The organism is Pseudoclavibacter sp. VKM Ac-2867, assembly GCF_015351275.1.
In the GTDB taxonomy this organism is placed as follows: Bacteria; Actinomycetota; Actinomycetes; order Actinomycetales; family Microbacteriaceae; genus Pseudoclavibacter.
This window is the reverse complement of the sequence record NZ_JADKSL010000001.1, coordinates 169,636-226,851: the sequence shown is the minus strand read 5'-3', so window position 1 is coordinate 226,851 and position 57,216 is coordinate 169,636. Positions and strand designations below refer to the sequence as shown.

Here is a 57,216-nt window from a genome sequence, read left to right as displayed (position 1 = left end):
CCGGTCACCCAGCCGCGGCCACGGCCACAACACAGCGGCGCGGCCGAGCGAGTCTCGATACCAGACGAGAAGCCGCAGAACTGAGTACCGCCGCCGCACGCCGTCAGTGTTCCCTGAGCGATGCCCCGCAAAGTTGACATGCGCCGGTGGATCTCGAGATGGTCGAAGGACCGATGCGCCAATGGGGCGCATGCAGAGAGACGGAGGAACGATGAAGAAGTTCACGACCCTTGCAGCACTCAGCACCCTCGCCGGAGCCGCCTTCGTCGGGCTCGCAGCACCAGCCCAGGCGACAGAGGCGACGGCAGCGACGCCCGCCGCGGTCTCGCAGACCGCCGCAGCCGAGCTGACCGCCTACAAGCTCAGCGACAACCAGCTCGGCCTCTCCTCCGCCGACTACACCTTCCAGGTGCAGGCGGACGGCACGGCGACCGCGACGCAGAACGCGAGCGGCACCGTCGAGACCCTCCCCACCACCACGACCGACGCTGACGGAGCCACCGTGCAGCTCCAGTACGAGCTGACGGACGCCGGTGAGGTGCTCGTCAACATCGTCGACCCGAATGCCCCAGACGCGAGCACGGCCGGCGCCGAGACCCGCGCCTTCAACCCCGCCCAGTGCGCACTCGGGACCGTCGGCGGCGCAGGAGCCGGCGCAGTCGCCGGCGGACTCGGCGGCGCAGCAGTCGGCACCGTCACCCTCCCCGTCGTCGGAACCGTCGGCGCAGGAGCGGTCGGCCTCATCGGAGGCGGCGTCTTCGGTGGCATGACCGGTGCCGCAGCCTCCTGCTTCGGCTGACGCGCGCCATTGCTGCACTGAGCCAACCCACCGACGAGCAAAGGAGTCACCATGACAGGCGACCGGCCCGGCTTCCGGAGCTTCGCATCCACCCCACTCGCCATCGCGCTGTGGGTCGCCACCGTCGGCGCGACCGCGCTCTTCCTCGCGCTCGGATGGAACCTGCTGCAGATGGGCATCCTCATCGTGCCCCTCGCGGCCGTCAGCATCGCGGTGACCGTCTCCGCCCTCAAGAAGGCGAGAGGCGGCACCGGTTGAGCGTGCGACCCGCGCACCGCGTGAGACCAGCCCTCTGACGAAGAATGCAGGCTCCCGATCTTGGGAGCCTGCATTCTTCTCGCGCTACGTGCGCTCACCGTGCGGCGTGCGACACGGCGTGGGGTCTAGAAGCCGAGCTCGGCTCCGCCATCCTGCGCATGCTCGATCGGGTCCATCTGGTCGACCGGGATGTGCGGCTTCAGCGGCACCGGTGGCAACGCGCTCACGGGACGGTCGGGGCTCGACAGCCACTGCGGGCGCTCCGGGAGCTTCCGGACGGGCTTGAAGATCTCGTCGAGGCGAATGTGGTCGAGCGTCTCCTTCTCGAGGAGCTCCGCCGCGAGCTGGTCGAGGATGTCGCGGTTGTCGTTGATGACCTTCCACGCCTCGTCGTGGGCCTGCTCGATGAGGAGGCGCACCTCGCGGTCGACGGTCTCCGCAACCGACTCCGAGTAGTTGCGCCCGGCTCCCGCCTGCTGGCCGTACACCGTCTCGGCCGACGACTCTCCGAGCTTCACCGAGCCGACGGATGCCGTCATGCCGTACTCCGTGACCATCTTGCGGGCCGTCTTCGTGGCCTTCTCGATGTCGTTCGACGCCCCCGTCGTGGGGTCGTGGAAGACGATCTCCTCGGCAACGCGGCCGCCCATCGCGTACGACAGCTGGTCGAGGAGCTCGTTGCGGGTGACCGAGTACTTGTCTTCCAGCGGCAGCACCATCGTGTAGCCGAGCGCGCGACCACGCGGGAGGATCGTGATCTTCGTCACCGGGTCGGTGTGGCGCATCGCCGCGGCAGCAAGCGCGTGCCCACCCTCGTGGTACGCCGTGATGAGGCGCTCCTGGTCGTTCATGACACGACTGCGACGCTGCGGGCCGGCGATGACACGGTCGACCGCCTCATCCAGCGCCTCGTTGTCGATGATCTGCGCGTTCGAGCGAGCCGTGAGCAGGGCCGCCTCGTTCAGCACGTTCGCGAGGTCTGCACCCGTGAAGCCGGGCGTCTTGCGGGCGATGACACGGAGGTCGACGTCCTGCGAGAGCGGCTTGCCCTTGGCGTGCACGCCGAGAATGCGGGCGCGGCCGTCGAGGTCGGGGGCGTCCACGCCGATCTGCCGGTCGAAGCGACCAGGACGGAGCAAGGCCGGGTCGAGCACGTCCGGGCGGTTCGTCGCGGCGATGAGGATCACGTTGGTCGACCCATCGAAGCCGTCCATCTCCACGAGGAGCTGGTTCAGCGTCTGCTCGCGCTCGTCGTTGCCGCCGCCGATACCCACACCGCGGTGGCGGCCGACGGCGTCGATCTCGTCGACGAAGATGATGGCGGGCGAGTTCTGCTTCGCCTGCTCGAAGAGGTCACGGACACGGCTCGCGCCGACACCCACGAACATCTCGACGAAGTCCGAACCGGAGATCGAGTAGAACGGCACGCCAGCCTCGCCGGCGACCGCGCGGGCCAGCAGGGTCTTGCCCGTTCCCGGAGGGCCGTACAGCAGCACGCCCTTCGGGATGCGAGCGCCAACAGCCTGGAACTTGGCCGGCTCCTTGAGGAACTCCTTGATCTCCTGCAGCTCCTCCAGCGCCTCGTTCGCGCCAGCGACGTCGTCGAACGTGACCTGCGGGCTCTCCTTCGAGACCAGCTTCGCCTTCGACTTGCCGAACTGCATGACCCCACGACCGCCGCCGCCACCGAGGCCGCCAGCGAAGAGGATCCAGATGAAGAAGCCGATGAGGAGCAGCGGGAACAGGATGCTCACCGCCGAGAGCAGCCAGCTCGGCTGGGGCACGTCGTCGTCGTAGCCGCCAGCGGGAGCAGCAGTGTCGACCGCCGACACGACATCGTCGGCGCGCGCATCCACGAAGTAGAACTGCACGTTCTGGCCGTACTCGGGGTCGGCCTGCGCGAGCTCCATGTCGACGCGGTTGTCGCCGTTGACGATGACAACCTTGTCGGCCTTCTTCTCCTGGAGGAGCTGAAGGCCCTGCTGCGTCGTCACCTCACGGGTGCCGCTGCCGTTGATGAGACTGAAGCCCAGGCCGATGACCAGCACTGCGAGCACCACGATGAAGATCGGGCTCTTGAAAATCTTGGTAACTTGCTTCATAAGTCGAGACTCGAGTGGCGTGCTCGGTGCCTTTCAGCCGGTTCTTCGCCAGCGCACCAGGGCGCTCAATCGAAAGTCATGGTACTCGCGGCCACCGACACCGGCGTCCAGTGTTCGCTGCTGGCGCGCGGCGCATCCGCTCGGGCGTGCGCGCCTACTCGCCGCCGTACACGTGCGGCTGCAGCACGATGATGTCGCGCAGGTGCCGGTACTGCTCGTCGTAGTCGAGGCCGTAGCCCACCACGAACTCGTTCGGAACGTCGAAGCCGACGTAGCGCACGGGAACATCCGACTTGAGCCGCTCGGGCTTGCGCAGCAGCGTGCAGATCTCGACAGAGGCAGGGCCCCGCGACTCCAGGTTCTGCTTGAGCCACGACAACGTCAGCCCCGAGTCGATGATGTCCTCGACGATGAGCACGTGACGACCCGTGAGGTCCGTGTCGAGGTCCTTGAGGATGCGCACCACACCGCTCGACTCCGTGCCGGAACCGTACGAGCTCACCGCCATCCAGTCCATCTTCAACGGAATCGTCAGCTCCCGCGAAAGGTCGGACACGACCATGACCGCGCCCTTCAGCACACCGATGAGCAGCGGCTCGCACTCGGCGTAGTCGCTCTCGATACGGCGGGCGATCTCGGCGAGCTTCGCCTGGATCTCCTCCTCCGTGATGAGGACCTCGCGGACGTCGTTCGGAATATCAGTAGCGCGCATCCTGGCTCCCTGGGTGGTTCAGCGCTCGACGAAGCGAGCGCGGTGTGCGAAACGGTAGAAGCTAGGCGGTCTCGTCGAGGTGGTCGTCGTGCGCGGAGGCCGTCGCCCCGAACAGGATGCGACCCTTCTCGCGCTCGACCCGGATGCCAGGCAGATCGACGGGGCCCTGCCCGCGCCACTCCGTCGCAAGCGCCGTGACCGCCATCGTGTGCCCACGAGTGAGCGAGACGCCGAAGCCCTGCTCGGCGACGATACGGCAGATGCGCTGACGCAGCGCCGGGGGCTGCGCGACGATGCCGCCGACATCGAGGGAGATGCGGCCGTCCGCGTCGGTGTTCACGATCTCGTGCGCCCACTCGAGCGCAAGCGCATCCAGCGTCTCGGAATCTTCGCGGAGCGTCGTCGCCGTCCGAGCGAGCGCCTCCGAGATGCCGGGGCCGAGCTCCTTCTCGAGGAGCGGAAGAACCGTGTCGCGAACGCGGACACGCGTATAAGCCGGGTCGCTGTTGTGCGGGTCGATCCACGGCGAGAGCCCCTGATCTTCGCACGCCTGCACCGTCACCGCGCGGTGGATGCCGAGCAGCGGCCGCAGCAGAGCGCCGGTGACCGGCGCCATCCCGTGCAGGCTCTTCGCTCCGGAACCGCGAGCCAGGCCAAGCAGGACCGTCTCCGCCTGGTCATCCAGCGTGTGCCCGAGGAGGACCCACGGCGCACCCGTCTCGACGCGCACCGCCTCGATCGCCTCGTAGCGAGCCACCCGGGCAGATGCCTCGGGACCGGCTCCGACGTCTTCCACGCTCACCCGCACGACGCTCACCGGGGCGAGCCCGAGCTCGGCGGCCTGCTCTGCGGCGCGCTCCGCGACCCGCGCAGAACCCTCCTGCAGATCGTGGTCGATGATGACCGCGCCAGCCTCGACCTCGAGGCGCTTCGCCTCGAACGCCGTCGCGGCAGCGAGCGCCAGCGAGTCCGGACCGCCACTCAGCGCGACGAGAATGCGGTCGCCCTTCTGCACGCGCCCGAGGAGAGAACCACGGACGGCTCGACGAAGGTCGGCAACAGCTGGAGTGAGGCGAGGGCGATCTGACACAGGTACAGCCTAAACGCGCCCGCGCGAACCGTCACGCTCGAAGCCGGAACATCCCAGAAGGACGAACCCGCGAGCCGCGGAAACGGACAGACGCCTCAACGCTTGCGACCGAAGAGGAAGTAGGAGATGGGACCAACGAAGTTGACCAGCGAGAACGCGCCCCACGCGAGTCGCGAACCCCGCACCTGGCTCGGCTTGCGACGCAGGAGGCTCAACAGCGCGGCCCCGAGCAGCGTGAACTGCACACCAGCCGCCAAGGCCGTCCCCAACGTCAACGCGTGCGGAAGCGCCTGGCCTGTCCCCTCCCGGAGCGGGATGAACGGATCGACGTGCAGCGCTTCCTTGAGATCAACCATGGAGACCAGCATGCCACGACCATCCACCCGGCCATCATTCCGGGGTCACACAGCACCCACACCACGCCCGACGCCGAACCTCGCGACGCGAACCGCGCATCCGCAGCCCCGGGCGGGGCGCATCCACTACCCTGAAACCGAACGAAACCAACGGTTTCGTGCGGCGAGCAGCGCCACACCGGGCCCGCCGACAAGCCACACAGAATGAGCGCCGCCAGGCGCAACGAAGGAGCGCCATGGGCAGCTACGACGTCGTCATCGAAATCCCGCGCGGAAGCCACAACAAGTACGAGGTCGACCACGAGACCGGCCGCGTCTTCCTCGACCGCGTGCTCTTCACGCCGTTCGTGTACCCCGTCGACTACGGCTACTTCGAGCACACCCTCGCCGACGACGGCGACCCCCTCGACGCACTCGTGCTGCTCGAGTACCCGCTCTTCCCGGGCGTCGGACTCAAGGTGCGCCCCGTCGGCGTCCTCAACATGGCCGACGAAGCCGGTGGAGACGACAAGATCCTCTGCGTGCCCGCGAAGGACCCCCGCTGGGCGAAGATCCAGGACCTCGGCGACGTCGACGACTCCACCAAGGACCAGCTCAAGCACTTCTTCGAGCACTACAAGGACCTCGAGCCCGGCAAGTGGGTCAAGGTCGAAGCGTGGGGCGACGCCGCCGCCGCCGAGGCGATCATCGAGCGCTCCATCGCGCAGTACAAGCCCGCCGAATAGGCGCAGCTCACCGGCCCGACCGGTGACCGGCCGACCAAGCCCCGCATCCACTGCAGAAGTGGATGCGGGGCTTCGTCGTGCGCGGAGCGCTTCGCGCTGCGCGTGACCAACATGAGTGCAGATCTGGGGCTCACGGCACCGATCCGCTCGAATCAGCCCGAATCTGCACTCATGTTGGTCACAGCTGGGGCGGCCGATCCCGTCGCTGTCCAACTTCCGTGACGAAACCAGCCGCAGGGGCCCTCAGAGCACGCCGGTCCCTGAACCGTCACGGAAGTTGGGCAGCGGCGGCGGACAGTGGCCGACATAGGACAGCGGCCGACACGAAACAGCGGCGGGCAGCGATCGACGCCGGGCGGCAGCGGGGCGGCGGCGGGGCGGCAGCCGGGCGGCAGCGGGGCGGCGGCGCGGCGAAGGCTCGCAGGCACGCAGAAGGGCGGCCCCCGCCGAAGCGAGGAACCGCCCTCTCGTGCGCGCTGACGTCAGCCGACGTGCGCGTGAATCAGTAGTAGTAGATGCCTGCCGAGGCGAGCCACGGCTTCGGATCCATCAGCGTGCCCCAGTACTTCAGCTCGAAGTGCAGGTGGCAGCCGGTGGACGAACCGGTGGTGCCCGCGTAGGCGAGCACGTCGCCCGCGTTCACGGTCTGGCCGACGTAGACGTTGATGCCGCCGTCCATGATGTGCGAGTAGGAGACCTCGGTGCCGTTGCCGAAGTCGAGCACGACGTGGTTGCCGAAGCCGCCGTTGTAGCCGGCGTACGTGATCGTGCCGCTGTGCACCGCGTAGAGCGGGGCGCCGCACGTGCCGCCGTTGACACCGAGGTCGAGGCCGTTGTGCATGCGGTAGGTGCCGAAGATCGGGTGCAGGCGCATGCCGTACTCGTCGGTGACGACGCCACTGCTGATCGGGCCGTAGTAGCCAGCGAGGACACCGTTCGGGGTCTCGGGCGTCGTCGGTGGGACGACCTCCGGCTCCGGCTCGGGTTCCGGCTCGAGCTCGACGTCAGGCTTCTGCGGCTCTTCCGGGAGGATCTCGATGTCGGGCTTCGAGGGCTCCGGCTCGGGAGCCGTCGTGGGCGCAGTCGTGGGCTGAGGCTCGGGAGCGGTCGTGGGTTCCGGATCCGTGGTGGGTTCCGGCGCCGCCGTCTGCTCAGGTGCCGTCGTCGGCTGCGGGGTGACCGGATCCGGGCTCGGGGCTGGCGATTCGGCCGGCGTGGTCGGCTGCTGCGGCGTGACCGGAGCGGTCGGGTCGGCCGTGGCCGTCGGCGGGGTCGAGGGCTGGCGGGGAGGCGTGACCTGCTGCGGCGGGCGCAGCGTCTCCGGTGCGACCGAGGTGTCGGTCGGGTCGGCAGGCGCGAGCGGCGCGTTCACTGCCGGAGCCTCGCTGGAGATGTCCGGCTTCGGCGGAGCCTGCACGCCGGCGGCCTCAGCCTCGGCGACGACCTGCGCGTATGCCTCTTCCTGGTACGCGGCGGCCGCCTCGGCCCGCTCGCGGTTGGTCTGCGCGACCTGCTCCTGACGCAGCTTCTCGCCCGCCGCGTAGTCGGTCGCGGTGACATCGCGCTTCTCCTTGAGCGGAGCGAGCATCGCCTGGAGGTCGGCCTTCTTGTTGTCAGCGAGGTACTTCTCGTTCTGGAGGACAACCTGCTCGGCCTGCGCCGTGTCGAACTTCGTCTTCGCCTCGACCTCGAGCTTCGCCAGCTCGTCGTGCGCGGTCGTGGCCTGCGTTCCGAGCACGTCTGCCGTGTTCTTCTCGGTCACGGCCTGGTTGTAGATGCCGTCGGTCTGCTCGGAGAGCTTGCTGATGGTGCCGAGCTGGTAGAGGAGCGTGTCGGCGTCGCCGGGGTTGAGGAAGAGCGCCAGCTTGGGGTCGCCCGCGCCTCGCGTGCTCATGGCGGCAGCGAGCTGCCCCGCCTTCTCACGGGAGGTCGATGCCTTCTCTTCGGCCGCATCCGCCTGACCCTGCAGGATGGTGACCTCGGCGAACTTCTCGCTCGATGCGGTCTGCGCCTTGCCGTGCTCTTCGCCGGCGGTCTTCGCCTGCGCCGCCGCTGCGGTGACCTTCGCGTCGAGATCTGCGATCTGCTGCTCGATCTCACCGATGAGCGCTTCCTGGCGGTCGACGTTGCCTTCAGCGGCGACGACGTCCTCCCAGGTCGCGTAGCCGTCATCGGCAGCGAAGGCTGGGCCGGATGCGAACGCGAACGCGGCGAGGACTGCTGCGGATGCCGCACCGACGAGCGGTGTGCGCCAGCGGTTGCGAAGTCGCAGGGGCTTCGGGCTCCTGGTGGCGGGCATGCGCTCTCCTCGTGATGGATCTTGGGTGCGGAACGAGGCGGACGCCTCTGCGGCAACGCGAGACTGCATCTACCACTGCAGCCACTCGTTTCACACCAACAACACGAGAAACAGTAACAAGTTTGTCAACATCTGCCTAGCGCGTCACAGGGACCCGGGTGAGAAATCACGTACCGGGTCGCCGTCTGCGCCGGAATCCCGCGCATCTCGGGGAACATCCGGTTACGAGGAAGCCTGCGCTCGCCCCCCACCGGAGCACGCCACGACACGCCGAACAGACACCGATGCAGCACCCGATTTGCTGCGAGGGAAAAACGCCCCTATGCTTTTCTCTCGGTAGTCAAGTCAGCTACAAGCACTCGGCCCCATCGTTTAGCGGCCTAGGACGGCGCCCTTTCACGGCGTTAACACGGGTTCGAATCCCGTTGGGGTCACGGTCGTGACAACACCAGGTGCTGAGATGCTGTACATTGAACTGTCGCAATCGAATACGGATGAATCAGCCCTGGCTGAGACACCACAGTAAGGCCCTGTAGCGCAGTTGGTTAGCGCGCCGCCCTGTCACGGCGGAGGTCGCGGGTTCAAGTCCCGTCAGGGTCGCCAAGCATCTTGCCCTCTTCTCGAAGAGGGCAATTTGCAACGGTGACGAACATCAGTACGTCGCCATGAGGCCTCGGCCTCCGGCTCTGTAGCTCAGTTGGTAGAGCGCACGACTGAAAATCGTGAGGTCACGGGATCGACGCCCGTCGGAGCCACTGAAACCCCGCCTAGCTTCTACATGGCGGGGTTTCTTTATGTCTGCGCGGGCACCAGGCGGTACACACGCCGTGCCCGCCCCGCGGTGAAGCCGGCCCGCACGTAGCGCTCGAGCAGCGCATCCGTCGCCGCAGCCGCGACCAGCACTGAGCCAGCAGGCGCGTGCTCGATGAGGCGCCTCGCGAGCATGACTGCCGTCAAACGCGTGCCAGGATGCTGCGCGAGGGCCGCGACCATCCACCGATCCCCTTTCGGGGTCTCAGGACCGGACGCCGACAGCGTCGTCCCACCCGGCTGCACCAGCGCGATCACGGCACCCGCGAGCAGCGCGGCGTAGATAGCGAGGCCGAGCAGCAGCATGATCGTGGCGTCGAAGACCAGGATGCACGCCACCCAGAGCACAAACGCCGCAGCCGTCACGAGCGCGACGACGAACCCGTCGAGGATGGGCCTCCGGCGCTCGAACAGCACGGTTCCCGTGCGCGTCCTGTCGAGGTAGAGGCCGCCCCGCAGTGTCATCGGCAGGATCGAGAACGCGTAGATCGGCACCGACAGCACCGCCAACAGCACGTTCGGCGTGGATGCACGGGCCGAGATCCACCCGGCACGCGGCAGATCCCGGAGGGTCGACGGACGGGGGCGCGCTTGAGCGGAATGTGAGGGCATCCCAACCAGGCTAACGGGGTGCCGTCAACGGCCAGCTGCGGCACATCCGTCAGCCAAATGCAGGTTCCTTGCGAGACGAAGGTGCGTCTCGCTCACTTTTGCGTGGGTGGGAGGGGCAGCAGGGGCAGGGATGCGGCGGCGCGTCAGGCCGTGACGTTGACCGTGATCTCGTGGTGGCCGGTTGCGCCGTCGGGAACGACGTTGGCGCGCGCATCCGTCTGCACCTCGCCGTCGCTCGACGTGGCGCGGACCTTCACGGAGTGCTCGCCGGCCGGGGCATCCCAGTCGAGCTTCCACTGCAGCCACGTGTCGTCGGAGATGGGGGCCGCGAGCTCCGTCGGCATCCACTCGCCGTCGTCGATCTGCACCTCAACCGCTTCGATGCCCGTGTGCTGCTGCCAGGCGAAGCCGGCGATCGTCGTGGGGCCCGCGTTGAGGCTGCCGCCGCTCGGCACGTCGATGCGGGAGCCGATCTTGATCGGGCCCTTCGCGCTCCAGCCGCGGTCGGTCCAGTACGCGTTGACGCGGTCGAAGCGCGTCACCTCGAGGTCGACGACCCACTTCGTCGCCGAGACGTAGCCGTAGAGGCCTGGCACGACCATCCGCACGGGGAAGCCATGCTCGGCGGGCAGGGTCTCGCCGTTCATGCCGACAGCGAGGATCGCGTTGCGGTCGTCGGTGAGTGCTCCGATGGGGGTGCTCGCCGTCCAGCCGTCGACGGACTTCGACAGCACCATGTCGGCGTCGGCCTGCGGTCCCGCGCGCTTCAGCAGCTCGCGCAGCGGGTAGCCGAGCCAGAGGGCGTTGCCGATGAGGCCGCCGCCGACCTCGTTCGACACGCACATGAGGGTCGTGATGCTCTCCTCGAGCGGCAGGGCGAGGAGCTCGTCCCAGGTGATCGTGACCTCGTTGTCGACGAGGCCGTGGATGCGCAGCGACCAGCCCTCCGGGTTCACGAGCGGCACGCTCAGCGCGGTGTCGATGCGGTAGAAGTCCTCGTTCGGGGTGACGACCGGCGGGAGGCCGGGGATCTCGAACTGGGCTCCAGCGGGAACCGCCGCGGCGCGCACGGCCGCCTGCGGCAACGCGATCGCCTCACGCACCGCCGTTACGGCGCGGGTGCCGGCCGAGAGTGCGGCACCGGATGCGGCAGCGATGGCGCCGATGACGACTGAGGCACCGGCGTAGATCAGGAAGCGGCGTCGGTCGACTCCGGCGGGCGTCGTGTCCCCGCGAGCGTCGAGGTCTTCGCCGTCGGACGCCGCGGCACGGCCCGTCGCTCCGACCGCGGAGCTCCGCGTCGTCGCGACGGCCGCCTCGCGAGACCTCTGCCGTGCGCGCTGCTCAGCAGCGTCGAGGGTCTTCGCGAGGAACTGCAGCGTGAGCACGGCCACGACCATCGCGAGCAGCGGAGGCACCGTGTCGAGCGGCGAGAAGGGAGTGCGGGTGGCCACAGCGACGGCACCGATGGCGGCGATGAGGCCGAGGACGACCCGACCCCACGGCGGGCGCCTCGACTCGAGCACCCCGGCGACCGCTGCCAGGAGGATGAGCACCACCGCGACGAGCGCGATGAGCGCGATCTTGTCCGCGGTCCCGAACAGGGCGATCGCGGTGTCCTTGGCCCACGGCGGGGCGAGGTCGATGAGCAGCGCGCCCACTGCGACGATCGGGCTCGCGGTCGTCTGCAGGAACGCAGCCGCGAGCTCGCCGAGCCCGACGCCGAGAGCCGCGGCGCCGATCCCGGCGAGGCCCGCCGGGACGGACTCGCGGAGGCGACGACGGCGCGTTCTCACCTGTTCGGGACTGGTTTCAAGGGACATGGCGGACACGGTACGCGCGCGAAACCCGGCCGGGCTGAGTGTGGGCGGATGGTGTGCATCCCCTGTGAATAGTGACCGGAGGTGGGGCTTAAGGGCCACGCGCAAGAGACCGGCTCGGGTGCGGCCGCCCACCGCGCCTGGCAGACTGGAGGCTTTGTGCCGCGTCATCCGGCGCACGTGCATCCGGCGCCGTTCCGACCCCGGCGCCTGAGAAGGGCCGGTTTGTCAGCGCTCAACGTCCTCGCCAACCTCCTTCGGGGCGCGCTCATCGGCGTGACCGAGATCATCCCCGGCGTGAGCGGTGGAACCATCGCGCTGCTGATCGGCGTCTACGAGACCCTCATCGACTCGGCCGGCCACCTCGTGCGGGGCGTCGTCCGCGCCGTCGCCGACACGCTGCGCCGCCGAGGGCTCGACCGGGCTCGCGAGCACTTCGCGCAGGTGAGGTGGGGCATGGTGCTCCCGATCGGCATCGGGATGCTCGTCGCGCTGGTCGTCGCGGCTCGCCTCGTCGCCCCGCTCATCGAGGCGCACCCCATCCCCTCGAGGGCACTCTTCGCGGGACTCATCGCCGTCTCCCTCATCGTTCCGGCACGGATGCTCGGCGCCCGCTGGCAACTGCGGGACTACGCCATCGCGGTGCCCGCCGCGGTCCTGAGCTTCGTGCTCACGGGGCTGCCCTCGGCCAACGACGCCGACCCATCGGCGCTCGCCATCTTCGTCTCGGCCGCCGTCGCCGTCTGCGCGCTGGTCCTGCCCGGTGTCTCCGGCTCCTTCGTGCTCGTCACGACCGGCATGTACGAGCCGACGCTGCGGGCCCTCAACTCGCTCGACTTCGGGTACGTCGCCATCTTCGCCGTCGGCGCCATCACGGGACTCGCCCTCTTCGTCCAGGTGCTGCTGTGGCTGCTCTCGAAGCACCGCCGCGTGACGCTGGCCCTCATGACGGGCCTCATGGCTGGCTCGCTCCGCGCCCTCTGGCCCTGGCAGACCGAGGACCGCGAGCTGCTCTGGGCCTCCGGGGACGTCGTCGGCCCCGTGCTCTGGTTCCTCCTCGGTGCCGCGATCGTCGCCGCCCTCCTCATCGCCGAGGGCCTGCTCGTGCGCCGCGCGCTGCGTCGCGCTCCCCAGGCGCACTCGTAGCTCGCGCCGGGAGTCCAGGCGCGAGTTCCGAGGTCAGCCCGCGCAATGTCGGCGGTGCTCGCTAGCATGAGACGCGCATCCACTCGACAGCAGGGAAGTGCCCGATGAGCCTCGTTCCAACGGACCCGTACGCCTCGCAGCCCGAGGACAGCCAGTCGCGATCGTCGCAGGCGAACGGCGCACCATCTTCGCCGGCCGCCGGCTGGTACCCCGACCCGACGGGACGACAGCGCTACTGGGACGGCGCGCAGTGGGGCCAGTACGCGCCGGCGCAGCCGCAGGCCGCCGGCGCTCCCATGCTCTACCAGCAGACCGTCGTGGTCAGCGGAGGCAAAGAGGTCGGCATCACCTACGTGCTCGCGATCTTCCTCGGCGGGCTGGGCATCCACAACTTCTACCTCGGGCGCACCGGCATCGCCATCACGCAGCTCGTGCTGTACCTCGTCGGAATCGCCACCTCCTGGCTCGGCATCGGGCTCCTGCTCATGTTCGGCGTAGCGATCTGGGTCATCGTCGAGCTCTTCCTCATCCCGCAGTTCGTCCGCGAAGCCAACGCGCGCCTCGCCGGGGCCGGGGCGTACGCAGCGAACCAGGGCTACGGTCCTGCGGGCGGCGGGCCGTACCCGGGACAGTACTAGAGCACCTCCTGCGCCGGTCTTGGCTCAACTGAGCGAGAAGGCCCGATCGCCCCAGGCGGCGCGGAGATCCGCGTCGAGGTCGTCGACGACCCGATCTGCGTGGTCGATGACGAGGGTCGAGCGGGCCGCCCCAAACGCGGGCCATGGCACCGCGCCCGGCAAGCCGCCGTCGGTGGGCCGCCCCTCGCGGGCGAACGACGTCCAGAGGGCGAGCATCCGGTCTGACACCTCCCCCGCCTGGCGTCGGCCCCCGAGCCTGTAGGAGAGCCCTCGCGGGTCGGTGTCCAGGTTGCCCCACACGTACGCGATCTCGGTGCCGTGCGTCGCACCGAGGCGCAGCACCTTCAGCACGGGCGTCGCGAAGTCGAAGCGGTACAGGAACGTCGGCGCGACCCGCGAGTGCCCCTCCGCGATCCACACCGTCGGCATGCGGAAGCCCACGTCACGCGCGATGCCGAGCCCCACCATCCGCTCCCGCACGCCCTCGTACACGTCGAGGATGTGCTCACGGTCTGGCATGTCGACGGTCGGGTTCTCGGCGGCGATCTCGGTGATCATCGTCGTCAGCGCCGCCTCGCCGACGGGCAGCAGCGGCGACTTCGCGAGCTTGAAGAACGTCGCCTCGTCTCGGTTCGTGCCGATGATGAGCGGCACGGGAAGCCCGCGCCCCTCGCTCAGCACGGTCACGGGATGCTCCGGCAGGAGGTCCCCGTCGACGACCGGCGCGAAGGCGAGCGTGCCAGGCGACTCGGTCGGGATCTCCGCGAACAGCTCAGTCGCCACCTCGACGATGCTCGAGACGGGAAGAGCGCGGAGCGCAGACCAGTCGCGGCTCGCGGGCGCCTCCCCCGGGGTGCCCTCCGCCGCGCCGTTGCGGCCCTCCACTCCGAGCTTCGCGACGAACCGCTCGGCGACGAGCTTCGCGCGAGCGAGCCCATAGACGCTCGTCGCCGGTGAGCTCTCGACGATCGCGCCCGAGAAGAGTCCCAGCGCCGAGGGCGTCGCGAGGAGCGTCGACACGATGCCGGCGCCCGCCGACTCCCCGAAGACAGTGACGCGTTCGGGGTCACCACCGAACGCGCCGATGCTCGACTGCACCCACTCGAGCGCGCAGAGCACATCACGCAGGGCGAGGTTCGAATCGAACTGGCCTCCCGCTCCGTCGAGTGTCGAGAGCTCGAGGAACCCGAGTCCGCCGAGCCGGTACCCGAGCGTCACGACGATCACGTCGCCACGCTCCGCGAGGGCCGCCCCGTCGTACACGGGCTGCGTGATGCCGCCGAGCGCGTAGGCGCCTCCGTGCACCCACACCATGACGGCACGCGCGCCCCCGGCGGCGCCCGCGCCGGCCGGACGCCAGACGTTCGCGAACAGGCAGTCCTCGTCCGTGAGCGCCCTCTCCCCTACATCCATGCCCTTCATGCGGGGCTGCGGGGCGATCGGTCCCGGGATGCGGGCATCCACGACCCCGCCCCAGGATTCGACGGGAACGGGGGCGCGCCAGCGCAGCTCACCCGTTGGCGGCTTCGCGTAGCGGATGCCAAACCAGTGCTCGGTGGCTCCCTCGGCGGTGCCGCGGAGCGTGCCGCTCGGCGTCTCGACCAGCGGGGGCGCAGAGCTCGAGGCGTGCGGCGTCGACGGGTGCGGTTCTGCGGCTGGTCCCATGGGCAACTCCGGCGTTCGAGGGGCAACTCTGAGTGCCAGCTTCCCACCGCGCACGCCAGCTGCGGCGTGCCGCGGAGCCGGCCGACTCGAGCGCGTCAGGTCACGGGGATGGACGCATTCCCGCCAGCCGACCGGGTTACTCGAACATGCCCTCGATGGGGCCGCGGGCGAAGTAGATGAGGAAGCCGACCGCCACGATCCACAGGAGCGGCGACACCTTGCGGGCCTTTCCCGTGAGGGTCTGCACGAGCACCCACGAGATGAAGCCGGCGCCGATGCCGTTCGCGATGGAGTAGGTGAGCGGCATGACGACGATCGTCAGGAAGACGGGCAAGGCGACCGAGAAGTCGTCCCACTTCAGCTCGCGCACCTGAGACACCATGAGCACACCGACGACGACGAGCGCCGCCGCCGCGACCTCGAGCGGCACGATCTGCGTCAGCGGGGTGAAGAACATCGCCAGCAGGAACATGACGCCCGTCACGACGCTCGCGAGGCCAGTGCGGGCCCCCTCGCCGACGCCGGCCGCGGAGTCGACGAAGATCGTGTTCGACGAGCTCGACGTCGCACCACCCGCGACGGCGCCGATGCCCTCGACGACCAGCGACGACTTGAGGCGAGGGAAGTTGCCCTGCTTGTCCTGCAGGCCCGCCTCGCGGGTGAGACCCGTCAGGGAGCCGACCGCGTCGAAGAAGTTCGTGAACACGAGCGTGAAGACGAGCATCACGCCCGCCAGGACGCCGATGCGCTCGAACGCGCCGAAATCGAACGCGCCGATCAGGCCGAGGTCAGGGACCGAGACGATCTGCGTCGGCAGCACAGGCACGTTGAGCGACCAGCCGCCCTCGTTCTCGAACGCCGGGCCGAGCTTCATGATCGCCTCGACCACAACCGCGACGACCGTCGTGCCGACGATGCCGATGAGCAGCGCACCCTTCACGCGGCGAGCCATGAGCACACCCATCACGATGAGGCCGACAACGAAGATGAGCGTCGGCACCGTCGTCACCGAGCCGCCGACGCCCAGCTGGACGGGCGGCGACGCGTTCCCAGAGGACGTGACGAAGCCCGCATCCACGAGCCCGATGAAGGCCAGGAACAGGCCGATGCCCACCGTGATCGCCGTCTTCAGCTGCGGCGGCACGGCGTGGAAGATCATCTCGCGCAGACGGGTCGCCGACAGGACCACGATGACCAGGCCGTTGATGACGACCAGCCCCATCGCCTCAGCCCACGTCACCTGCTGCACGACGTTGACGGCGAGGAAGGAGTTGATGCCGAGCCCCGCGGCGAGACCGAACGGCAGGTTCGCGATGACACCGAACAGGATCGTCATCACACCGGCAGTGAGCCCCGTGACCGCCGCCACCTGAGAGGCCTGCAGCCAACCGCCCTCCACGTCCAGCGTGGCCTGGTCCTGCGAGAAGCCGCCGAGGATGAGCGGGTTCAGGATGACGATGTACGCCATCGTCATGAACGTGACGAGCCCGCCTCGGATCTCCCGCGGCACGCTCGAACCCCGATGCGTGATCTCGAAGAACGTGTCGAGGCGCTCCTTGAACGACGACCCGCTGCCCCGCTTCGTCGGCGCCACTCGGGTGGCGCGCTCGGGCGCCGGCCCGTGGCCGCCGCCCGCCTCCGCTCCCGCCTGTCCCTGCTCGAGTGCGGACTCGTGGCTGTCGCTCATGCGGCTCCCCTGATCGTGCTGCTCGCGTTAACAGGGACAAGCGTAGTCAGCGCGCGAGACCCGCGCGGCGCGCGCCGACCGCACCGCGACCCCGCGGGCGCCAAGGGTCGCCGGATCCCCTAATCTCGTAGAGGTCACGCGCCGCTCCCCCGCGCAGGCCCAACCCCGCCGAACGACCTGGAAGCGAGACCACCGTGGCACTGCCCTGGAAACTGCACGGAGACGGCAAGAACGTCCCCGCGAGCGACATCGTGCTTCCCGAGGAGCGGCTCACCTGGCCGCGCACCATCGGGCTCGGCGCGCAGCACGTCGTCGCGATGTTCGGCGCGACGTTCCTGGTGCCTCTGCTCACCGGCTTCCCGCCATCGACGACGCTGCTGTTCTCCGGCATCGGCACGATGCTGTTCCTCCTCATCACCCGCAACCGGGTGCCCAGCTACCTCGGCTCATCGTTCGCGTTCATCGCGCCGATACTCGCCGCCGTCGCATCCGACGGGCAGGGCGTCGCCCTCGCCGGCATCATCGTCGTCGGCGCGCTCCTCGCCGTCGTCGGCCTCATCGTGAACCTCGCGGGCACGCGCTGGATCAACCTGCTCATGCCGCCCGTCGTGGCAGGAACGATCGTCGCCCTCATCGGCTTCAACCTCGCGCCCGCCGCGAAGAACAACTTCGAGGCCTCCCCCATCGTCGCCTCCATAACGCTGCTGACGGTCATCGTCGTCGCAGTCGCCTTCAAGGGCATGGTCGGCCGCCTGTCGATCCTCATCGGCGTCGTCGTGGGCTACATCGTCGCCGCGTTCATGGGCCAGGTCGACCTCGCCGGGCTCGACGAGGCCGCGTGGATCGGACTCCCGACGTTCACGACCCCCGTCTTCGCCGCCGAGCACCTCCTCGTCTACCTCATGTTCGTGCCGGTCGTGCTCGCGCTCATCGCCGAGAACGTCGGACACGTGAAGGGCGTCGGCCAGCTCACGAACCGCAACCTCGACCCCATGGCCGGCCGGGCGCTGCTCGCCGACGGCCTCGCGACCGTGCTCTCCGGCTTCGGCGGCGGCTCCCCCACGACCACGTACGGCGAGAACATCGGCGTCATGTCGGCCACCCGCGTCTACTCGACGGCCGCCTACTGGGTCGCGGCGATCGCCGCCATCCTCCTCGCCCTCTCGCCCAAGGTGGGCGTGCTCATCGCGAGCGTCCCCGGCGGCGTGCTCGGCGGCATCACCACCGCGCTCTACGGCCTGATCGGCATCATCGGTGTGCGCATCTGGCTCGAGAACAAGGTCGACTTCTCGTCACCGACCAACCAGTTCACGGCGGGCGTCGGCCTCATCGTCGCGATCGGCGACTTCACCATCAACAGCGGGCAGGTCACGTTCGGCGGCATCGTCCTCGGCACCGTGGCGACGCTGGTCGTCTACCACCTCATGAGCGGCATCGCCCGGCTCCGCGGTTCCGACGCCGACGACGCTGGTGACGATCTCGTCGCCGGCGCCGACGGGGCAGCGGATGCGGAGCGCACCACGCGCTAGCCGCCCCGCGCGTCCCGCCCCGTCTCGTCCCGCCCCTCTCCCTCCGCCCTCTCTCTCCCGCCCCCTCGCATCCCGCCCCCTTTCGCTACGCGCACCCCTCACCTCCTGCCGAAAGCGGACTTGTGGTCGTCAAACCTCGCGTTTGACGACCACAAGTCCGCTTTCGACGTTCGGGGGGTGAGGGGGCGGCTAGGCGAGGGCCAGCTCGAGGGCGTCGAGCCATGCGCCCCAGTGCGCCTTCCACAGCTCGATCTCGTCGACCACCTGCAGCTTCTCGTGCGCGATCGCGAACTTCGTGCGCCCGTTCGGCGCCGGGTCGAACGTGAAGAGGAGCCCGCCGATCGGCTGCCCGTCGCGAGCGAGGAGCACCTTGTAGGTCTTCGACGCGACCTTCGAGCGGAACTCCGTCTCGAAGCCGAGCAGCGCATCCCGGGCCGCGTCGTCGGCGATCAGCTCCCGCAGCACCTCACGGTCGACGGGCAGCGTTCGCGAGCGGTTCGCCGTGAACGTGCCGTCCGGCATCTGCCCGGCAAAACGCCGACCGGTCATGCGCTCGAAGCTGACCGCGATGCCCTGGCTCCACCAGCCGTTCTGCGCCGAGTTCGCCATGACCCACTCGACGATGCGCGGATGCGCCGCGTCGCGCCCCACACCCGCGTCGATCGCGTCGATCCACTCGTCCCACCCCTGCCCGGTCTGCGCGCGGATGGCGGCGTCGGAGTGCATCGGCGGCGCCGCCCACTCGTGCCTGACCGCCTCACCGATGCTGGCTGCGGCCGGCACGGCCGATGCGGCGGCCGATGCGGCGGTGGATGCGCCGGTGCCAGCCTTCCCTGCCGCCTCGGCGCGTGCATCCACCCCGACGCCGAGCAGCTCGGCACGTCGCGCGAGCGTCTCCTGGAGCCGGTCTCGCATCTTCGCGCCGACGGCCTCCGAAATCTCGGCAGGTGATCTCACGTCGCATCCCCTCGTCGCATCCACTCGTCGCATCCACTCGTCGCTGGCCACACTACCGAGCGCGGCCCCACGCCCGGCCGCTGACTCCTCAGTCCCTCGGCCACCAGCCACCAGCAGACCTGTGAGAAGTGCAGCTTCCCGCGCTCGGGGAGCTGCACTTCTCACAGGTCTGCGTTTCGGTGCGGGAGGTGAGGGCGGTGAGGGCGGTGAGGCGAGACGCGCGGGACAGCTCTCGGAGACCTGCCACTGGGCTGGTGGCCGCATTCAGATAACTGTCCACAGCCAATTTGGCAGCGCTACTGGTAGCGCTGCCATTTTTGGGCTAGTGTCACGAAGCAAGCTGGCGAACAGCCCCGGATCTCGGTCAGGGGCCCTCCACTCCACTCACGCCGTCAGCAGCATCCGCCAGATTTCAAAGGAGAAATCATGCACACTCGTCGACCCAAATCGCGCTTCAGGATGGGCACAGCACTCGTCGCCACGGCCTCCGCCGTGGTCCTCCTCGCCGGATGCACGAGCGCACCGGCAGAGGGCGGCGGCGGTTCCGCAGGAGGCGAGGACGGCAAGTTCGTCATCGGCTTCCAGCAGCCCCTCGGCGGCCAGGCCTGGCGCGAGATGGGCCTCGCCTCCCTCCAGGCGCTCGCGAACTCCCCCGAGTACGTCGACAAGGTCGAGCTCAAGATCGTGCGCACCGACGACAACGACGCGGCCCAGCAGAACGCCGCGATGCAGAACCTGATCGCCGACGGCGTCGACCTCATCCTCTTCGACCCGGCTTCCTCCAGCGGCGCAGACCCGGCCATCGCGCAGGCGACCGCACAGGGCATCCCCGTGATCGCCAACGGCGGACCCTACGAGAGCGAGGACGTCTACACGGTCTCCACCGACTGGGCCAGCGCCGGCACCATCGGCGCAGAGTGGCTGCTCGAGAACCTCACCGACAACAAGGACGTGGCGGTGCTCGAGGGCCTCGCCGGCGTGCCCCTCAACGAGGGCTCCATGCCGGGCGTCATCGACGCGCTCGAGGCCGGCGGCGCATCCGTCGTCGCCCAGGACACCAACGGCTGGAATGAGGCCACCGCGCAGGAGTCGATGGCCAACATCCTCCGCTCCAACCCGGACATCGGCGGCGTCTACTCCTTCCTCACGGGAGGTCAGGGCGTGGCCGAGGCCTACAAGGCCGCCGGTATCCCCTTCGTCCCCACCGTCGGCGGCTCCGGCTACAACGGCGAAGCGTGCGCCCTCGTCGAGTACGCCCCGGAGGGCTTCACGGGCAACATGATCTTCGGCCAGCCGTCGATCTACGCGAAGGGCCTCGAACAGGCCGTCCTGCTCCTCGAAGGCCAGGAGATCGAACGCGAGCAGTTCTTCCCGCCGCTCGAGATCACCACTGAGAACGCCGCCGACTACTGCCTCGAGGATCGCCCCGCGAACTTCCAGCTCGGCTACGACTTCCCCGGCCTCGACCTGAAGCTCGAGGACGTCATGGAGTACTACTCCGGGTCCTAGGGCACAGCGGCAGCCCTCACCAGCAGGGCTGCCGCCAGCTCTCACTCGAATCGATCAGCGAGGACACATCGAGTCATGAATGCAAGTGAAGTGGGCGCCGCAGAGGTCGCCGCAGCACCCGGGCAGACGGAAGCAGCGCGGCCGGCATCCCCCGGGACCGCACGGTCGGGTGAGGCGCTCCTCGTCGCGACCGACCTGGTGAAGAGCTACGGCCCGGTCAAGGCCGTGCAGGGGGTGAGCTTCGTCTGCCACCCAGGCGAGGTGCTCGCCCTCGTGGGCGAGAACGGCGCGGGCAAGAGCACCGTCGCGAAGATGCTGGCGGGCGCGGTGACCCCCACCTCCGGCACCATCACGGTCGAGGATGCGCCGCTCGCCTCAGGGAGCGTGCGGCTGTCGCGTCGTTCCGGCGTGCGCTGCGCGTTCCAGGAGCTGGCCCTCGTGCCCGAGTGGACCGTCGCCGAGAACCTGAGCCTCCCGGACGGGGCGCCGCTGCGCGGCTTCTCGCAGAAGAAGGCGATCGGCGCAGCGAGCGCCCTGCTCGATTCGCTCGACCTCCCCCAGATCGACCCACGGGCGCTCGTCTCCGACCTCTCGCTCGCCAACCGGCAGCTCGTCGAGATCGCGCGGGCCTTCGCCGGAGAGCCGAAGCTGCTCATCCTCGACGAGGCGTCCTCCGCGCTCACCCCTCCCGGTGTGGAGTGGCTGTTCACCCGTATCCGCGAGCTCACCGAACGCGGCGGCAGCGTCATCTACGTGTCGCACCGACTCGGGGAGATCGCCGAGATCGCCGACCGCGGCATCGTGCTGCGCGACGGCGGTCTCGCCGGCGAGTTCTCGCGCGGCTCCTGGACCGACGATGAGCTCATCTCGCTCATGGCCGGCCGCAAAGCCGAGCGATTCTTCCCCGACCCGCCCGCACGGGCCCGCGAGGGCGACGTCCTCGACGTGGAAGGGCTGCGAGCCGAAGGCGTGCACGGCATCTCCCTCACCATCGGCGCCGGCGAGATCGTCGGCATCGGCGGACTCGCGGGGCACGGGCAGGCAGAACTGCTGCGCGCACTGTTCGGTGCATCCGCCGCCACGGCAGATTCGTGGACGATCGACGGCGAATCCGTCACCCGACTCACCCCTGTCCGCGGCGTGCGGCGCGGCCTCGGCTACGTGCCTGAAGACCGCAAGAAGGAAGGGCTCGCGCTCGAGCTCGGCGTCGGAGAGAACCTCCTCGCGCCCTGGTTCAAGGCCTGGCAGCTCGGCGGCAAGCCCCGGCTCGCCCGCGAGCGCGGCTGGCTCGACGGCGTGCTCGCCGCCCTCTCCGTGCGAACGCGCGGCCCCCTCGAGGCGGCGGGCTCGCTCTCCGGCGGCAACCAGCAGAAGCTCGTCTTCGGCAGGTGGATGAACCGTTCCCGGTCCGTCATCCTGCTGCACGACCCCACGCGCGGCATCGACGTGCGTGCCAAGCAGGAGCTGTACGGCGCGATCGTCGACCTCGCGAAGCAGGGCGTCGGCGTCCTCTGGTTCTCCACCGAGGTCGAGGAGCTCGTGCACGTCTGCCACCGGGTGCTCGTGCTCTACAACGGGCAGATCACCGACGAGCTCGCCGGTGAGCGACTGACCGCGGACGCGATCGTCGGCGCCGCTGTCGGCGTGACGGGCAGCATCCAGACCGTCTCGGCCGCCGAGCTCGAGGAAGCGGCGAGCGAGGCCGCGAAGACGACAACGCGCGGTAGGACAGCGCGCGAGAAGACATCGAGGAGCAGCAGATGACCGCCACCGTCACCCCGCCACCGGCGCAGCCGGTCACCCGGGCCGTCGCACGCCGACAGGGACTCGTCAGGCTGCGACGCGAAGGCGCGTTCGCCCCCGCCGCGGCGTTCGTCGTGTTCCTGATCGTCTACCTCATCATCAACCCGGAGCTGCTGACGCGCTTCCAGCTGCAGACGGCCGCGAACCTCGTCGTGCCGCTCGCGTTCGTCGCGCTCGGCCAGCTCCTCATCGTGCTCGTCGGCGGCATCGACATCTCCATCGGCGCCATCATGAGCCTCTCCAATGTGGTCTTCGCGGCCCAGACCGAGCTCGTGCCCATCCCCATCGCTGTGCTCCTCGGCCTCGCGACCGGCCTCGCCTGCGGCCTCTTCAACGGATTCCTCGTCTCCTACGGCGGACTCCCCGCCATCGCGGTGACGCTGGCGAGCGCCTTCATCTTCGGCTCGCTCGCCCGCGAGGTCATGGACAGGCCAGGCGGCAACATCACCACCGAGTTCCACCTCGCGACGAGCGGCGAAGCCATCCCCTTCGTGCCCGTCGCCCTCGTCTGGCTGACCCTCATCGCCGTGCTCCTCTGGTTCGTCCTGCAGCGCAGCGCGCTCGGCAGGCACATCTACGGCGTCGGCTCGAACATGGACAGCATCCGCGCTGCAGGCCTCAACGCCCGCCTCACGAAGCTCGCCGCCTTCGGCATCGCCGGCGTGCTCACCGCCACGGGCGCCATCATGCTCGCCGGTTCCACCATGACCGGCGACCCACGAAGCGGCGACCCCTACCTGCTCTCCTCGATCGCCGCCGTCGCCCTCGCCGGCGCCAGCTTCACGGGCGGACGGGGCAGCATCATCGGCACCATCCTCGCCGGCATCACCCTCGGCCTCATCGGCAACCTGCTCTTCTTCGCAGGCATCAACTCGTACTGGCAGTACGTCATCTCGGCGCTCATCATCGTCTCGGTCGTGGGCATCCCCGTCGTCTGGCGAAAGCTGTCGTTCGCTCGGAAGGAAGCACGGTCATGACCGCAACAGTTCCGGCCGCAGTCGGCAATGCGGGGACAGCGGGCGCGGGAGCCCCCGGGCCCGGCGACCACGAGGTCGAGTACGCGCCGTCGAAGTCGCTGCTCGCGCGAGTCCCACGCAGCGTGTGGCCGCTGGTCGCATTCCTCGTGCTGTTCCTCATCGGCGGCATCATCCGCCCGAACCTCATCACGATCGAGTCGCTCATCGGCACAGCGACCTTCGCGATCATCCTCTCCATCGCCTCGTTCGGGCAGACGTTCGCCGTCATCCAGGCGGGCATCGACCTGTCCGTCCCCAACACGATCGCCTTCTCCGCGCTCTCGTTCCTCGCCATGGTGGGCCCCCTCGGCCCGTTCGGTGCCTTCCTCGGCGCGCTCGGCGCAGGCGCCGTCATCGGACTCCTCAACGGGCTCGTCATCGCGAAGCTCGGCCTCACCCCCATCGTCACGACGATCGCCATGAACGGCCTCCTGTTCGGCGTGATCCTGCTGCAGTTCAACTTCTCCGAGCTGACGCAGATCCCCGACTTCATCACGGCGATCACCTCCGCGCAGATCAGCGTCCTCGGCTTCTCCATGGCCGCGGTCCTCCCCCTCGGACTCGTGCTCATGGTCGTGCTGCAGCTCGTCCTCAGCTACACCGGATGGGGACGCTCCCTCTTCCTCGTCGGCGCATCCCCCGAGACGGCGCGGCTCGCGGGCCTCCCCGTCGACCGCATCCGCATCACCGGGTACGTCATCTCAGGGATGCTCGCCGCCTTCGCCGGCATGGTCATCGTCGGCTACTTCCAGCAGGCGTCCGCGACCATGGGCGACAGCTACCTGCTCTCCTCCGTCGCCGCAGTCGTCGTGGGTGGAGCATCCATCTTCGGCGGGCGAGGATCGGTGGTCGGCACGGTCGGCGGCGCGCTTGTGCTCGGCCAGGTCGCGACGCTCGTCACCGTCCTCAACCTGGGCTCCAACGTGCAGCAGCTCATCTACGGCGCCATCATCCTCGTCGTCATCTCGCTCTACGGGCGCAAGCGCGGCTAGCGCGCATCCCGCCTCACTCGCGCAGCATCGTGGCCTCCTGCTGTTCCCTCCACCGGGAGCGACAGGAGGCCACAACGCTGCCGAGTCGAGGCGACCCACTCCGGAAACCGAGCCGGAAGCGCATGACCAGATTCCCGTGCATGGGCGGGGCAGCGAACGGACCGCCAGGAGTCGCGTAGGGTCGGACACTGCCGAAGCCTCGCCGTCGCGCGTCGGCAGCTCCCGACCAGACGCGCACCAGCAATGACCTCACCCTCACCGCAGTCCAAGCAGCCGCCCGCCGCACGCAGCGCGCAGAGCGGCGCAGCAAGGGCTCGCTGGATGGACCTCATCCGCGGCGGCGCGATCCTCCTCGTCGTCCTGCTGCACGCCACCGCCATCCCATGGATGTTCGCCGGAATCAGCTCGGGCCGCGTCGTGAACGACGTCAACTCGTTCTTCGCCCCCTACCGCATGAGCCTCCTCTTCCTGCTCTCCGGGGTGCTGCTCACACGCTCGCTCGCGAAGCCGCCTGGCACCTACTACTGGAACAAGGTCCGCACCCTCCTCTGGCCGTACCTCGTGTGGATGGTCATCGGCATGCTCACCGAGGGCTACACCGACCTGCGCGACCCGTTCTTCTGGATCCCCAACAACTGGCTGTGGTTCATCTTCTTCCTCGCGGTCTACTACGCCGTCGCGCCACTGCTCGCCCGCATCCCCGGGACCTGGTTCGCCGTCGTGCCCGCCGTGCTGTGGCTCGCGAGCTGGCCGCTGCCCGACGGCGACATCTCCAACCTCACCTACTACGGCGGGTTCTTCTTCGCCGGCCACCTCTGCGTGCGGCTCGGCTCGCGACTCTCCCGTTTCGAGACGCGCACCCTCATGTGGGTGTGCCTCGCCGTGGCGACCGGATTCGGGGCGTTCATCATCGCCGGCAACCGGGGCTACGCGAACGCCATGACAGCTGGCTTCGACGCCCACCGCCTCGAGCTGCTGCCCGTCGTCATCGCCGGCATCGCCGGCACGGTCATGGCCGTGCGACGAGCCACCGGCGCGCACACCGGCCAGAGCCACGACCGCGCCAGGTGGCTGCAGTACATCGGTCGGAACTCGGTGGTCTTCTACCTCGTGCACTTCCCGACGCAGGTGTGGATCACCAACATGCTCCTCGAGCTCGGCGTCACCAACCCCAACATCTCCCTGCCGCTCTGCTTCTTCGGCGCCCTCGCCGTTGCCTACCTCGCGTGCTGGCTGCGTCGCTTCCGAATCGTGGATGCATTCTTCGTGCTTCCGAAGTTCGCGAAGCGCACCGCTCCCGTCGCACCGCCAGCCTGAAGCACCTCCCCGTCCCACCAGCAACCGCCACCGCAGGAGAACGCCCCGTGTCGAACTTCGTGTCCCTCATCCGAGCCAGCACGCTCAGCGACGCCGCCGAGTACGCCTACGCCTCCGCCGTCGCCCCCGGCGCCCGCCTCATCTTCCCTGCAGGCGCCTGCCCGCTCAACGACGACGGCACGACCGCCGCGATCGGCGACTACGCCGGGCAGGCAGCCAAGTGCGTCGAGAACCTGCGCGTCGCCCTCGCCGAAGCCGGGGCGGAGCTCAGCGACGTCGCCAGCACCCGCGTGCTCGTCGCATCCACCTCGCAAGCCGACCTCGTCACCGCGTGGGAGGTCGTCCGCGACGCGTTCGGCGACCACGACGTCCCGAGCACCCTCCTCGGCGTCACCGTGCTCGGCTACGACGACCAGCTCGTGGAGATCGAAGCGGTGGCCGCCGTCGCCCCCGGGGCGTAACCCGCCGGCGGAGTCCTCCTGAGCGGGTCGCTGGGGTTGCTCCCATCTGCGGTCAGCAGTATGGGCAGCGGGTGCGAGACGTGCACCCACCTGACAGGCGCGGACGGGCGCAATCCGCCCACCGTGCCGCCTGCGTATCGATCAAAGGAGATCGCCGTGTTCAAGAGCCCCTACCCAGACGAGCAGATCCCGAACGTCTCGGTCTTCGACTTCCTCTTCTCCGAGCTCAGCGAAGCGGATGCCGCCCGCACCGCGATCGTCGACGGCACCACCGGCGCCGAGACGACCTTCGGCACCCTCAAGCAGCACATCGAGCTCATCGCGGGCGCGCTCGCCGGGGGCGGGCTCGGAATCGGCGACGTCGTCGCCCTGCACTGCCCGAACGTCCCGGCCTTCGCGTCGGTGTTCCACGGCATCCTCCGCTCCGGCGCGACGGCCACCACCATCAACGCGCTCTACACTGCGGAGGAGATCGAGACGCAGCTGCGCGACTCCGGCGCGAAGCTCCTCTTCACGGTGAGCCCCCTCCTCCAGCAGGCCCATGCCGGCGCCATCGCCGCCGGCCTCGAGCAGGACGCCATCATCGTCCTGGACGGCGCAGAGGGCTACCACGACCTCCGCGAGCTGCTCGGCGCGGGCCTCCCCGCCCCCGACGTGAGCTTCGACCCAGCGACACACGTCGCCGTGCTCCCCTACTCCTCCGGCACGACGGGCAAGCCGAAGGGCGTCATGCTCAGCCACACGAACCTCGTCGCCAACGTCGTGCAGACCTACCCCGTCCTCGACGTCGAGGACGACGACGTCGTGCTGGCCCTTCTCCCCTTCTTCCACATCTACGGCATGACCGTGCTCCTCGACATCGCCATCAAGAAGCGCGCGCGACTCGTCACCATGCCGAAGTTCGAGCTCGGCGAGTTCCTCCGCATCATCGAGACGCATCGATGCACGTACCTCTTCATCGCGCCGCCCATCGCGGTCGCGCTCGCGAAGCATCCGCTCATCGACACCTTCGACCTCTCGAGCGTGCGGTCCGTCTTCTCCGGAGCAGCCCCCATCGACGCGGCCCTGATGAAGGCCGTCGCAGACCGCATCGGAACCCGCACGAGGCAGGGCTACGGGATGAGCGAGGCGAGCCCCGTCACGCACGTGCTCCCGCCCACGGAGACCGGCATGTCACTCGGGTCCGTCGGCGTGCCCATCGCCAACACCGAGGTGAAGCTCGTCTCGGTCGAGACTGGCGAGGAGATCGAAGCGGTCGAGGACGGGCAGAGCGAGCCAGGTGAGATCTGGGTGCGCGGGCCCCAGATCATGCTCGGCTACCTCGGCCGCGACGACGCCACCCACGAGGCGGTCGACAGCGACGGGTTCCTGCACACCGGCGACATCGCCACGGTCGGCCCGCTCGGCGAGTTCACCATCGTCGACCGACTCAAGGAGCTCATCAAGTACAAGGGCTACCAGGTCGCGCCCGCCGAACTCGAAGCGCTGCTGCTCACGCACCCCGACATCACCGACTCGGCCGTCGTCGGGGCGCTGGACGCCGACGGGCAGGAGATCCCCAAGGCGTTCGTCGTGCGCCGCGAGGGCTCGCCACTCGACGAGGCGGGCGTCGAGGCCTTCGTCGCAGGCCACGTCGCGCCGCACAAGAAGGTGCGGGCCGTCGCGTTCATCGACGTCATCCCGAAGTCGACCTCGGGAAAGATCCTGCGCAAGGACCTCCGCGGGCGCTGACGCGCGCGGGCACCCACTCCCGCCCAGGGACGAGTTGTGGTCGTCAAGACGGCCGCGGAGCGACCACAACTCAGCCCTCGGCGAGAGGAGCACGCGTGGCGGGGGCAGGGAGGCGGGCGGGGAAGGGGAAGGGGCGGAGGACGGGACGGAGGACGGAGCGGGGAGGGCTGCGGCGCTACGCGCTCTCGCGGGCCACGATCTCGAAGCCGAGGTCGACGGTTTCCCCCTGGGGAGCATCCGCGCCACCACGGCTCATGCGCGCCAACAGCAGCTCGCCCGCCTTCGTGCCGATCTCACGGTTCGGCACAGCCACCGTCGTGAGCGTGGGCGTGAGGTGCGACGACAGCTCGAAGTCACCGAACCCCGTCACCGCGAGCTCACCGGGCACGGACACCCCACGGCGAGCACACTCCAGCACGGCACCAGCCGCGAAGACATCGCTCGCGAACATGAGCGCATCGGTCTCCGGATGCACGCGGAGCGCCGCGTCGAGCAGATCGCGGCCCGTCTCGAGATCGACAGACGCGACCCCGGAGTCGACGACCCGCACCGGCTCGCCCGGGTACAGCTCGGCGACCGAGGCCTCGAAGCTCTCGCGCCTCGCCGCGGCGCGGAAGTCGCCGGACTGGAAGGAACCCGCGAACGTCGGATGCTCGTACCCCTTGCCCTGCACGTACTCGACGAGCGCGCGGATAGCGTCCTCGTTGGAGAAGCCGATCAGATTGTCGACGGAGTTCTCGCTCGAATCCCACGCCTCGACGACGGGGATCCCGGACGCTCGCAGCAACGTCGATGCCGCATCCGTGTGCTGGGCGCCGACGATGAACATGCCATCCGGCCGACGCCCCAGGAACGCGCGAACCAGCTCCTCCTCATGCTCGGGGCTGTACCCCGTCGTGCCGATGAACAGCTGATAGCCGAAGGGTGAGAGCATCGCCTCCAAGCCGTGCAGCGCATCCGCGAACACCGACGCGGAGATCGACGGGACGATAGCCGCGACCGTCATCGACCGGTTCGACGCGAGGTTCGACGCGGCCAGGTTCGGCACGTAGCCGAGCGCACCGATCGCCGACTGCACCCGCTCGAGCGTGTCCGCGGACACCAGCTCCGGCGTCCGCAGCACCCGCGACACCGTCTGCGGTGAGACGCCCGCAGACGCGGCGACGTCGGTGAGCGTCACCTTCTGCGTCGACCGCCTGGTCACAGCAGCCTTCTGGCCGCCAGGTTGCGCATGAGCGCTGCGATCCCGAATGTCCACGGCGCACACCCCTCACTGCTCTGTACCTGGCCCACCAGACTACCGAGGGCAGGTGAGGAGATGCGCACGACGTCCCCGGCGTGGTGCGTGAAGCCGTGGTCGGGCTGGTCGCGGTCGACGATGGGCGCGAACATGGTGCCGAGCATCAGCACGGCCCCGTCCGGGTACTGGTGGTGGGGGCCGAGCAGCTGGGCGGCGAGGTCGGCGGGGTCGCGCGAGATCTGGGCGAGGTCCGACGACCCGTGCAGCGTGAAGCCGTCGAGGCCCACGATGTCGAGATCCACGGTCATCCCCCGCACCGAGTCGAGATCGAATGCGCCGTCGAACAGACGGATGAACGGGCCGAGCCCGCACGACGCGTTGTTGTCCTTCGCCTTCGGCAGCAGCAGCGCGGAGCGGCCCTCGATGTCGCGCAGGTTCACGTCGTTCGCGAGCGTCGCACCCACGATCAGGCCAGTGGAGGCGATGAGGAGCGCCACCTCCGGCTCCGGGTTGTTCCACTCCGAGGAGGAGTGCACGCCCACCTGGACGGCCGTGCCCATCGCAGACAAGGTCGGGCCCTTCGTGAAGATCTCCGCGTCGGGTCCGATGCCCACCTCGAGGTACTGGCTCCACAGGCCCTCTCCCACGAGGTAGGCCTTGAGGGCCGTCGCCTCCTCAGAGCCCGGCTTGAGGCTCGCGAGGTCCGTGCCGATCTCGGCGAGGATCTGCTCGCGCATCCGCGCCGCCGCCTCGATATCGCCGCGCACCCGCTCCTCGATGACCCGCTCGATCATGGATACCGCAAACGTCACGCCTGCAGCCTTCAGCACGTGGAGGTCGACGGGGGCGAGGAGCCACGGCTTCGACTCGTCGCGGGTGTCGGGCTCCGTGTTCGCGAAGAGCTCCTCGAGAGAGCCCAGGCTGGGCGCATCCGCTGCCGCGGCCCGCACTGCCGCGGCGGGTTCGGGTGCCTCGGTGATGTCGCTCACCGTCGCGAACGTCCGGCTCAGGTCGAGCACGCCCGCCTCGGTCACGAGAACTGGAGACGGGCCGCCGACGGCCGGGTCCCAGACTCGACCGACGAGGGTGCCGGTCGTGCCGTCGGCCGGGAGCGCCTGGACTGCGCTGCCCGACCATCCTGCTGCTGCCTGCTGGCCTGCGGCCGTCTGCTGCGATGTCATGTGAGCTCCTGAGGTTCTTGTCGTGGAGATTGGGTCGTGAGGTGTGGGCCGTGAGGCTCTGGTCTGCACCCACTTGGCTCGGGATGGCTTTCGCGCTTCGGGATGAGATGCAAACCACCCCGAAGCGGGGAAGCCATCCGGAGACGAAAGTGATGTGGAGAGGTGTTCGCAGGGGGTGCACCCACCCGTTTCAGGGTGGCTTTCGCGCTTCGGAATGAGATGCAAACCACCTCGAAGCGGGGAAGCCGTGCGGAGACGAAAGTGTGGGGGGCGAGCGAGGACCCGGAGGTGGGACGAGGCGGGACGGGACGTGCGGCAGCGCGGCGCGTCGCAGGCCGCAGCTAGCGGCGGCGGAAGGTGCCCTGGCGCTTCTCGGCGAAGGCGGCGCGGCCCTCGTCGGCGTCGGCGGTCGCGAAGGTGATGGTCTGGAGGTCACGTTCGTAGGCGACGGCCGCGTCCTGGCCCATGTTGAACGAGGCGCGGAGGTTCGCCTTCGCCGTCTCGGCGGCGATGGGTGGGCGGGATGCGATGGTCGCGGCGAGCTCGCGGGCACGTCCGAGGAGCTGCTCCCCTGGCAGCACCTCGGAAACGATGCCCCAGGCGTGTGCCTGCTGCGCGGAGATGGGGTCGCCGGTGAGGAGCATGAGGGCGGCGTTGCTGGCGCCGGCCGAGTGGGCGAGGAAGGAGGCCATGCCGCCGCCGCCGATCCAGCCGAGCTTGATCTCGGGGGCGGCGAGCGACGCGGTGTCGGCGGCGAGGCGGATGTCGCAGATCATGGCCGTCTCGAGTCCGCCACCGAAGGCGTAGCCGTTGATGGCGGCGATGATGGGCTTGCGCAGCGCTCGGAGCGCGTCGCAGTAGTCCTCGCGGTTGCGGAAGTCCCACGGGGTCGCGTACTTGTCGAGGGAGCGGATGTCGCTGCCCGCGCAGAACGAGCGCTCGCCGGCCCCGGTGAGGATCACGACCCGCACGTCGTCGCTCTCGTTGGCCCAGGTCGCGACGCTGACGAGGGCGTCGGACATCTCCTGCGTCACCGAGTTGAGCTTCGCGGGGCGGTTGATGGTGACGGTCGCGGTGAAGCCGTCGAGGTCGACGAGGATCTCGTCGGTCTCCAGCTGGGGAACGCTGCCGGTCATGGGGTGACTCCTGAGGTGGTTGGGGTGGCTGGGTGGATGCGCGTGGCTGGGGCATCGATGCGCGTGGATGCAGCGAAGGCCGCGTCCAGCGCGTCGAGGCACTGCTCGGCGAGGGCTGTCGAGGCAGCCGCGTCGGCCGACGAGGAGGCGTCGCGGAGCAACGCCTCGCCGAGCAGCGCGTCGCGGAGCAGCGCGGACGCCGCGGTCTGGAAGGCGATGTACCCGTCGTAGCGCGGCCGCACCCAGGACTCTTCGATGGTCGTCGCGGTGCTGGTGTAGAAGTCGTGCGAGGCCTCGTTGACGGCGGTGTCGTGCCAGGCGGAGCGGAGGCCGGGCTGGCCGGCGTGCTCCGGGATGAAGGTCCGCTGCGTCTCTGGGTCGAGCAGCCAGGCGAGGTGGGCGGTGAGCTCCGGGGTGACGCGGCAGCGTCTCGAGATGGCGATGCCGGTCCCGCCGATCGTGGAGCCGAGGTGGGCGGAGGTGCCCCACCTGGGTGCATCCCGGAACTGGAGGGTGGGTGAGGAATAGGTGACGTAGCCGTAGACGAGCGGCACGTAGGCGAGAGAGTCGGTGCTGCTCATGCGCTCGAGGAGTGCGATGGGATTCTCGCTGTGCGCCGCCGCGGGTGAGCGGCGGGCGATGGTCGCGAGCAGCTCGAAGGCGTCGCGGGCGAGGCGGCGGGACGAGAAGAGGGAGCCGGCGTCGGGTGCGTCGGCGAGTGGCGCGCCAGCCCCCGCGAGCACGGACGCGAAGGTGAGGAAAGCGTGGGGGCCCGCCAGCGAGAGGGCCACGCTGGTGCGATCCGAGAGGGCGAGGACATCGTCCCAGGTGGTCGGAATCTCGCCCGCGATGAGGTCGACTCTTGCGGCCGCGACCTGCGTCGCGGCGTCGAGCGGCAGCGCCCATTGCGAGCCCATGAGCGAGTAGGAGGTGAAGCTCGGGCCGATGGCATCTGCGGCCACGCTGTCGAGCAGGGCGGCGTCGAAGATCTCCTCGAGCGGGACGAACGAGCCGCTCGCGAGCGCTTCGCCGAGGTGGGGGTGGTCGAGCACGATGAGGTCGTAGCGATCTGCCAACTCGGCGATGGGGGCCGATTCGAAGCCTTCGAGCGGATGCGCGTCCCACTCGATCAGCGCCTGTCGGCTTCCAGGGGCTGCGGCGGTGAGCGCCGCCGCCGCTTCGAGCGCGTTCCGACCGCGGGGGTGGTCCCAGGTGAGGCCTCGGTAGCGGGCCCCGCCCGTGCTTGCGTTCGGGGAGGACGTCGAGCTCTCGCTCATGATCGTTCGCCGGCGGCTTCCGCGTGGGCCGGCGCCGGTCCAGGGGCGCCCGCGGCGACGCTCTCCGGTGCACCCTCTCCTGGCAGCGCCGCGTCCGATCCGCCCGGCAGGACGGCGCCGTCGGCGAGCACAGCCCCGTCGAGGTGCTCCTGCACGTTCGTGAGGGTGTCGCGCACGGCGATGGCGCCGCGCTCGGCGAGCTCTGCGATGTGTGCCGCGGCGTGGCCGAGCTCGCCGAGGATCTCGCGTGTGTGCTCGCCGGTGAGGGGCGCGCCGCGGTCGATGCGGGCGGGCGTCTTGGAGAACTTGTAGGGGAACCCTGGCGTCTTGACGAGCCCTTCGGTCGGGTGCTCGTATTCGACGAAGGTGCCGTTGTGCGCGATCTGCGGGTCGGCGACGAGGTCGGCGTAGCCGTACACGGGGCCGGCCCAGATCGAGGTCTTCGAGAAGGCGTCGAGCCAGTGCGCGCTCGTGTTGGTCGCGAGGCGGGCTGCGGTCTTCGCGAAGACCTCGTCGCGGAGGCGCCACGAGTCGTCGAGCGTGTGGAGGCCGATGAAGCTGTCCTCCCCGATCGTGCGGCCGAGCTCTTCGAGGTCGGGCATGGCGAGCACGATGAAGCCATCCGAGGTCGCGAAGGAGCCGTAGGGCGAGCGGATGTAGACGTGCGCGTGCGGTTCGGCGCTGCGCTGCTGGGGCACGCCGCCTGCGGTGAACACGGACAGCTCCTGCATCTGCAGGGTCGTGATGGCGTCGAGCATGTTGACGGTCACGAGCTGGCCTTCGCCAGTGCGCTCCCGGTGGAAGAGCGCCGCGAGCACGCCTTCGAAGGCGGTGGACGCGGTGATGGCGTCCACGAGGTACTGGCCGGCGGCCTGCGGGGGTTCGCCGTCGCGGCCCGTGGAGAGCATGGCGCCGCTCATGGCCTGGAGCAGGAGGTCCTGGCCCGGGCGCATCTTGTAGGGCCCGTCCTCGCCGTATCCGGAGACGGATACGTAGACGATGCTGGGGTTGATGGCACGCAGCGTCTCGTAGTCGACGCCGAGGCGGGCGGCGACGCCCGGCCGGTAGTTCTGGAGGAAAACGTCGCTCGTGGCGACGAGTTCGCGCAGCACCTCCCGGCCGCCGTCGGACTTGAGGTCGAGCGCGATGGAGCGCTTGTTGCGGTTGAGGGAGAGGAAGGAGACGTTGATCTCGTTGCCCGCCGCGCCTCCGGCTGGTGCGTGGCGCTGCCATTCGCCTGCTGGTGGTTCGACCTTGATGACGTCGGCGCCGAGATCGCCGAGGCGCTGCGCGGCGAAGGGGCCGGCCATGGCGATCGAGCAGTCGAGCACACGGATGCCGGAGAGGATCCCACCGCCTGCCCCGGAGTCTGCTTGGTGGGTGTCGCTGGTGCCGTCTGCGCCGCTCATGGTGTTCCTCGTTTCGGTGGATGCGCCGCTGGCAGCGCTAACATGTCAAGTGTAGGACGCCCGGAGCCAACATCGTCGTCAGCCCCGGGCATGGAGGTTCATTCCGGCTGATCGCCGATAGCGCGAATAGCGGCCTCGGCCGCGCTCGTCTCCGCGACGCCGTCGAGCACGCGGATCGTCGTCGAGTAGCTGCGCGACTCCCCGTGCTCGAGGAACAGGGCCGTGCCATCCTGGCGCGAAGCCGCATCCCCGGACACGTGGTGCGTGCTCGGCTCGAGCCCGATGCCGTACTGGCCGCTGCGCAGGTTCTGCCACTCGAAGAAGTGGGGCATGCCCGCGGCCTCCCAGCTCAGCTCGACGCCCCGCTCGCCACCGGCCGTGATGAGCGCGACGCGGTGCCTGCCGTCGTCGCCGACCACAAGCTCGTGCTCGGTGACCTGCTCGACGAACCCGTCGATCGGGGCTGGCATGACGCGGTAGCTCGTGCCCTGCTCCGCCACCGAGTCCGACTGCCAGAGGTGCTTCGTGATGGGCGCGACGAACCTCGCACCCTCATCCAGGAAGGGCCAGCCGACGTTGATGTGGTAGAGGAACATGTGGGGCGTCGGGTCAAACCCGAGGTTGTCGACCACATCGTCGAAGCGCACCTCGCGACCGTCGAAGTCGAGCTCGATCGTGCGCGTCAGGCGCAGATGCTCACCGAACGCCGTCGCCTGGATCACCTCGCCGACGACCCGCAGCACCACTCGACCGTCGCGCTCGAGCTCACGCGCCTCGAGCAGCCGCGCCGGAATCGCGGTCAGCCGCCCGTGCAGCCCGTGCGTGACGGTCTGCTTCGGCGGGTAGTTGTAGCGAGTCGCGTCCACCTCGCCACCGAAGAGCGTGTGGTCGAGGCCACCGGAGACGAGCAGCCCATCGAGCGCTCGCAGCCACGAGAGCCCACCCTCGTCGTTGTGCTCGTGCAGGCCGGGATGGCGGAACCCGTTGCCGCTGCGCCACCCGATGGGGGCACCGCGGAAGCGCATCGAGCCGAGATCGAACGCCCGGTCGACGAGCACCTCGAGGTCGAGACCGGCGGAGGTGCGCAGGTCGATCGCCCGCACACCGCGCTCCACGCCGTTGTCGAGCACCACCTGGCGAATGCCCGCGACGGCGGAGAGGTCGCCCGTGCGCCTGCGGAGATCGGCGATCGACAGCTCGGCGCCGAAGACGTCGACCCCGTCCGCGCTGCCGGTGCCCGCCGCCCCTGCCCGTGCCGCCGCCCCTGAAGTCTGCTGCTCGCTCACATCATCACCCATCCGCCATCGACGTTGATCGTCTGCCCGGTCACGAAGCTCGAGTCCTTGCCCACCAGGAAGGAGATGACACTCGCGACCTCGTCAGGGTCGCCACGTCGTTTCAACGACTGGTGGTCGAGCACGAACTGCGTGTACTGCTCCGGGTTCTCGTGGATCTCCTCGGCCTTCGTCGGGAAGGCCCCTGGAGAGAGGAGGTTCACGCGGATCCCGAATTCGCCGAGCTCACGGGCGAGGGCCCGCGTCATGGCGACGGCGGCGCCCTTCGTCGTGACGTAGCTCGCGAGCTTGTCCCATCCGCCGCTCCAGGTGATGGAGCCGATGTTGACGATCGCGCCGGTGCCACGCTCGCGCATGAGTTCGGCCGCAGCCTGCGCCGCAACGAAGTAGCCGCGCTGATTGACAGCGACGACGTCGTCGAACTCCTCGACCGTGATGTCGAAGAACGGCGTCGGCGGGTAGATCGCTGCGTTGTTGATGAGCGCGTGCACGGGCCCGAACTCGGCCTCAGCCTCGCGCACGGCCGCCTTGATTGCAGCGGCGTCGCGCAGGTCGACCTCGAGCACGTAGGTGGGGATGCCCGCAGCCCGCAGCTCGTCTGCCGTCTCCGCCAGCGTCGCGCCGCCTCGCCCGAGCACCGCGACGGCGTAGCCGTCGCGCCCGAGTCGCAGGGCGGTGGCCCGTCCGAGCGATCCGCCAGCACCGGTCACGATCGCGACCGGCTTCTCACCTGTTTCCGTCATGGTTCCTCCGGCCGAAGCCCGTTGTTGTCTGCTGAACCTGCGTGCACTGCTGCCCGCCCCGTCCAATCTCCGTGACAACTCGGCCGGACACCACCCTCTTCGGGCGATCCGGCTCGAGTCATCACGGAAGCTGGCCGCTGCGCGCCGCGCCCCGATGGGCGCGAGCGCTGGCTAGATCGAGTACTTGCGCAGGATGTCGTCGATGAACTTCTTCGCGCGCGGGATGTCCGACTCGTCGAGGTGCTCGATGATGAGCGGCGCGTTCGGGCTGCGCTCGGCGAGGCGCTGCAGGTACAGCTCGTAGTCGAGCGAGCCGAGGCCGGCGGCCGGCAGCTCGATCTCGCCGACGCCGCGGAAGGTGTGCGACGCGAGCGCGTCGTCGTCGCCGATGTCGGCGTGCTTCTCGCTCTTGTCGTCACCCGCCCGCTTGACGTCCTTGGCGTGGGCGACGCGCACCTTGTCGGCGAGCGTGTCGAAGACCTCGTTGAGCACGCCAGCCTGGTCGTCGATGTTCGACGCATCGAAGTAGTTGGTCGGGTCCATGAGCAGTTCGATGCCGGGCGAGCGGATGTCGTTGAAGACGCGGACCGTCTCGCGGACCGAGCCGATGACGTTGTTGACGTACGTCTCGAGCAGGAAGATCGAGCCGTGGTCGTACGCCTCCTGGGCGAGCTCGGCAAGCACGTCGCGCACCTGCTCGTAGGCGTCCTCGGTCTTGTTGTGCGGGTCGCTGTCCCACTCGCTGTCGGGGTTGAAGGTGCCCGACTCGCTGATGACGTACGGCGTTCCGAAGGAGCGCGCGTTGCGGATGATCTCCTTCAGGTAGTCGACGTTCGCGCGGCGGTGGTCCGGGTCCGGGTGCACGATGTTCGTGTATCCCGAGATCGCCGAGATGGGGAGGTTGTTGTCGCGGAAGGTGTCGGCGACGAGCTTCGCCTTCTCTTTCGTGATCTGGCCCGCCGTGAGGTCGAGGTCCTTGAAGTGCAGGTCGAGCTGGACGGTGTTGAAGCCGAGCTCGCGCGCCTTCTGGGCGGTGGTCTTGAGGTCGTAGGGGAAGTATCCGCTGAAGATGCCGACTTGGATCATGAGCTTCTTTGCTCCTTCGCTTGGGGCCGTTGGCCCGTTGAGGGGTGGTGACTGGATGTGGGGGTCGAGGTCAGAGGGGGAACTCGTCGAGGCGCACGGGGCGGCGTTCGGCGATGGAGCGGTAGCCGGCCTCGATGAGGGCGACGGTCTTGACGTTGTCTGCGACAGTGAGGGCGGGCTCACTGCCGGTCGCGACGGCCTGCTGGAGCTGCTCCATGACGCCGATGAACGCGTGCGGGAACCAGTGCGTGTCCCAGGTGGGCGTCACCCACTTGCCGTCGGTCGACGGTCCCCCGTCCGTGCGGGCGGCCGAGGCGTACGTGATGGTCGAGGGCGTGCCGCTCGGCCAGCCGATCGTGCCCTTCGCGACGCCGCGTGTCCCTTCCACTCGCCAGGTGATGGAGAAGTCGTCGTCGAAGCCTTCTTCACGCGGGCCGCCCCAGACGTCTTCCGTGGAGAGGGCGAGGAGCCCGCCGGGGAAGCGCAGGGTGGAGACGACGATGCCATCGGTGTGCGGGAACTGGGTGCGGGGGTCGGACCGCGTGACGGTCATGATCTCGTCGGGGTCGCCGAAGAGGAAGCGGAGGACGTCGAGGTGGTGCACGCTCATGTTGGCGAGCGTGAGGCGGTCGTAGCCCTCGAGGAAGCCCTGCCAGTGGGGCACGGCCTTCATGTCGATCTCGACGAAGACGGGCTCGCCGAGCTCGCCTCGCTCGAGGAGCTGCTTGAGCACGCGGATCGACTGGTCGTAGCGCATGTTCTGGTTGACGGAGAGGATCTTGCCGGCGGCTTCGGCCTCGTCGCGGAGGGCGATGGCCTCATCGAGCGTGAGGGCGAGGGGCTTCTGCGCGAGCACCGCCTTGACGTGCGGCTGCGCGAGGGCCTTGCGGATGAGCGCCGGCTGCAGGTCGGGCGGGTACGCGATGTCGACGATCTCGACCTCGGCGTCCTCGATGAGCTGCTCTGGGGTGTCGTGCACGGTCGGGATGCCCCACCGCTCGGCGACGCGCTCGGCGTGGGCCTTGGTCCGGGAGGCGATCGCGACGACCGGGAAGCTGGCTTCGCTGTAGGCGGCGAGATGCTGGTCTGCCATGATGGCGCCAGCGCCGATGGCGCCGATCTTGGCGGAGCGGGCCCGCACGGGGCCGTCCGGGAAGAGGGCGGCACTGCCGACCTCGGCCTCTCCGGCCTGCGTTTCAAGGGAACTCGTGGACACTGCGACTCCTTCGCGCCGTTGCGTGAGCGTGTGCGAACTGGATGGGTATTCCAGTCTATGTGAGCGCTACTGGTAGCGCTGCCATTGCACCCAATGTACCGATGCGACGCCCCCGCCGCAAGTCCTCGCAGCAGGTTCCTCGTCCGCCGTCGCGACGGCATCCCGCGACCACCCCACCTCGCAGAGTTGTGGCGCGACGCGCTGACCCTGACCGCGAGCGACACCTGCCCACAACTCTCGCGTGCCAGTCGGCAGAGTCCACCTCACACCAGACGTCACCTCAGCGCTCGACGCCATCGAGCACGACCCGCAGCCCAGCTCGAGACGGGCGCATGTGCGGGCCGGCCGGGTCCGCCCACCCGCGCCCCGCATCCACGATCGCCGACTCGTCGATGCTGATGCCGGACCCAATCTGATCCCCGAGCACGATGCCACCGTCGGCGAACTCCTGATCGACACTCATGCCGTGCGCCCAATGCAGGGCCTGCACCTCGGTCGTCAGGTGATTCGGCACCGCGGTCATGGCGGCGGCGACGGCCGGGTTCGTGTTGTAGCCCACCGGGCTCACCGGAAGGTTCCTGGCGTCCGCCGCGTAGGCGAGGCGGAGCACGTGCGTGACACCCCAGATCGCTCCAGCCTGCACGATGTCAGGCGCCCCGGCATCGAAGAGTGGACGGAACTGGTCGACGCCCGTCAGGTTCTCCCCCGTCGCGACCGCCGCGCGCACCGCCGCCGACAGGCGCGCGTGACCGAGCGCGTCCCATCGCCGCAGCGGCTCCTCGACCCACAGGAGGTCGATCTCGCTCTCGATCGCGGACACGTACCGCACCGCCTGCTTCACCTGCCACGACTCGTTGGCATCCAGCATGAGACCGGGGCTCGGGGTGTTGCGACCGAGCACGCCGCGCAGGAGCCGCAGTCTGCGCAGATCGGCGACCGGGTCGACGCCGCCCTTGAGCTTCCCGGCGACGTAGCCGCGCTCAGCGAAGTCCTCATAGAAGGAGACAAGCTCGCCGTCGTCGAGTGCGATGTCGAGACCGGATGCGTACCCGGGCACGAACCTGTCGCGTCCGCCGAGCAGGCGCCAGAGGGGCTCGCCGGCGAGCTTCGCCTTGAGGTCCCAGAGAGCGGCATCGAGCGTCGCGACCCCGCCGTAGGTGGCACCCGCGTGACCCGACTTGAAGACCTGGGCGAGCATCCGGTCGAAGAGCGCCGAGACACCTCGGGGGTCTTCCCCCTCGAGCGCCGGGAACAGCCTCGCGATGTCGGCGTGCGAGCCGATGCCGACCCCCTCGACCCCCTCGTCGGTCTCGAGGATCACGATGGGGACGTCGGTGACTGCGGCGCGGATGTGGCCGTTGACGTCGCCGATCGACCGCCCCCAGTCGTGCCGGGTGGTGAGCAAGCGGAAGCCGGTGATCTTCATATCGTCCTTGATCTTCAGATGGGAGATTCAGCATACATCACATGATTTATTCGTCATACGTTTTTCTGGCTTTTGCTCGTGTGCGCGGATTCCCGGGCCACTTCGTGACTACAATCACCGCATGTCCAGCACCACGACGCCCCGGCTCGGCACCCACCGCACGCCCGCCGCGAGGCTCGGCGTGCAGGTCGTGCACGACCTCGTCTCCGCCATCGTCACCGGAGAGGTCGCACCAGGCGACCTCCTCCCCACCGAGACCGAGCTCTGCGAGAACTTCGGCGTCAGCCGCACCGTCATCCGCGAGTCCATGAAGCGCCTCGAGGAGAAGGGGATGGTCTCCGTCGTGCAAGGACGCGGCACGCAGATCGCCCCGCAGTCCGAGTGGAACATCCTCGACAAGGTCGTGCTCGGCACCATGATCGAGAACGACGAGACGCTCGGCATCCTCGACGAGCTCGCCGTCGTGCGCGGACAGCTCGAGTCGAGCATCGCCGCAGCCGCCGCCACGAGCCGCAGCGACGACGAGCTGCGCGTCATCCACGACCACCTCGAGACCATGCACGCCACAGCCGACGAGCGCGAGGCGTTCGCCGCCGCAGACGTCGCCTTCCACTTCTCCGTCATGGACACCGCCGGCGACCGCCTCGCCTCGGGCATCGCCCGCAGCCTGTCGAAGCGCGCCGGCGAGAGCAGCCGCTACTACGGCGCTCCCGGGGCCGACGCCGTGCGCCTCACCCTCGAAGAGCACGAGCGCGTCTACGCCGCCATCGAAGCGGGCGACAGCGAGGCGGCCGCCCGAGAGATGCGCGAGCACATCGCGCTCGCGTGGGAGCGGCGCCGCATCCGCGACTAGCGCGACCAGCCCCTCGGGCCCGGCGCGGGCTCAGGCGCGGCGCGGCGCGGCCGGCCCGAGGCCGCGCCCAGAGTTGTGGCCAAGTGCCACCCACCCCGGATCCAAGCGCACCGCGCCACAACTCTGCGGACGCGGACGCGGTGCGGACGCGGACGTGGTGCGGACGCGGTGCGGTGCCGCCACCAAGACGCCCCTCCCGCAGAGAGTTGTGGCCAAGTGCCGCCAACCGCGCCCCCAAACGCACCACGCCACAACTCTGCGGACGCGGAACGGATACGGATACGGATACGGATACCCACGCACCCGCGCACCCACCCCTCCCGCAGGGAGTTGTGGGCAAGTGCTCCCGACCCCGCCCCCAAACGCACCACACCACAACTCTGCGGGAGCCGCGCCGGGTCCGTCGACGCCGGAGCCCGAGTTCCAGCGGCGAGCGGCGAGCGGCGAGCGGAACCTATCCACTCACGCAGGAAGCCAGGACACTCGGAGAGTTGTGGCTAAGTGCCGCGAACCGCGCCCCCAAACGCACCCCGCCACAACTCTGCGGGAGCCGCGCCGGTTCCACACAGCGCGAGCACTCGGAGAGTTGTGGCCAAGTGCCGCCAACCGCGCCCCCAAACGCACCACGCCACAACTCTGCGGACGCGGAACGGATACGGATACGGATACGGATACCCACGCACCCGCGCACCACCCCTCCCGCAGGGAGTTGTGGGCAAGTGCTCCCGACCCCGCCCCCAAACGCACCACACCACAACTCTGGCGAGCCGGCACGGCGAGGTCACGCACGCGAGCGAGCGCGGCCTGGCCCGCGAGACCCGACGCCCGAGGCCCGGCACGCAACCGCGCCCAGCCCAGCACGGCACGCAGCCCAGCCCGGCCCGGCCCAGCCCAGCCCAGCCCGCGAACCCTCACACGCGCGAGCCGGTACGCCAGGCCCGCCCGGCGCTCGGCTCAGCAGCCGTGACCGGTGTGGCCTCGTGCCGCGTGGTGGGCGTGCGGCGCGGGGTCGCTGGCGTGCGCCGCGGCGAGGAACTCCGGCAGATCGATGCGCGCCCCATCCACCCACGTTCCGAGGACCTGCACGCGCTCCGCGAGGTAGCGGGGCGTCACCTCATACGGGTCAGCGCTGAGCTCCACGAAGTCGGCGAGCTTGCCCACCGCGATCGATCCGACGAGGTGCTCGCGGTGGAGGGTGCGGGCTGCGTCGATCGTGTGAGCCTTGAGGGCCGCATCCACTGAGATCGCCTGCTGCGGGGCGTGGATGCGCCCACTGCTCGTGCGCCGCGTCACGGCCGTCTGCACGTTCAGGACGGGGGCAGGCGGGGACACGGACCCGTCATTGTGCAAGGACACCACGACCCCTGCCTCCACCGCCTCGGCGAACGCCTGCCAACGCGCACCGTGCTCGGGCGCGAACATCTGCCCGTCGAGGAGGTCGCCCCAGAAGTAGTACTGGAACGGCGCGAGCGAGACGTGGACTCCGAGGCGCGCGGCCCGCTCGAACTGCTCGCGGCGTCCCGCCCCCGCATGCTCGATGCGCCAGCGGTGGTCGCTGCCGAGCAGGCCGTGCTCGGCAAGCGCGCGCTCGTAGGCGTCGAGCGCGAAGTCGATGGCCAGGTCGCCGTTCGCGTGGAACGACATCTGCCAGCCGAGCGGCGCGCAGCGGTCGAGGACCGCATCCACCTGTGCTCGCGAGTAGTTCATGGCGGATGCACCGCCCGCCGTCGCGGGGTCGATGCCGGCTCGCTCGGTCGCCTCGCTCGGGACGTACGGGAAGGAGATGGCGACGTTGCCGATCCACGGGGACCCATCGGTCCAGAGCTTCACGCCCTGCTTGACGAGTCGCTCATCCCCCGCGGCGAACGTCGCGGCGGCACCAGGATCTGCGGCGGTCGACACCTCCCACAGGCTCACCCGCAGCGGCGAGGACGGCATGGCGGCGAGCGCCTCGTAGGCAGCGGCGAGGTCGGCGGAGTAGGTCATGTCGGACGTCGAGGTGATGCCGGCGCGCGCCATGAGGGCGTAGTACTCGGCTGCGCTGCCGAGCGGGTTGCCGCCGAGCTCCTGCATGACGGGTCCAAGCACGGCCGTGTTCGCGGGAATCTCGTAGGAGATCCCGGTGAGGGCGCCGTCGACATCGCGCGCGAACGATCCCCCGATCGGGTCGGCGGGCGGATGCGTATCCCAACCGCGACTGCGGATGAGCGCCGACGTGAACGAGCAGGCGTGCCCGGAGTTGTCGACGACCACAGCGATCCGTTCACCGAAGATCTTGTCGAGGTCGGCGGCCGTCGGCGTTGGGCGACCGTGCAGGAGCGCGTCGAAGCCGTTGAAGAGGAGGGGAAGACCCGCGTCGTTCTCCGCCATCGCCTGCGAGAAGATGCTGAGCACGTCGCTCCAGCGCGGTGCCTTCCACGGCGCGATCGACAGCGCCGGCAGCTGCGTGGCGAGGCCACTCAGGAACGGGTGGCTGTGCGGGTCGATGAAGCCGGGCATGAGCACGGGTGCGCCGCTGTCGACGACCGGGGCACCCGGCAGGATCTCCGCGCACTCGGCCAGCGTGCCGACGGCCACGATCTTCGCGCCGGCGACCGCGACGGCGGATGCACGCGGCAGCTGCGCATCCATCGTCACGATCGTGCCGGCGGTGAGGATGAACGCGTCGGCGGCGGGCAGTGCGGAAACGGACTGTCCGGGAACAGGCAGCGACAGTGAGCTGTTCAGTGGTGAGGGCACACCCGCGGTCTCGTCGGGGGCTTCTGGCTCGGGCATTCGACTCCTTCGGGCGCCGCTCTTGGTGAAGGACGACGAGTGCGGGGTGGAGCTAGGGGCGGAGCTGGCGCCTCGCGGCGACGCCACCAGTATGCCGCGCCCCCGCGTCGCTGCCGCGCGCGTCGTGCGCACCGTATCCGCGCCCGTGCGTCCGGTATGCCCGGCACGTGTCGTCCGCGCCCAAGCTGCGCCCAACTGCGATCGGGCCGTCCGGCAGGCTCGCCCAAAGCGGACTTATGGTCGCCAAGAGCGCGGCAGAACAACCCCAACTCAGCCCTGGGCAGAGCGAGAGGGGCGCAGCAAGGGGCGAGGCTCAGCAGGCGGATGGGCGCAGCGAGAGGGTCGCGCGGGGGCCGGGCAAAGAGGGCGAGGCGCAGCGGAAGAGGCACGCGAAGTCGGCGCACGGCGAAACAGCGGCCGCGGAGGGGGCAGACCGCGCAGGCCCAAAGCGGACTTATGGTCGCCAAAAGCGCGTCGAAACGACCACAACTCAGCCCTGGACGGAGCGGGAGGGGCGAGGCAAGGGGCGGGGCTCAGCAGGCGGATGGGCGCAGCGAGAGGGTCGCGCGTGGTCCGGGCAAAGAGGGCGAGGCACAGCGGAAGAGGCACGCGAAGTCGGCGCACGGCGAGACAGCGGCCGCCGATGGGGGCAGACCGCACAGGCCCAAAGCGGACTTGTGGTCACCAAAAGCGCGGCAGAACAACCACAACTCAGCCCTGGACAGAGCGAGAGGGGCGCAGCAAGGGGCGAGGCTCAGCAGGCGGATGGGCGCAGCGGGAGGGGCGCGCGTGGTCCGGGCAAAGAGGGCGAGGCACAGCGGGAGGGGCACACGAGGTCGGCGCGCGGCGAGACAGCGGCCGCGGAGGGGGGCAGACCGCGCGCAGGCCCAAAGCGGACTTATGGTCGCCAAAAGCGCGTCAAAACGACCACAACTCAGCCCTGGACGGAGCGGGAGGGGCGCAGCAAGGGGCGGGGCGCAGCAAGGGGCGGGGCGCAGCAAGGGGCGGGGCGCAGTAGGAGGCGGGGCGCAGCAGGAGGCGGGCGGCGGGGCGGGGCGGGGCGCGGCGGATGGGGTCAGGCCGCGCGCAGGCGCACCATCTCGGCGTAGCCGTCACGGTAGCCGGGGTAGTCGAGAGCGCCGAGGAACGCGCGCATCCGCTCGCCGCTCAGCAGGGTGCCGCCGGCTTCTTCCGGGTGGATGCGCGGGGGCGCATCCACGCCCAGCTCGCCTGCCACGAAGGACGCGACCTCGCCGAGGGAAGCCGGGCTGGCGTCGGTCGCGTGCAGCAGCTGGGGCGCGTCTGCCCGCTCGAGCAGCGCCTCGATGGCGCGCACGAGGTCGGTCTCGTGCACCCGATTCGTCCGGCGGGCGTACTGGATGGGGTCGCCAGCGAGCACACGCCGGATGAGGCTATCCCGCCCCGGGCCGTAGATCCCCGATGGCCGCACGACGGTGGCGCCGAACAGCTCGACCGCGCGGCGTTCGCCGTCGACGAGCGCGCGGCCCCGGTCCGAGGTCGGTGCCGGCGCGTCCGCTTCGCTGATCGAGGAACCGTCGCCCCTGCCCTCGAACACGCGCGTCGACGACACGAACACGACCCGCTCCGGGATGCTCGGCAAGCTCGCCGCGAGCGTCTCGAGGGAGCGCCGGTAGCCGTCCGGCGCGACGACGCCGTCCACGGAGGGCGGCGGGAGCGTGATGACCAGCGCGTCGACACCGGGCAGGCCGACGGGCGCGGCGGCCGAGTCGGCAAGGTCGGCGCGGATGAGTTCGACGCCCGCGCCTGCCGTGCGCTCGCCGCGCCGCACGCCGAACACCTCGGCGCCGCGGGCCGCGTACCGCTCCCCCAGCCGCGCGCCGAGCTTGCCGAAGCCGGCGATCAGCACACGTTCGGGCGCGGACGGAGGAACTGCGGGGGTGCTCATGCCCCGAGCGTAGGTCGCGCCTCCCGCGAGATGCCCCAGAGGGCGCCGAGGCGTATCCTCGGGACGTGACTTCGGAGATCAAGACCCCGTACGAAGACCTGCTGCGCGACGTGCTCGAGACCGGCGCTCGCAAGTCCGACCGCACCGGCACGGGAACGCGCAGCGTGTTCGGCCGCCAGCTGCGGTTCGACCTGTCGGAGAGCTTCCCGCTCATCACGACGAAGCGCGTGCACTTCAAGTCCATCGCGTACGAGCTGCTGTGGTTCCTCCGCGGAGACTCGAACGTGCGCTGGCTGCAGGAGCGCGGCGTGAAGATCTGGGACGAGTGGGCCGACGAGAACGGCGACCTGGGCCCCGTCTATGGCGTGCAGTGGCGCTCCTGGCCGACCCCCGAGGGCGGCCACATCGACCAGATCGAGCAGGTCGTCGCGCAGATCCGCGACAACCCCGACTCCCGCCGCCACATCGTCACGGCCTGGAACCCGGCCGAGATCTCCACCATGGCGCTGCCCCCGTGCCACGCCCTGTTCCAGTTCTACGTCGCCGACGGCAAGCTCTCCTGCCAGCTGTACCAGCGCAGCGCCGACCTGTTCCTCGGCGTGCCGTTCAACATCGCCTCCTACGCCATGCTCACGCTCATGGTGGCGCAGCAGACGGGGCTCGAGCCCGGTGAGTTCGTGTGGACGGGCGGCGACGTGCACATCTACGACAACCACGAGGAGCAGGTGCGGGAGCAGCTGACGCGGGCCCCGTACCCGTATCCGCAGCTGCGCATCCACCGCACCCCCGACACGATCTTCGACTACGAGTTCGAGGACTTCGAAGTCGCGAACTACGAGCACCACCCCACGATCCGCGCGGCGATCGCCGTATGAGCGTCGGGCTCGTCTGGGCGCAGGCGCGCGGCGGCGTGATCGGCGCCGAGGGCGGCATCCCCTGGCACGTGCCGGAGGACCTGGCGCACTTCAAGGCCGTCACGCTCAAGCACCCCGTGATCATGGGCCGCAAGACCTGGGACTCGCTCCCGGAGCGCTTCCGTCCCCTGCCGGGGCGTCGGAACATCGTCGTGACGCGGCAGGCCGACTGGGCGGCCGAGGGTGCTGAGCGCGCCGGGTCGCTCGAGGAGGCGCTCACCCTCGCAGGCACAGGCACAGGCACAGGCACGAGCGCCGACGCCACTCCCAATTCGGGCGCCGAAGCCGGCGCCGCGTGGGTCATGGGCGGCGGTGAGCTCTACCTCGAGGCCATCGCGCTCGCCGACCGACTCGAGGTGACCGAGATCGACCTCGACGTCGCTGGCGACGCGCACGCTCCTGACTGGTCGGGCGAGGAGTGGTCGGTGGATGCCCGCGAGCCGTCGGAGGGCTGGCTCACCTCCCGCACCGGCATCCGGTATCGGTACCTCAGCTTGTCCCGCTGAGCCCGGCATGCTGGACCGTTCCGGTTCCGGGGTGAAACCCGGGGTGACTACATGACTCTTCACGAATCGCCATCTAAACTCGCCCCACACCGGAAGCGACGATCCCCGCCACTCCCCCTCCTGATCGATGCGCCACCGGTGGGAGAGCAGACGCAGCGATGCTGGGACGAAACCGCGAACTGGCGCTTCTCTCGGCGGTGCGCTCGGAGGGCGCGGAGGACTTCCTTCTCTTCACCGGCCCACGACAGATCGGCAAGACGAGCCTGCTCGAGGCAGGCGCGGCAGAGCTCGGCGGGAAGCTCATCCGGCTCAGACGGAGCGAGAGCCAATGGCCGTACTCGGGGCTCTCGCTCATCGCGCTCAGCCTCGGCGGGCCGGCCCAGGAGAGCATCGAGGAGCAGCTCGCGCTAGTCAGGGCCGCGCGGCTTCACCCGCTCCACCTCGCTGACGAGTTCGCGAGACAGCTCCGTGCGAACGCGGCTCCCCTCACCCTCTTCGTCGACGACATCGACCTGCTCGACTCCGACAGCGCCGCAGTGCTCGAGCACCTCGTGCCGCGCCTCCCCGGCACCGGATTGCGCATCGCCGCGTCGGCGACGCACATCGCTCGCAGCTCGGTCTTCGCCGGGTTCCGCCAGCATCCGCTGCGCCCCCTCTCCCGGGCGGAGTCCGTGGACGTCGCCGCGACCGCATCCCCCGACGGCACGACCCGGGAGGCGCTCATGCTCCTCGCCGTGGCCGCCGTCGGCCGCCCGGGGCTGATCGTCTCGGCCAGACTCAACCAGCGTGAGCGCGACGGCGTCGACCCGATCCGCATCCCGCTCCGGGTGCCCAACGCCGTCGTCCCGGAAGCCGCGTCGCTTGCCTCCCACGATTGCGGCGACCTCCTCGGGCTCATCGCCCTGGCCCCGTTCTCTTCTCGAACCGCCCTCAGCAGCTCTTCCTGGGCGCAGCAGGACGCGCTCGAGGACCTCATCGAGCACGGCATCGTCGACGTCTCGGACGACCGCGTGCACATCGCCGACCCGGTGGAGCGCGCCGCCCTGCACGCCGCCATGGATGCCCGCCAGCGGCGAGAGCTCCACGCGCTCGGCAGGGAGCTTCACAACGAGCGATCGCCCGGCATCGCCCTCTGGCACGGTAGCTTCCTCGACGGCGGCGAGAACCTCGAGGTGGATCTGCTCGGCTTCGCCGAGGCATCGGCCAGGGACGGAGAGGTCGCCACTGCGGTGGAGTTCGCGGAGCGGGCGCTCTCGCTTCGCAGCATGCTGCCCGGTCGCGGCGACCTGCTCTCCCTCCTCGCTGAGGCACTCTTCTTCCAGGGCGAGTTCAGCCTGGCCCGCCGCTACCTGGGGTTCGGGCGCTCCCTGCAGCACTCGCCTGCGGGAGAGCTCCGCGCGGCGAGGGTCAGCATGCTCTGCACGTTCGCGATCGAGCACATCGTCGCCGACTCGGCCGGCGCCGCTCTGGTGCAGACCCACCGAGCGAACGCACCCGAGGCGTGCTCCATCCTCCTCATCACCCTCGCCCGACTGAACCTGGAGCGGTGGGACGTCCAACCGCTGGAGCTCACCCTCCGACGCGCGGTCGAGCTGCAGCTCGTCGATTCCCTGGCTTACCGGCTCCTCGCCACGATCGCAGCGGCCAGCGACGGCGAAGCTCCGGTGCTCGCCGATGGCGAGTCCGAGCAGCAACTGTCCGGCGCAATCCACGCCCGCTCGCCCCTCCCCGCAGAGGATGCCTTCCTGCTGTGTCGCATCCTGATCCTCGACGAGCGGTACGTGGAGGCCCGGGGCGTCCTCGACGATCTCACCGCGGCTGGGCCGCTGGCGCTCCTGCTCCGCGAATCCGCGGTCGCGCTGCTCACCATGCTGGAGCTGCGGCTCGGCACCCTCGACAGACTGCGACAGGCCCTCACCCTGTGGGCGACACTCGAGCTGCCGGAGCCGGTCCCGGACGCACCACGCAGGTACCTGATCGCGGCGGCCACCGCGATGCTCGACCAGAACCCGTCAGAGCGGGTGAACGAGCTCATCGAACGCGCACGCCTGCAGTGCGATCAGGACGACAACAGCACGCTGCGCCCGCACGTCGCCGTGCTCGCCGGCAGCCGGGCCCTCATCGAGGGCAGGTACGACGATGCCATCGGGGAGCTGCGGCTTGCGAAGCGCTCGCAGGCATCGTTCCGGCGGAACCCGTCGATCCTCCGAGCGGATGCGGAACTCATCGAGGCCCTGTGGCTCGCGGGGCGGCACGACGAGGCAGGCGAGGAGCTGCGCCGGCTGGAGGCAGCCTCCAGACAGCATCCCTCCACGTGGGCGACCGCCGCCGCAGCTCGCTCCGCCGCGGTCTGCGCCCCCACGGATGCACTCGCAGCGCTCGCCTTCGATGCCGCCAGGGCCCTGGTCCCGGATGGAATCACGCACACACACGAGCACGCGCGAATCCTCGCGGCGCGCCGCCGACGATTAGAGGAACCGCCGCCGGCCGCTCCGCCGGGCGCAGCACGGGCCGCCCAGCCCGCGCCACAGCGCAAGGGGGCCTCGGCGCTCATCTCACAGCTGGACACCCGCGAACTCGAACTCGCTCAGCTCGTCTGGAGCGGCCACCGCAACCGTGAGATAGCCGGCATCCTGTTCGTGTCGCAGCGCACCGTTGAGCTCCGCCTCACCCGCATCTACCGCAAGCTCGGCGTCGACTCCAGGGCGCGTCTCGTGGCGCTCATGTCGCTGCTCGTCTGACGACCTCACCCACTGCCTGGTCCCGGTCCGGGGTCGGGTCCGGGTCCACACTGCGAGCCTCGATCGCCGGGATGCTCCGCCTGGTCGGGCTGATCCAGCGGCCGTCGCCGGCCGCCCCGAACGCTCGAACGAAGGTGAGCATGCAGACCGCCGCATCCACGATGCGCAGGAGCGGGAAGCAGAGCGCCGCCGCGTTCGGGAGCCGCCGCGACAGCACCGCGGCGATGAGGGTCACACACAGGTCGGGGATGAGGAGGCCGAGCAGCACGATCCCCGGCGGGACCGCCCCCGCGATGGCGACAGCCCACTCGAACCCTGCACCGCCGAGGCGCGCGACGTCGGCGATCAGCCAGGCGAGGGTCGACAGCAGCAGCATCGGCAGCGCGAGCACCAGGATGATGCTCGTCACGAGCACTTCCACGATGCTCACCCCGACGGAGAACCAGAACACCCCGACGTGCGCGCCGTGCCGGCGGACCGTCTGCCAGAAGCCGAGACTCCAGCGACGCATCTGCAGCACGTAGTCCCGCAGCGTGTCCGGATCCTGCGTCTCCGCGACCGCACAGCTCGGATGGAACGCGATGCGCCCGAGCCGCTTCGCGTGCACCTCGAAGGTCATGTTGTAGTCCTCGATCGCCAGCCCCGCCGCATCGATGTCGACGGAGTCGAGGATGCTCGTGCGGTACATGCTCGCGAACCCGGGAACGATGGCAACCGCATTCGCTCGCCTCGACGCCTGGCCGAACTTCTGCATGCACTGCACGAACACGTAGGTGCGTTCCCGGTAGGCGGTGAGCAGGCGCCCCAGCCAGGTCTCCGGGCGCGGATGCAGTGCACTCGTCGCTCTCCCCGCCACCGCGACCGTGCCGGCGTCGTCGAAGAGCGGCAGCCCCGTCAGCAGGTAGTCGGGTCTGAGCCTGCTGTCGGCGTCGAGGAGCAGCACCACCTGGAACCGGTCCCGGAGGGAGAACCTCGAGATGCCCTCGACCAGCGCCCCGGCCTTTCCCCGGTTCGGGGAGATGTCGATCACCTGCACCCCCGCGGCTTCCGCGAGCGCGACCGTGCCGTCCGTCGAGCCGTCCGAGGCGACGAAGATGTTCGCGGCCGGGACCTGCGCTGCGGCCGAACGGATGGTGTCGCCGATGACCTGCTCCTCGTTGTGGGCGGCGATCAGCACGGCCACGTCGCTCGGCTCGAGCCGCCGGGGAGCGCGGTGCTCACCGCCGTCCGCGCCTCCCCCCACGCTCGAGTGGTGCGCACCGTCGCGCTGCCACACTCGAGCCGCGACGATCCGCAGCAGCCCAGCGCCCGACCACAGCACTGTGGAGAGGCTGAAGCTGGCGGCGATCAGGGCCACGAGCACCACCAGCTTCGGGAGTTCGTCGAGCATCCGCGTCATCACCTCGCTGTGATCGGCCTCGGGGCAGGCGGCTGTTCCGCTGCTCCCCGCGTCCGAATCGCTTCGTCGCCCTCCCGACCGTAGATGCTCATCGCCTTCGCGAGACCGCAATGCCACTTCGGCTTCCCGCAAGAAATCGAGGGCCCTCTCGGAAAGCCGCCAACCTCTCGGTCGGCTGTTGATCGCCGGTGCGGGCGGGGCCATGCTGTTGACGCGGAGCGAGTCAACGCCGACCGCCGCACCCATCTGCAGCGCCCTTTCCCCAGGGGGCGGTGCTCTGTCGATTCTGGAGACTCCCCATGACCACCTTCGAGAGCGGCCCCGCGGTCGCGATCTCACTCAGCCCGGTGCCCCTCACTCAGGATGTGCGGCCTCCGGCCACGCAGACGAGCTTCGACTACGACGTGGCCATCGTTGGCCTCGGCTACGTCGGCCTCCCCACCGCTCTCGCCTACCACGCAGCCGGCAGCCGAGTGCTGGCGCTCGACCTCTCGCAGCGCAGGCTCTCCACGATCCGGGCGCAGGACGCCGATCTCCTCGACGGCGATCGCCGGCGACTCGCCACCGCGCTCCAGGACGAGGGCTTCGCGCTCACCGACGACCAGGAGCTGCTGAGCAGGGCCGCCGCCATCGTGGTGTGCGTGCCCACCCCAGTCGATGTGCACCTCGTCCCCGACCTGAGCCTCCTCGCAGCCGCAGCCGCGACCGCCGTTGCCGCAGCCGTCGTGGGGCAGCTGCTCATGCTCACCTCGACCACCTACATCGGCTGCACCGAGGACTTCCTCGTCACGCCGCTCCGCAAGCGCGGCCTGGCAGTCGGCAGCGACGTCCACGTCGTGTTCAGCGCCGAGCGCATCAACCCGGGCGTCGACCAGTTCTCCCAGGAGGTCGTGCCCCGCGTCGTCGGCGGCGCCACCCCCGCCTGCGAAGAAGCGGGCGCCACCCTCCTGGGCCGCTACGCCGACGCGGTGCACCGCGTCTCGAGCCTCGAGGTCGCCGAGATGACGAAGATCCTGGAGAACACCTTCAGGGCCGTCAACATCGCCCTCGCCAACGAGTTCGCCGACATCTGCTCCAGCCTCGGAGTGCCCGTCACCGAGGTCATCGACGCGGCGGCCACGAAGCCGTACGGCTTCATGCCCTTCTACCCGGGCCCGGGGGTCGGCGGCCACTGCATCCCTTGCGACCCCCACTACCTGCTCTGGCAGCTCAAGGAGGAACGCGTCGACGCACCCATGATCGCCCAGGCGATGACGCGGATCGCGGCACGACCGAGGCAGGTCGTCGACCGCATCCGAGACCTGCTCCTGCAGCTGGGCCTCGGCCTGGAGGGCACCAGAGTGCACGTCATCGGGATCGCCTACAAGCCCGACGTCGCCGACCTGCGCGAGTCGCCGGCACTCGAGATCCTCTCGCACCTGGACGCGCTCGGCGTCGACCTCGCCTACACCGACTCGCACATCCCGAGCGCACTCCTCCACTCGGGGAGGCTCCTCGAGTCGATCGACGACCCCAGCTCGTTCGACGCCGACCTCATCCTCATCCACACGAGGCACACGGGAGAGGACCTGTCCTGGATACGCGCAGACCAGGTCATCCTCGACAGCACCTACCGGGGCACCGACCTGCCCGGCCGCCACCTCCTCTGACCCGCGACGAGAACAGCGAAAGGCAACGACCATGAGAACACTCGTGACGGGAGGCGCCGGCTTCGTCGGCAGCCACCTCGTGGAACATCTGCTCGCGCAGGGCGACGACGTCGTCATCCTCGACGACATGTCGACGGGGTCCGTCGGCAACCTCATCGAAGCGCGCTCCAACCCGCGGCTCACCATCACCTACGGCTCGATCCTCGACTCGAGGAGCGTGCGCGAGGCGATCGACGGCTGCGACCGGGTCTTCCATCTCGCAGCCCTCGTCGGGGTGAAGCTCATCGTCGAGAACCCCCTTCGAGGGCTGCGTGTCAACCTCCACGGCACCGAGAACGTGCTCAACGCGGCCGTGGGAAGCGGCGCCTCAGTGCTCCTCGTGTCCACGAGCGAGATCTACGGCAAGAACACGGCAGACAGCCTCGACGAGAACAGCGACCGGATCCTCGGCTCCCCGCTCGCCAGCCGCTGGAACTACGCGGCCGCGAAGGGACTCGACGAGTCCTTCGCGAAGGCCTACTCCGACGAGTACAACCTCGACGTGTCCATCGTCCGCCTGTTCAACACCGTCGGCGAGCGGCAGACCGGCAGATACGGCATGGTCGTCCCCAACCTCATCACGCAGGCGCTTCGAGGAGAGCCCGTCACCGTCTTCGGCGACGGCGCGCAGACCCGCTGCTTCAGCTACGTCGGGGACATCGTGCCAGCTATGGTGCGGATCGCAGAACTCGCGGAACCCGGATGCGAGGCGTACAACCTCGGCGGGGCGCAGGAGGTTTCCGTGCTCGGGCTCGCGCGGCAGATCATCACGCAGCTCGGCAGCGACAGCACCATCGAGTTCGTGCCATACGACCTGGCATACGCGACCGGCTTCGAGGACATGCGCAGGCGCGTCCCGAACAACACCAAGGCCACGAACCGGGTCGGCTACGTGCCGAGCACGACGCTCGCCGAGATCGTCGACCGCGTCGCCGGCTACGTCCGCTCCCAGGGAGCTCGCTCCGCCGACGTCATGCGTCTCGCGAACCGGGAACCGGCGACCCCCGTCGGTCGATCGTGAGCGCCATCGTCGCCCGCATCGGGGCGGGCCAGGCAGCATCGCGCCTCATCAGCGCCCTGCGCCGGCAGTCCGGGCCAGGGCACTCCCTCGCCGGGTTGACGCTCAGCGACTACCGCGGGGCGAGCACGACGCTCGTCAGGACGGCGATCGGCGCCCACACCAACCGCCCGCTCGAGCGAATCGACGTGCCCCCCGCACTCCAGGAGTGCGGGTCCGGCATCGGCGTCATCGTCACCGACGCGTCAGAGGCCGCGACCGACTCCCGCCAGCCCGCCACGGACTGCACGGGCGGCATCACGGTCGTGCATACGGGCGGCATCCGCAACGCGAGAGCCCTCAGCGAGGAGCTGCTCGCCGCCGGACACCACCCACGCTCGGGCCACGACTCCTGGTCGTGCGCCGAGATCATCGCGCATCTCGTCGAGGAGGGCATTCGACGTCGACTCTCCGCGCACTCAGCACTCGACCTCGCCGTGGCCCGCCTCGACGGGAACTGCGGCATCATCGTCCTCGAAGCCGGCCGCGGGCACCTTGCCGCTGCCGCCCACGGCTCCCCGCTCGTCCACGCCAGGACAGCCAACGAGGCGTTCATCGCGAGCGACGTTGACGCGCTCCCCGCGCACATCCACGAGTTCCGCATCCTCGGCGACGGCTACAGCATCGAGGCCCGACATCTCGCGGACCGGTGGCGGCGCCGCGGCCGCGAGCTCTCCTCACCCCAGCTGCACAGCAGGATCTCGGAGATGCCGTCTCCCCCGATGCCCCTGAGAGGATCCCGGAGCAGTGCGCGCGTCCCTACTCCCGCCGCGTGAGGCGGGCAGCAGACGGGCCAAGCTCGCGGCTGCGATGTCGGCCGCGGCGGCGATGTGCGCAGCACTCCTCCTGAGCTGGGCTGGACCGCCGCCGGCCGCAGCCGCGCCCGTTCCGTGGACCGTCGTCAGCCTCACCTTCGACGACGGTCGCGACAACCAGATGAACGCCGCCCCCGTGCTCGCCGCGAACGGCGTGCCCGCGACGTTCTTCGTCTCATCCGGACTCATCGACGCGCCCGGCTACTTCACGCGCGCCGAGCTCGACGAGCTGGCCCGTGCCGGCCACGAGATCGGCGGGCACACCGTCAACCATCCCAACCTCGCCTCCCTCCCCCTCGACGAGGCGAAACGCCAGCTGTGCTGGGACAGGAACACACTCCTCACCTGGGGGTATGACGTGCGCAGCCTCGCGTATCCGTTCGCCTCCACCACCCCAGAGGTCGAAGCGGCCGCCGAGGAATGCGGCTACTCCAGCGCCCGCTCGCTCGGAGAGCTCCGCACCAGATTCGGGTGCGAGCAGTGCGCCGAGGCCGAGAGCATTCCGCCCAAGAACGCCTTCTACACCGAGGCGCCCGCGCAGGTCGACAGCAACTGGACCCTCGAAGACCTGCAGGACAGCGTCACGAGTGCAGAATCCGGCGGCGGATGGGTGCAGCTCACCTTCCACGACCTCTGCGAGACCGGCTGCAGCGAGCTCAACGTCACCCCGAAGCTCCTCGACGACTTCCTCAGATGGCTGACGCCCCGCGCCGAGACGAACGGCACGGTCGTGCAGACCGTCGGCAACACCATCGGCGGCGACGTCCGACCACGGGGCGACGCCCCGGAAGCAGCCCCAGCACCGCCCGGCGTCAACGCCATCAAGAACGCGGGCTTCGAAGGCGTCGACGCCGACGGGGTTCCTGCCTGCTGGATGGAGGGCAACTGGGGAGAGAACGCAACCGACTTCGGCACCAGCCGCGCCGCCAACTCCGGCGAGTACGCCGGTATCGTCGCCACCGTGAGACACGCCTCGGGCGACGCGAAGCTGCTCCCCCAACTCGACCTCGGGACCTGTGCGCCCACCGTCCTGCCTGGCACCTCCTACTCGCTCCGCGCCTGGTACTCCTCGACCGCCAAGACCCAGTTCGTCACCTACCTGCGCACTGCAGAGGGCAGCTGGGAGTACTGGACCGCGAGCCCCTACCTGCACGCCGCATCCGGTTTCGAGCGCGCCATCTGGATGACGCCGCCCATCCCGCCCGGCTACACGGGCATGAGCTTCGGCCTGAGCCTCTTCGAAGACGGCGTGCTGCGCGTCGACGACGTGGGGATGTACGCCGCCGGCGGCACCCCGGGGTCGCAGCGGATGCCGCCGGGCGCCGCGCCTGGCGGTATCCGGACCGGCGCAGCGGTCGCCGTATGAAGCGCGCCCGCCGAAGCGCCATCACGACCACCATGCTCCTGCTCTCGCTCGTCGGCTGCGCGGCCGCCCCCACCCCCGTGCCCGCCTCGCGGGAGCTCCCGAGCGGCCAGTACCCGTGGCACACGGACATCATCGCGACGACCTTCTGGGTTGGCGAGCTCTTCGACCCGAACGCGTCCGACGGGAGCCAGATGATCTCCACCTACGATTCCCGGTGGTACGAGTCGTATGGCGGCTGCGATGGCCTCCTCATCAACGGGCCGAACGAGACGAGCACCTGCCAGACCGAGCGACGCAGCGCCGACGACGACTACTTCCCAACGCAGATCACGCCCCTGCAGAATCCGTTCTACCTCGACCTGCCCTTCGACGACGTGCACAACGACGCCGCCTTCGCGATGCGCGGCGACGTCGTCCCCTGGGCGTCCGACCCCGAGTACGCGGGCATCGTCGACGACCGCACGGAGAGCCTCATGAAGAACCGCTGGGTGGTGCTCCACCGCGACGGCAGGTACTGCTACGCCCAGATCCAGGACGCGGGCCCCGCCCTCTACGACGACGCCGGCTACGTGTTCGGCGACGCCGACGAGCGCCCCGCGAACACCCGCTTCAACGGGGCGGGCCTCGACGTCTCCCCCGCCGTCAACGGGTGCCTCGCATTCGACTCTCTGAACGGCACGAACGACCGCGTCGACTGGGCTTTCGTCGACGCCGAAGAGGTGCCGGACGGGCCGTGGACCGTCACGGTCACCACGAGCGGCGTGCAATGAAGGGCATCCGGTGAGGTGAGCGGCATCCGCCGCACGCGCCTCACCGGATGCGCCGCCCCAGCTACGCCTGCACGGGCCTCACTCGGAGCCCGCCGAAGCCCCCGTCGACCGACAGGACGCTGCCTGTCGTCGACGCGGAGAGCGGAGACGCGAGGTACGCGACCGCTCCGGCCACCTCGGCCGGTGTGACGAGCCTGCCCGTCGGCTGGCGGGCGTTCATGGCGGCACGTTCCGCTTCCGGATCGGCGACGTTCGCGACCATCCGCTGCACCCAGGGCGTGTCGGTCGTGCCCGGTGAGACGGCGTTGACGCGGATGCCGTCGTGCACGTGGTCGGCCGCCATCGCGAGCGTCAGCGCGTGG

Annotated in this window: 46 protein-coding genes and 3 tRNA genes (1 of these 49 only partly in view); 25 read left to right on the top strand and 24 right to left on the bottom strand. The window is 69.6% G+C overall.

What is annotated here, in order from left to right; genetic code table 11:
- The first annotated feature begins 211 nt into the window (after positions 1–211).
- Both ITJ67_RS01000 and ITJ67_RS00995 read left to right on the top strand, forming a co-directional pair.
- Positions 212–799 carry a Pathogenicity island protein gene (locus ITJ67_RS01000; protein ID WP_194676453.1) on the top strand — a complete coding sequence of 196 codons (588 nt, stop codon included), beginning with the start codon at positions 212–214 and terminating at the stop codon, positions 797–799.
- A 51-nt stretch (positions 800–850) separates the two neighbouring features.
- Positions 851–1,057, top strand: a complete 207-nt coding sequence (locus ITJ67_RS00995; RefSeq protein ID WP_194676452.1) for a hypothetical protein — start codon at positions 851–853, stop codon at positions 1,055–1,057.
- Positions 1,058–1,182: 125 nt separating this feature from the next.
- Here ITJ67_RS00995 and ftsH read toward each other — a convergent pair whose 3' ends face one another.
- The 4 genes from ftsH to ITJ67_RS00975 form a co-directional block, all read right to left on the bottom strand.
- A complete protein-coding gene (gene ftsH / locus ITJ67_RS00990; protein WP_160071110.1) occupies positions 1,183–3,159 on the bottom strand; it encodes an ATP-dependent zinc metalloprotease FtsH in 1,977 nt (658 codons plus the stop codon).
- 154 nt (positions 3,160–3,313) lie between these two features.
- Entirely contained in the window at positions 3,314–3,871 is a 558-nt protein-coding gene (hpt, locus tag ITJ67_RS00985; protein WP_104240269.1) for a hypoxanthine phosphoribosyltransferase, read from the bottom strand.
- Between the two features lie 61 nt (positions 3,872–3,932).
- Entirely contained in the window at positions 3,933–4,961 is a 1,029-nt protein-coding gene (tilS, locus tag ITJ67_RS00980; RefSeq protein WP_104240268.1) for a tRNA lysidine(34) synthetase TilS, read from the bottom strand.
- Positions 4,962–5,056: 95 nt separating this feature from the next.
- Positions 5,057–5,317: a PLDc N-terminal domain-containing protein gene (locus ITJ67_RS00975; protein ID WP_104240337.1), complete on the bottom strand. Its 261-nt coding sequence runs from the start codon at positions 5,315–5,317 to the stop codon at positions 5,057–5,059.
- Between the two features lie 236 nt (positions 5,318–5,553).
- Here ITJ67_RS00975 and ppa point away from each other — a divergent pair, with 236 nt between their 5' ends.
- Positions 5,554–6,042 (top strand): inorganic diphosphatase, encoded by a 489-nt coding sequence (gene ppa, locus ITJ67_RS00970; RefSeq protein WP_104240267.1) that lies wholly within the window; start codon positions 5,554–5,556, stop codon positions 6,040–6,042.
- A gap of 502 nt (positions 6,043–6,544) precedes the next feature.
- Here ppa and ITJ67_RS00965 read toward each other — a convergent pair.
- On the bottom strand, positions 6,545–8,341 hold the full coding sequence (locus tag ITJ67_RS00965) for a peptidoglycan DD-metalloendopeptidase family protein (RefSeq protein WP_194676451.1): 1,797 nt from the start codon (positions 8,339–8,341) through the stop codon (positions 6,545–6,547).
- A 361-nt stretch (positions 8,342–8,702) separates the two neighbouring features.
- On the opposite strand from ITJ67_RS00965, the gene ITJ67_RS00960 reads away from it, so the two are divergent.
- From ITJ67_RS00960 to ITJ67_RS00950, 3 genes are all read left to right on the top strand, one after another.
- Positions 8,703–8,775 (top strand) — tRNA-Glu (locus ITJ67_RS00960).
- Between the two features lie 92 nt (positions 8,776–8,867).
- Positions 8,868–8,944 (top strand) — tRNA-Asp (locus ITJ67_RS00955).
- 79 nt (positions 8,945–9,023) lie between these two features.
- Positions 9,024–9,096 (top strand) — tRNA-Phe (locus ITJ67_RS00950).
- Between the two features lie 37 nt (positions 9,097–9,133).
- Here the strand turns inward: ITJ67_RS00950 and ITJ67_RS00945 are convergent.
- On the bottom strand, positions 9,134–9,763 hold the full coding sequence (locus ITJ67_RS00945) for a hypothetical protein (protein ID WP_194676450.1): 630 nt from the start codon (positions 9,761–9,763) through the stop codon (positions 9,134–9,136).
- 143 nt (positions 9,764–9,906) lie between these two features.
- Positions 9,907–11,586, bottom strand: a complete 1,680-nt coding sequence (locus ITJ67_RS00940; protein WP_194676449.1) for a molybdopterin-dependent oxidoreductase — start codon at positions 11,584–11,586, stop codon at positions 9,907–9,909.
- A gap of 222 nt (positions 11,587–11,808) precedes the next feature.
- Between ITJ67_RS00940 and ITJ67_RS00935 the strand changes: the two genes are divergently transcribed.
- Both ITJ67_RS00935 and ITJ67_RS00930 read left to right on the top strand, forming a co-directional pair.
- Entirely contained in the window at positions 11,809–12,729 is a 921-nt protein-coding gene (locus ITJ67_RS00935) for a DUF368 domain-containing protein (RefSeq protein ID WP_194676448.1), read from the top strand.
- A 104-nt stretch (positions 12,730–12,833) separates the two neighbouring features.
- Positions 12,834–13,367 carry an NINE protein gene (locus ITJ67_RS00930; protein ID WP_194676447.1) on the top strand — a complete coding sequence of 178 codons (534 nt, stop codon included), beginning with the start codon at positions 12,834–12,836 and terminating at the stop codon, positions 13,365–13,367.
- Between the two features lie 24 nt (positions 13,368–13,391).
- Here ITJ67_RS00930 and ITJ67_RS00925 read toward each other — a convergent pair whose 3' ends face one another.
- On the bottom strand, positions 13,392–15,032 hold the full coding sequence (locus ITJ67_RS00925) for a carboxylesterase/lipase family protein (RefSeq protein ID WP_194676446.1): 1,641 nt from the start codon (positions 15,030–15,032) through the stop codon (positions 13,392–13,394).
- Positions 15,033–15,168: 136 nt separating this feature from the next.
- Positions 15,169–16,719 (bottom strand): NCS2 family permease, encoded by a 1,551-nt coding sequence (locus ITJ67_RS00920; protein ID WP_194676445.1) that lies wholly within the window; start codon positions 16,717–16,719, stop codon positions 15,169–15,171.
- 194 nt (positions 16,720–16,913) lie between these two features.
- Here ITJ67_RS00920 and ITJ67_RS00915 point away from each other — a divergent pair, with 194 nt between their 5' ends.
- Positions 16,914–18,248 (top strand): uracil-xanthine permease family protein, encoded by a 1,335-nt coding sequence (locus tag ITJ67_RS00915; RefSeq protein WP_194676444.1) that lies wholly within the window; start codon positions 16,914–16,916, stop codon positions 18,246–18,248.
- Between the two features lie 189 nt (positions 18,249–18,437).
- Here the strand turns inward: ITJ67_RS00915 and ITJ67_RS00910 are convergent, their stop codons facing one another.
- Positions 18,438–19,205, bottom strand: a complete 768-nt coding sequence (locus tag ITJ67_RS00910; protein WP_194676443.1) for a hypothetical protein — start codon at positions 19,203–19,205, stop codon at positions 18,438–18,440.
- A gap of 426 nt (positions 19,206–19,631) precedes the next feature.
- Between ITJ67_RS00910 and ITJ67_RS00905 the strand changes: the two genes are divergently transcribed.
- From ITJ67_RS00905 to ITJ67_RS00875, 7 genes are all read left to right on the top strand, one after another.
- Entirely contained in the window at positions 19,632–20,714 is a 1,083-nt protein-coding gene (locus tag ITJ67_RS00905; protein WP_104332923.1) for a substrate-binding domain-containing protein, read from the top strand.
- Between the two features lie 75 nt (positions 20,715–20,789).
- Complete coding sequence (locus ITJ67_RS00900) at positions 20,790–22,478, top strand: sugar ABC transporter ATP-binding protein (protein ID WP_194676442.1); 1,689 nt, start codon at positions 20,790–20,792, stop codon at positions 22,476–22,478.
- On the top strand, positions 22,475–23,494 hold the full coding sequence (locus ITJ67_RS00895) for an ABC transporter permease (protein ID WP_194676441.1): 1,020 nt from the start codon (positions 22,475–22,477) through the stop codon (positions 23,492–23,494). Before ITJ67_RS00900 ends, ITJ67_RS00895 begins: the two co-directional genes overlap by 4 nt.
- The gene (locus ITJ67_RS00890) at positions 23,491–24,525 is read left to right on the top strand and encodes an ABC transporter permease (RefSeq protein WP_160074955.1); all 1,035 of its coding nucleotides are present in this window, start codon (positions 23,491–23,493) and stop codon (positions 24,523–24,525) included. The genes ITJ67_RS00895 and ITJ67_RS00890 overlap by 4 nt, the downstream gene beginning before the upstream one ends.
- Positions 24,526–24,768: 243 nt before the next feature.
- Positions 24,769–25,842, top strand: coding sequence for an acyltransferase family protein (locus ITJ67_RS00885; protein WP_160074953.1), 1,074 nt, complete (start codon positions 24,769–24,771; stop codon positions 25,840–25,842).
- Between the two features lie 47 nt (positions 25,843–25,889).
- The gene (locus ITJ67_RS00880) at positions 25,890–26,303 is read left to right on the top strand and encodes a RidA family protein (protein WP_194676440.1); all 414 of its coding nucleotides are present in this window, start codon (positions 25,890–25,892) and stop codon (positions 26,301–26,303) included.
- Positions 26,304–26,459: 156 nt separating this feature from the next.
- Positions 26,460–28,034 (top strand): AMP-binding protein, encoded by a 1,575-nt coding sequence (locus ITJ67_RS00875; RefSeq protein ID WP_201297771.1) that lies wholly within the window; start codon positions 26,460–26,462, stop codon positions 28,032–28,034.
- 175 nt (positions 28,035–28,209) lie between these two features.
- Here ITJ67_RS00875 and ITJ67_RS00870 read toward each other — a convergent pair whose 3' ends face one another.
- The 10 genes from ITJ67_RS00870 to ITJ67_RS00825 form a co-directional block, all read right to left on the bottom strand.
- Positions 28,210–29,238, bottom strand: a complete 1,029-nt coding sequence (locus ITJ67_RS00870) for a LacI family DNA-binding transcriptional regulator (RefSeq protein WP_323741347.1) — start codon at positions 29,236–29,238, stop codon at positions 28,210–28,212.
- On the bottom strand, positions 29,235–30,455 hold the full coding sequence (locus ITJ67_RS00865) for a fumarylacetoacetate hydrolase family protein (RefSeq protein ID WP_194676439.1): 1,221 nt from the start codon (positions 30,453–30,455) through the stop codon (positions 29,235–29,237). Before ITJ67_RS00865 ends, ITJ67_RS00870 begins: the two co-directional genes overlap by 4 nt.
- A 341-nt stretch (positions 30,456–30,796) precedes the next feature.
- On the bottom strand, positions 30,797–31,591 hold the full coding sequence (locus ITJ67_RS00860; RefSeq protein ID WP_160074820.1) for an enoyl-CoA hydratase/isomerase family protein: 795 nt from the start codon (positions 31,589–31,591) through the stop codon (positions 30,797–30,799).
- A complete protein-coding gene (locus ITJ67_RS00855; protein WP_194676438.1) occupies positions 31,588–32,868 on the bottom strand; it encodes an ABC transporter substrate-binding protein in 1,281 nt (426 codons plus the stop codon). Before ITJ67_RS00855 ends, ITJ67_RS00860 begins: the two co-directional genes overlap by 4 nt.
- A complete protein-coding gene (locus ITJ67_RS00850) occupies positions 32,865–34,277 on the bottom strand; it encodes a CaiB/BaiF CoA transferase family protein (protein WP_194676437.1) in 1,413 nt (470 codons plus the stop codon). Before ITJ67_RS00850 ends, ITJ67_RS00855 begins: the two co-directional genes overlap by 4 nt.
- Positions 34,278–34,375: 98 nt before the next feature.
- Positions 34,376–35,563, bottom strand: a complete 1,188-nt coding sequence (locus ITJ67_RS00845) for an aldose 1-epimerase family protein (RefSeq protein ID WP_323741346.1) — start codon at positions 35,561–35,563, stop codon at positions 34,376–34,378.
- A complete protein-coding gene (locus tag ITJ67_RS00840; RefSeq protein WP_160074828.1) occupies positions 35,560–36,315 on the bottom strand; it encodes an SDR family NAD(P)-dependent oxidoreductase in 756 nt (251 codons plus the stop codon). Before ITJ67_RS00840 ends, ITJ67_RS00845 begins: the two co-directional genes overlap by 4 nt.
- A 171-nt stretch (positions 36,316–36,486) precedes the next feature.
- Complete coding sequence (locus ITJ67_RS00835) at positions 36,487–37,401, bottom strand: sugar phosphate isomerase/epimerase family protein (protein WP_104298177.1); 915 nt, start codon at positions 37,399–37,401, stop codon at positions 36,487–36,489.
- Between the two features lie 70 nt (positions 37,402–37,471).
- Positions 37,472–38,617, bottom strand: a complete 1,146-nt coding sequence (locus tag ITJ67_RS00830; RefSeq protein WP_323741345.1) for a Gfo/Idh/MocA family oxidoreductase — start codon at positions 38,615–38,617, stop codon at positions 37,472–37,474.
- A gap of 280 nt (positions 38,618–38,897) precedes the next feature.
- Entirely contained in the window at positions 38,898–40,043 is a 1,146-nt protein-coding gene (locus ITJ67_RS00825) for a mandelate racemase/muconate lactonizing enzyme family protein (RefSeq protein ID WP_194676435.1), read from the bottom strand.
- A gap of 121 nt (positions 40,044–40,164) precedes the next feature.
- On the opposite strand from ITJ67_RS00825, the gene ITJ67_RS00820 reads away from it, so the two are divergent.
- Positions 40,165–40,896, top strand: a complete 732-nt coding sequence (locus ITJ67_RS00820) for a FadR/GntR family transcriptional regulator (RefSeq protein ID WP_194676434.1) — start codon at positions 40,165–40,167, stop codon at positions 40,894–40,896.
- Between the two features lie 954 nt (positions 40,897–41,850).
- Here ITJ67_RS00820 and ITJ67_RS00815 read toward each other — a convergent pair.
- On the bottom strand, positions 41,851–43,671 hold the full coding sequence (locus ITJ67_RS00815) for an amidohydrolase (protein ID WP_194676433.1): 1,821 nt from the start codon (positions 43,669–43,671) through the stop codon (positions 41,851–41,853).
- Positions 43,672–44,746: 1,075 nt separating this feature from the next.
- The gene (locus ITJ67_RS00810) at positions 44,747–45,598 is read right to left on the bottom strand and encodes a sugar nucleotide-binding protein (RefSeq protein ID WP_194676432.1); all 852 of its coding nucleotides are present in this window, start codon (positions 45,596–45,598) and stop codon (positions 44,747–44,749) included.
- Between the two features lie 65 nt (positions 45,599–45,663).
- Here ITJ67_RS00810 and ITJ67_RS00805 point away from each other — a divergent pair, with 65 nt between their 5' ends.
- The 3 genes from ITJ67_RS00805 (at position 45,664) to ITJ67_RS00795 (ending at position 49,759) form a co-directional block, all read left to right on the top strand.
- A complete protein-coding gene (locus ITJ67_RS00805; RefSeq protein WP_194676431.1) occupies positions 45,664–46,473 on the top strand; it encodes a thymidylate synthase in 810 nt (269 codons plus the stop codon).
- On the top strand, positions 46,470–47,018 hold the full coding sequence (locus ITJ67_RS00800) for a dihydrofolate reductase (RefSeq protein ID WP_194676430.1): 549 nt from the start codon (positions 46,470–46,472) through the stop codon (positions 47,016–47,018). Before ITJ67_RS00805 ends, ITJ67_RS00800 begins: the two co-directional genes overlap by 4 nt.
- A gap of 158 nt (positions 47,019–47,176) precedes the next feature.
- Positions 47,177–49,759 carry a helix-turn-helix domain-containing protein gene (locus ITJ67_RS00795; RefSeq protein WP_194676429.1) on the top strand — a complete coding sequence of 861 codons (2,583 nt, stop codon included), beginning with the start codon at positions 47,177–47,179 and terminating at the stop codon, positions 49,757–49,759.
- On the opposite strand, the gene ITJ67_RS00790 is transcribed toward ITJ67_RS00795, so the two are convergent.
- Positions 49,740–51,149, bottom strand: a complete 1,410-nt coding sequence (locus ITJ67_RS00790; protein WP_194676428.1) for a glycosyltransferase family 2 protein — start codon at positions 51,147–51,149, stop codon at positions 49,740–49,742. The genes ITJ67_RS00795 and ITJ67_RS00790 overlap by 20 nt on opposite strands.
- A gap of 308 nt (positions 51,150–51,457) precedes the next feature.
- On the opposite strand from ITJ67_RS00790, the gene ITJ67_RS00785 reads away from it, so the two are divergent.
- Genes ITJ67_RS00785 through ITJ67_RS00765 form a run of 5 tightly spaced genes read left to right on the top strand, consistent with a single transcriptional unit; the run spans position 51,458 to position 56,854 of the window.
- Positions 51,458–52,807 (top strand): nucleotide sugar dehydrogenase, encoded by a 1,350-nt coding sequence (locus ITJ67_RS00785; protein WP_160075053.1) that lies wholly within the window; start codon positions 51,458–51,460, stop codon positions 52,805–52,807.
- A 31-nt stretch (positions 52,808–52,838) separates the two neighbouring features.
- A complete protein-coding gene (locus tag ITJ67_RS00780) occupies positions 52,839–53,867 on the top strand; it encodes an NAD-dependent epimerase/dehydratase family protein (protein ID WP_104307751.1) in 1,029 nt (342 codons plus the stop codon).
- On the top strand, positions 53,864–54,679 hold the full coding sequence (locus ITJ67_RS00775; protein ID WP_194676427.1) for a hypothetical protein: 816 nt from the start codon (positions 53,864–53,866) through the stop codon (positions 54,677–54,679). Before ITJ67_RS00780 ends, ITJ67_RS00775 begins: the two co-directional genes overlap by 4 nt.
- A complete protein-coding gene (locus ITJ67_RS00770) occupies positions 54,651–56,084 on the top strand; it encodes a polysaccharide deacetylase family protein (RefSeq protein ID WP_194676426.1) in 1,434 nt (477 codons plus the stop codon). The genes ITJ67_RS00775 and ITJ67_RS00770 overlap by 29 nt, the downstream gene beginning before the upstream one ends.
- A complete protein-coding gene (locus ITJ67_RS00765) occupies positions 56,081–56,854 on the top strand; it encodes a hypothetical protein (RefSeq protein WP_194676425.1) in 774 nt (257 codons plus the stop codon). Before ITJ67_RS00770 ends, ITJ67_RS00765 begins: the two co-directional genes overlap by 4 nt.
- A gap of 61 nt (positions 56,855–56,915) precedes the next feature.
- On the opposite strand, the gene ITJ67_RS00760 is transcribed toward ITJ67_RS00765, so the two are convergent.
- Positions 56,916–57,216 carry the final stretch of an SDR family NAD(P)-dependent oxidoreductase gene (locus ITJ67_RS00760; protein WP_194676679.1) on the bottom strand. The gene runs 485 nt beyond the window's last position, so 301 of the gene's 786 nt are visible here — the last part of the coding sequence; its start codon lies off the right edge, out of view — the gene reads right to left on this strand; the stop codon is at positions 56,916–56,918.

What these genes read in the sequence shown, in the direction of transcription:
- ITJ67_RS00905 (WP_104332923.1), top strand. Translation starts at nt 19,632, where the DNA reads ATGCACACTCGTCGACCCAAATCGCGCTTCAGGATGGGCACAGCACTC.
- ITJ67_RS00790 (WP_194676428.1), bottom strand. Translation starts at nt 51,149, where the DNA reads ATGCTCGACGAACTCCCGAAGCTGGTGGTGCTCGTGGCCCTGATCGCC.
- hpt (WP_104240269.1), bottom strand. Translation starts at nt 3,871, where the DNA reads ATGCGCGCTACTGATATTCCGAACGACGTCCGCGAGGTCCTCATCACG.
- ITJ67_RS00850 (WP_194676437.1), bottom strand. Translation starts at nt 34,277, where the DNA reads ATGAGCGGCGCAGACGGCACCAGCGACACCCACCAAGCAGACTCCGGG.
- ITJ67_RS00940 (WP_194676449.1), bottom strand. Translation starts at nt 11,586, where the DNA reads ATGTCCCTTGAAACCAGTCCCGAACAGGTGAGAACGCGCCGTCGTCGC.
- ITJ67_RS00840 (WP_160074828.1), bottom strand. Translation starts at nt 36,315, where the DNA reads ATGACGGAAACAGGTGAGAAGCCGGTCGCGATCGTGACCGGTGCTGGC.
- ITJ67_RS00900 (WP_194676442.1), top strand. Translation starts at nt 20,790, where the DNA reads ATGAATGCAAGTGAAGTGGGCGCCGCAGAGGTCGCCGCAGCACCCGGG.
- ITJ67_RS00855 (WP_194676438.1), bottom strand. Translation starts at nt 32,868, where the DNA reads ATGAGCGAGAGCTCGACGTCCTCCCCGAACGCAAGCACGGGCGGGGCC.
- ITJ67_RS00785 (WP_160075053.1), top strand. Translation starts at nt 51,458, where the DNA reads ATGACCACCTTCGAGAGCGGCCCCGCGGTCGCGATCTCACTCAGCCCG.
- ITJ67_RS00965 (WP_194676451.1), bottom strand. Translation starts at nt 8,341, where the DNA reads ATGCCCGCCACCAGGAGCCCGAAGCCCCTGCGACTTCGCAACCGCTGG.
- ITJ67_RS01000 (WP_194676453.1), top strand. Translation starts at nt 212, where the DNA reads ATGAAGAAGTTCACGACCCTTGCAGCACTCAGCACCCTCGCCGGAGCC.
- ITJ67_RS00890 (WP_160074955.1), top strand. Translation starts at nt 23,491, where the DNA reads ATGACCGCAACAGTTCCGGCCGCAGTCGGCAATGCGGGGACAGCGGGC.
- ITJ67_RS00860 (WP_160074820.1), bottom strand. Translation starts at nt 31,591, where the DNA reads ATGACCGGCAGCGTTCCCCAGCTGGAGACCGACGAGATCCTCGTCGAC.
- ITJ67_RS00945 (WP_194676450.1), bottom strand. Translation starts at nt 9,763, where the DNA reads ATGCCCTCACATTCCGCTCAAGCGCGCCCCCGTCCGTCGACCCTCCGG.
- ITJ67_RS00885 (WP_160074953.1), top strand. Translation starts at nt 24,769, where the DNA reads ATGACCTCACCCTCACCGCAGTCCAAGCAGCCGCCCGCCGCACGCAGC.
- ITJ67_RS00975 (WP_104240337.1), bottom strand. Translation starts at nt 5,317, where the DNA reads ATGGTTGATCTCAAGGAAGCGCTGCACGTCGATCCGTTCATCCCGCTC.
- ITJ67_RS00815 (WP_194676433.1), bottom strand. Translation starts at nt 43,671, where the DNA reads ATGCCCGAGCCAGAAGCCCCCGACGAGACCGCGGGTGTGCCCTCACCA.
- ITJ67_RS00995 (WP_194676452.1), top strand. Translation starts at nt 851, where the DNA reads ATGACAGGCGACCGGCCCGGCTTCCGGAGCTTCGCATCCACCCCACTC.
- ITJ67_RS00800 (WP_194676430.1), top strand. Translation starts at nt 46,470, where the DNA reads ATGAGCGTCGGGCTCGTCTGGGCGCAGGCGCGCGGCGGCGTGATCGGC.
- ITJ67_RS00825 (WP_194676435.1), bottom strand. Translation starts at nt 40,043, where the DNA reads ATGAAGATCACCGGCTTCCGCTTGCTCACCACCCGGCACGACTGGGGG.
- ITJ67_RS00810 (WP_194676432.1), bottom strand. Translation starts at nt 45,598, where the DNA reads ATGAGCACCCCCGCAGTTCCTCCGTCCGCGCCCGAACGTGTGCTGATC.
- ITJ67_RS00765 (WP_194676425.1), top strand. Translation starts at nt 56,081, where the DNA reads ATGAAGCGCGCCCGCCGAAGCGCCATCACGACCACCATGCTCCTGCTC.
- ITJ67_RS00930 (WP_194676447.1), top strand. Translation starts at nt 12,834, where the DNA reads ATGAGCCTCGTTCCAACGGACCCGTACGCCTCGCAGCCCGAGGACAGC.
- ITJ67_RS00895 (WP_194676441.1), top strand. Translation starts at nt 22,475, where the DNA reads ATGACCGCCACCGTCACCCCGCCACCGGCGCAGCCGGTCACCCGGGCC.
- ftsH (WP_160071110.1), bottom strand. Translation starts at nt 3,159, where the DNA reads ATGAAGCAAGTTACCAAGATTTTCAAGAGCCCGATCTTCATCGTGGTG.
- ppa (WP_104240267.1), top strand. Translation starts at nt 5,554, where the DNA reads ATGGGCAGCTACGACGTCGTCATCGAAATCCCGCGCGGAAGCCACAAC.
- ITJ67_RS00780 (WP_104307751.1), top strand. Translation starts at nt 52,839, where the DNA reads ATGAGAACACTCGTGACGGGAGGCGCCGGCTTCGTCGGCAGCCACCTC.
- ITJ67_RS00820 (WP_194676434.1), top strand. Translation starts at nt 40,165, where the DNA reads ATGTCCAGCACCACGACGCCCCGGCTCGGCACCCACCGCACGCCCGCC.
- ITJ67_RS00795 (WP_194676429.1), top strand. Translation starts at nt 47,177, where the DNA reads ATGCTGGGACGAAACCGCGAACTGGCGCTTCTCTCGGCGGTGCGCTCG.
- ITJ67_RS00835 (WP_104298177.1), bottom strand. Translation starts at nt 37,401, where the DNA reads ATGATCCAAGTCGGCATCTTCAGCGGATACTTCCCCTACGACCTCAAG.
- ITJ67_RS00865 (WP_194676439.1), bottom strand. Translation starts at nt 30,455, where the DNA reads ATGACATCGCAGCAGACGGCCGCAGGCCAGCAGGCAGCAGCAGGATGG.
- ITJ67_RS00925 (WP_194676446.1), bottom strand. Translation starts at nt 15,032, where the DNA reads ATGGGACCAGCCGCAGAACCGCACCCGTCGACGCCGCACGCCTCGAGC.
- ITJ67_RS00920 (WP_194676445.1), bottom strand. Translation starts at nt 16,719, where the DNA reads ATGAGCGACAGCCACGAGTCCGCACTCGAGCAGGGACAGGCGGGAGCG.